This window comes from Roseomonas mucosa ATCC BAA-692 (assembly GCF_000622225.1).
Lineage (GTDB): Bacteria > Pseudomonadota > Alphaproteobacteria > Acetobacterales > Acetobacteraceae > Roseomonas > Roseomonas mucosa.
In genome coordinates this window covers 280,464-336,362 of the sequence record NZ_JHWD01000002.1, presented here as the reverse complement: position 1 = coordinate 336,362, position 55,899 = coordinate 280,464, and the positions used below count along the sequence as shown (strand labels likewise).

General features: G+C 71.7%; 54 protein-coding genes (1 of these 54 cut by a window edge). 12 read left to right on the top strand and 42 right to left on the bottom strand.

Annotated features, from left to right (window positions below; all coding sequences use genetic code 11):
* Positions 1-531, top strand: partial view of an alpha/beta hydrolase gene (locus BT98_RS23200; RefSeq protein ID WP_019461480.1) — the 3' portion only. The gene continues 357 nt to the left of window position 1, outside the view; the window shows 531 of its 888 coding nt (coding positions 358-888); its start codon lies beyond the left edge, outside the window; it ends in the stop codon at positions 529-531.
* Between the two features lie 60 nt (positions 532-591).
* On the opposite strand, the gene BT98_RS0104145 is transcribed toward BT98_RS23200, so the two are convergent.
* From BT98_RS0104145 to BT98_RS0104075, 15 genes are all read right to left on the bottom strand, one after another.
* Positions 592-966, bottom strand: coding sequence for a DUF952 domain-containing protein (locus BT98_RS0104145; protein ID WP_314209554.1), 375 nt, complete (start codon positions 964-966; stop codon positions 592-594).
* Between the two features lie 7 nt (positions 967-973).
* Positions 974-1,471 (bottom strand): cell wall hydrolase, encoded by a 498-nt coding sequence (locus tag BT98_RS23195; protein WP_019461478.1) that lies wholly within the window; start codon positions 1,469-1,471, stop codon positions 974-976.
* 68 nt (positions 1,472-1,539) lie between these two features.
* Complete coding sequence (locus BT98_RS0104135) at positions 1,540-1,767, bottom strand: hypothetical protein (protein ID WP_019461477.1); 228 nt, start codon at positions 1,765-1,767, stop codon at positions 1,540-1,542.
* 144 nt (positions 1,768-1,911) lie between these two features.
* Positions 1,912-2,328: a hypothetical protein gene (locus BT98_RS0104130; protein ID WP_019461476.1), complete on the bottom strand. Its 417-nt coding sequence runs from the start codon at positions 2,326-2,328 to the stop codon at positions 1,912-1,914.
* 292 nt (positions 2,329-2,620) lie between these two features.
* Positions 2,621-4,108: a phage terminase large subunit gene (gene terL, locus BT98_RS0104125; protein WP_019461475.1), complete on the bottom strand. Its 1,488-nt coding sequence runs from the start codon at positions 4,106-4,108 to the stop codon at positions 2,621-2,623.
* Complete coding sequence (locus BT98_RS0104120) at positions 4,071-4,385, bottom strand: hypothetical protein (RefSeq protein WP_019461474.1); 315 nt, start codon at positions 4,383-4,385, stop codon at positions 4,071-4,073. Before BT98_RS0104120 ends, terL begins: the two co-directional genes overlap by 38 nt.
* A 22-nt stretch (positions 4,386-4,407) precedes the next feature.
* The gene (locus BT98_RS0104115) at positions 4,408-6,759 is read right to left on the bottom strand and encodes a glycosyl hydrolase family 28-related protein (RefSeq protein ID WP_019461473.1); all 2,352 of its coding nucleotides are present in this window, start codon (positions 6,757-6,759) and stop codon (positions 4,408-4,410) included.
* Positions 6,760-6,791: 32 nt separating this feature from the next.
* Positions 6,792-7,232, bottom strand: a complete 441-nt coding sequence (locus BT98_RS0104110) for a hypothetical protein (protein WP_019461472.1) — start codon at positions 7,230-7,232, stop codon at positions 6,792-6,794.
* On the bottom strand, positions 7,232-9,109 hold the full coding sequence (locus BT98_RS0104105) for a hypothetical protein (RefSeq protein ID WP_019461471.1): 1,878 nt from the start codon (positions 9,107-9,109) through the stop codon (positions 7,232-7,234). Before BT98_RS0104105 ends, BT98_RS0104110 begins: the two co-directional genes overlap by 1 nt.
* 3 nt (positions 9,110-9,112) lie before the next feature.
* On the bottom strand, positions 9,113-9,682 hold the full coding sequence (locus BT98_RS0104100; protein WP_019461470.1) for a hypothetical protein: 570 nt from the start codon (positions 9,680-9,682) through the stop codon (positions 9,113-9,115).
* A gap of 345 nt (positions 9,683-10,027) precedes the next feature.
* Complete coding sequence (locus BT98_RS0104095) at positions 10,028-10,858, bottom strand: phage capsid protein (protein ID WP_027297156.1); 831 nt, start codon at positions 10,856-10,858, stop codon at positions 10,028-10,030.
* Between the two features lie 391 nt (positions 10,859-11,249).
* Positions 11,250-12,026 (bottom strand): capsid assembly protein, encoded by a 777-nt coding sequence (locus tag BT98_RS0104090; RefSeq protein ID WP_019460705.1) that lies wholly within the window; start codon positions 12,024-12,026, stop codon positions 11,250-11,252.
* Between the two features lie 8 nt (positions 12,027-12,034).
* Entirely contained in the window at positions 12,035-13,537 is a 1,503-nt protein-coding gene (locus BT98_RS23190; protein ID WP_019460704.1) for a portal protein, read from the bottom strand.
* A 4-nt stretch (positions 13,538-13,541) separates the two neighbouring features.
* Entirely contained in the window at positions 13,542-13,781 is a 240-nt protein-coding gene (locus BT98_RS0104080) for a hypothetical protein (protein ID WP_019460703.1), read from the bottom strand.
* Between the two features lie 672 nt (positions 13,782-14,453).
* A complete protein-coding gene (locus tag BT98_RS0104075) occupies positions 14,454-14,894 on the bottom strand; it encodes a hypothetical protein (RefSeq protein WP_019460702.1) in 441 nt (146 codons plus the stop codon).
* A 125-nt stretch (positions 14,895-15,019) separates the two neighbouring features.
* Between BT98_RS0104075 and BT98_RS0104070 the strand changes: the two genes are divergently transcribed.
* Positions 15,020-15,667 (top strand): S24 family peptidase, encoded by a 648-nt coding sequence (locus BT98_RS0104070; RefSeq protein ID WP_019460701.1) that lies wholly within the window; start codon positions 15,020-15,022, stop codon positions 15,665-15,667.
* A gap of 84 nt (positions 15,668-15,751) precedes the next feature.
* On the opposite strand, the gene BT98_RS0104065 is transcribed toward BT98_RS0104070, so the two are convergent.
* From BT98_RS0104065 to BT98_RS0104055, 3 genes are all read right to left on the bottom strand, one after another.
* Positions 15,752-17,707 (bottom strand): lysylphosphatidylglycerol synthase domain-containing protein, encoded by a 1,956-nt coding sequence (locus BT98_RS0104065; RefSeq protein WP_019460700.1) that lies wholly within the window; start codon positions 17,705-17,707, stop codon positions 15,752-15,754.
* Positions 17,704-19,353 (bottom strand): lysine--tRNA ligase, encoded by a 1,650-nt coding sequence (locus BT98_RS23185; protein ID WP_019460699.1) that lies wholly within the window; start codon positions 19,351-19,353, stop codon positions 17,704-17,706. Before BT98_RS23185 ends, BT98_RS0104065 begins: the two co-directional genes overlap by 4 nt.
* A 296-nt stretch (positions 19,354-19,649) precedes the next feature.
* Positions 19,650-20,261, bottom strand: coding sequence for an NAD(P)-dependent oxidoreductase (locus BT98_RS0104055; RefSeq protein WP_019460698.1), 612 nt, complete (start codon positions 20,259-20,261; stop codon positions 19,650-19,652).
* Positions 20,262-20,403: 142 nt separating this feature from the next.
* Here BT98_RS0104055 and BT98_RS0104050 point away from each other — a divergent pair, with 142 nt between their 5' ends.
* From BT98_RS0104050 to BT98_RS0104035, 4 genes are all read left to right on the top strand, one after another.
* A complete protein-coding gene (locus BT98_RS0104050; protein ID WP_019460697.1) occupies positions 20,404-20,781 on the top strand; it encodes a winged helix-turn-helix transcriptional regulator in 378 nt (125 codons plus the stop codon).
* Positions 20,782-20,872: 91 nt separating this feature from the next.
* Positions 20,873-23,635: an ATP-dependent DNA helicase gene (locus tag BT98_RS0104045; RefSeq protein WP_019460696.1), complete on the top strand. Its 2,763-nt coding sequence runs from the start codon at positions 20,873-20,875 to the stop codon at positions 23,633-23,635.
* A gap of 119 nt (positions 23,636-23,754) precedes the next feature.
* Complete coding sequence (locus tag BT98_RS0104040) at positions 23,755-24,198, top strand: tellurite resistance TerB family protein (protein WP_226946059.1); 444 nt, start codon at positions 23,755-23,757, stop codon at positions 24,196-24,198.
* A gap of 140 nt (positions 24,199-24,338) precedes the next feature.
* Positions 24,339-24,887, top strand: a complete 549-nt coding sequence (locus BT98_RS0104035; RefSeq protein ID WP_019460694.1) for a hypothetical protein — start codon at positions 24,339-24,341, stop codon at positions 24,885-24,887.
* A 28-nt stretch (positions 24,888-24,915) separates the two neighbouring features.
* On the opposite strand, the gene BT98_RS23180 is transcribed toward BT98_RS0104035, so the two are convergent.
* The 4 genes from BT98_RS23180 to groES all read right to left on the bottom strand — a co-directional run bounded on the left by BT98_RS23180 (position 24,916) and on the right by groES (position 28,708).
* A complete protein-coding gene (locus tag BT98_RS23180) occupies positions 24,916-26,187 on the bottom strand; it encodes a DUF1835 domain-containing protein (RefSeq protein ID WP_037249776.1) in 1,272 nt (423 codons plus the stop codon).
* Between the two features lie 232 nt (positions 26,188-26,419).
* Complete coding sequence (locus tag BT98_RS0104025) at positions 26,420-26,647, bottom strand: cold-shock protein (RefSeq protein WP_019460692.1); 228 nt, start codon at positions 26,645-26,647, stop codon at positions 26,420-26,422.
* 78 nt (positions 26,648-26,725) lie between these two features.
* Positions 26,726-28,366, bottom strand: coding sequence for a chaperonin GroEL (groL, locus tag BT98_RS0104020; protein WP_019460691.1), 1,641 nt, complete (start codon positions 28,364-28,366; stop codon positions 26,726-26,728).
* Between the two features lie 54 nt (positions 28,367-28,420).
* Entirely contained in the window at positions 28,421-28,708 is a 288-nt protein-coding gene (gene groES / locus BT98_RS0104015; RefSeq protein ID WP_019460690.1) for a co-chaperone GroES, read from the bottom strand.
* A gap of 261 nt (positions 28,709-28,969) precedes the next feature.
* Between groES and BT98_RS0104010 the strand changes: the two genes are divergently transcribed.
* A complete protein-coding gene (locus tag BT98_RS0104010; protein ID WP_019460689.1) occupies positions 28,970-29,245 on the top strand; it encodes an usg protein in 276 nt (91 codons plus the stop codon).
* A gap of 85 nt (positions 29,246-29,330) precedes the next feature.
* On the opposite strand, the gene BT98_RS0104005 is transcribed toward BT98_RS0104010, so the two are convergent.
* The 5 genes from BT98_RS0104005 to BT98_RS0103985 all read right to left on the bottom strand — a co-directional run bounded on the left by BT98_RS0104005 (position 29,331) and on the right by BT98_RS0103985 (position 34,967).
* Entirely contained in the window at positions 29,331-31,190 is a 1,860-nt protein-coding gene (locus BT98_RS0104005; RefSeq protein WP_019460688.1) for a glycoside hydrolase family 15 protein, read from the bottom strand.
* 10 nt (positions 31,191-31,200) lie between these two features.
* Positions 31,201-32,238: an SDR family oxidoreductase gene (locus tag BT98_RS0104000; RefSeq protein WP_019460687.1), complete on the bottom strand. Its 1,038-nt coding sequence runs from the start codon at positions 32,236-32,238 to the stop codon at positions 31,201-31,203.
* 139 nt (positions 32,239-32,377) lie between these two features.
* Positions 32,378-33,310: an AEC family transporter gene (locus BT98_RS0103995; protein WP_019460686.1), complete on the bottom strand. Its 933-nt coding sequence runs from the start codon at positions 33,308-33,310 to the stop codon at positions 32,378-32,380.
* A 79-nt stretch (positions 33,311-33,389) separates the two neighbouring features.
* Entirely contained in the window at positions 33,390-34,040 is a 651-nt protein-coding gene (gene gmk, locus BT98_RS0103990) for a guanylate kinase (RefSeq protein WP_019460685.1), read from the bottom strand.
* Positions 34,041-34,073: 33 nt separating this feature from the next.
* Positions 34,074-34,967, bottom strand: coding sequence for a YicC/YloC family endoribonuclease (locus tag BT98_RS0103985; RefSeq protein ID WP_026033115.1), 894 nt, complete (start codon positions 34,965-34,967; stop codon positions 34,074-34,076).
* Positions 34,968-35,124: 157 nt separating this feature from the next.
* On the opposite strand from BT98_RS0103985, the gene BT98_RS0103980 reads away from it, so the two are divergent.
* The gene (locus tag BT98_RS0103980; protein ID WP_019460683.1) at positions 35,125-35,907 is read left to right on the top strand and encodes an SDR family NAD(P)-dependent oxidoreductase; all 783 of its coding nucleotides are present in this window, start codon (positions 35,125-35,127) and stop codon (positions 35,905-35,907) included.
* Here the strand turns inward: BT98_RS0103980 and BT98_RS0103975 are convergent.
* From BT98_RS0103975 to BT98_RS23170, 7 genes are all read right to left on the bottom strand, one after another.
* A complete protein-coding gene (locus BT98_RS0103975) occupies positions 35,876-36,640 on the bottom strand; it encodes a TerC family protein (RefSeq protein ID WP_019460682.1) in 765 nt (254 codons plus the stop codon). The two genes, BT98_RS0103980 and BT98_RS0103975, sit on opposite strands and share 32 nt — an antisense overlap.
* Before the next feature lie 96 nt (positions 36,641-36,736).
* Positions 36,737-37,741, bottom strand: coding sequence for an endolytic transglycosylase MltG (gene mltG, locus BT98_RS23175; RefSeq protein WP_019460681.1), 1,005 nt, complete (start codon positions 37,739-37,741; stop codon positions 36,737-36,739).
* A 232-nt stretch (positions 37,742-37,973) separates the two neighbouring features.
* On the bottom strand, positions 37,974-39,257 hold the full coding sequence (gene fabF / locus BT98_RS0103965) for a beta-ketoacyl-ACP synthase II (RefSeq protein WP_027297154.1): 1,284 nt from the start codon (positions 39,255-39,257) through the stop codon (positions 37,974-37,976).
* 29 nt (positions 39,258-39,286) lie between these two features.
* On the bottom strand, positions 39,287-39,526 hold the full coding sequence (locus BT98_RS0103960; protein WP_019463379.1) for an acyl carrier protein: 240 nt from the start codon (positions 39,524-39,526) through the stop codon (positions 39,287-39,289).
* Positions 39,527-39,819: 293 nt separating this feature from the next.
* Entirely contained in the window at positions 39,820-40,557 is a 738-nt protein-coding gene (gene fabG / locus BT98_RS0103955) for a 3-oxoacyl-[acyl-carrier-protein] reductase (RefSeq protein WP_027297153.1), read from the bottom strand.
* A gap of 239 nt (positions 40,558-40,796) precedes the next feature.
* Positions 40,797-41,756 (bottom strand): ACP S-malonyltransferase, encoded by a 960-nt coding sequence (gene fabD, locus BT98_RS0103950; protein WP_019461618.1) that lies wholly within the window; start codon positions 41,754-41,756, stop codon positions 40,797-40,799.
* Positions 41,757-41,904: 148 nt separating this feature from the next.
* Positions 41,905-42,807 (bottom strand): DUF2272 domain-containing protein, encoded by a 903-nt coding sequence (locus BT98_RS23170; RefSeq protein ID WP_019461617.1) that lies wholly within the window; start codon positions 42,805-42,807, stop codon positions 41,905-41,907.
* A gap of 212 nt (positions 42,808-43,019) precedes the next feature.
* Here BT98_RS23170 and BT98_RS0103940 point away from each other — a divergent pair, with 212 nt between their 5' ends.
* Positions 43,020-44,978: an AsmA family protein gene (locus tag BT98_RS0103940; RefSeq protein ID WP_019461616.1), complete on the top strand. Its 1,959-nt coding sequence runs from the start codon at positions 43,020-43,022 to the stop codon at positions 44,976-44,978.
* Positions 44,979-45,073: 95 nt separating this feature from the next.
* Complete coding sequence (locus BT98_RS0103935) at positions 45,074-45,469, top strand: hypothetical protein (protein ID WP_019461615.1); 396 nt, start codon at positions 45,074-45,076, stop codon at positions 45,467-45,469.
* A gap of 18 nt (positions 45,470-45,487) precedes the next feature.
* On the opposite strand, the gene greB is transcribed toward BT98_RS0103935, so the two are convergent.
* From greB to BT98_RS0103910, 5 genes are all read right to left on the bottom strand, one after another.
* Complete coding sequence (greB, locus tag BT98_RS0103930; protein ID WP_019461614.1) at positions 45,488-46,021, bottom strand: transcription elongation factor GreB; 534 nt, start codon at positions 46,019-46,021, stop codon at positions 45,488-45,490.
* 45 nt (positions 46,022-46,066) lie between these two features.
* Positions 46,067-46,510, bottom strand: coding sequence for a 23S rRNA (pseudouridine(1915)-N(3))-methyltransferase RlmH (locus BT98_RS0103925; RefSeq protein ID WP_019461613.1), 444 nt, complete (start codon positions 46,508-46,510; stop codon positions 46,067-46,069).
* Between the two features lie 26 nt (positions 46,511-46,536).
* Positions 46,537-47,070, bottom strand: coding sequence for a ribosome silencing factor (gene rsfS, locus BT98_RS23165; protein ID WP_019461612.1), 534 nt, complete (start codon positions 47,068-47,070; stop codon positions 46,537-46,539).
* 224 nt (positions 47,071-47,294) lie between these two features.
* Positions 47,295-47,933 (bottom strand): nicotinate-nucleotide adenylyltransferase, encoded by a 639-nt coding sequence (locus BT98_RS0103915; protein ID WP_026033281.1) that lies wholly within the window; start codon positions 47,931-47,933, stop codon positions 47,295-47,297.
* Positions 47,934-48,036: 103 nt separating this feature from the next.
* The gene (locus BT98_RS0103910; RefSeq protein ID WP_019461610.1) at positions 48,037-49,293 is read right to left on the bottom strand and encodes a glutamate-5-semialdehyde dehydrogenase; all 1,257 of its coding nucleotides are present in this window, start codon (positions 49,291-49,293) and stop codon (positions 48,037-48,039) included.
* A gap of 157 nt (positions 49,294-49,450) precedes the next feature.
* Here BT98_RS0103910 and BT98_RS23160 point away from each other — a divergent pair, with 157 nt between their 5' ends.
* On the top strand, positions 49,451-51,223 hold the full coding sequence (locus tag BT98_RS23160) for a GGDEF domain-containing protein (protein ID WP_085977413.1): 1,773 nt from the start codon (positions 49,451-49,453) through the stop codon (positions 51,221-51,223).
* 113 nt (positions 51,224-51,336) lie between these two features.
* Positions 51,337-51,729: an MAPEG family protein gene (locus BT98_RS0103900; protein ID WP_026033280.1), complete on the top strand. Its 393-nt coding sequence runs from the start codon at positions 51,337-51,339 to the stop codon at positions 51,727-51,729.
* Between the two features lie 38 nt (positions 51,730-51,767).
* On the opposite strand, the gene BT98_RS0103895 is transcribed toward BT98_RS0103900, so the two are convergent.
* The 3 genes from BT98_RS0103895 to BT98_RS27575 are packed head-to-tail and all read right to left on the bottom strand — an operon-like array spanning position 51,768 to position 55,860.
* Entirely contained in the window at positions 51,768-52,142 is a 375-nt protein-coding gene (locus BT98_RS0103895; RefSeq protein WP_019461607.1) for a phage tail fiber protein, read from the bottom strand.
* A 14-nt stretch (positions 52,143-52,156) separates the two neighbouring features.
* Positions 52,157-53,401 (bottom strand): hypothetical protein, encoded by a 1,245-nt coding sequence (locus BT98_RS0103890; RefSeq protein ID WP_019461606.1) that lies wholly within the window; start codon positions 53,399-53,401, stop codon positions 52,157-52,159.
* On the bottom strand, positions 53,401-55,860 hold the full coding sequence (locus BT98_RS27575; protein ID WP_019461605.1) for a glycosyl hydrolase family 28-related protein: 2,460 nt from the start codon (positions 55,858-55,860) through the stop codon (positions 53,401-53,403). The genes BT98_RS0103890 and BT98_RS27575 overlap by 1 nt, the downstream gene beginning before the upstream one ends.
* Positions 55,861-55,899 lie beyond the last annotated feature (39 nt).

Below are 55,899 nucleotides of genomic sequence, written 5' to 3'. Positions count from 1 at the left end.
GAGAAGATGGAGAGCGCTTTCTTCCGCGACCTGATCCCGGATGCGGAGAAGAGCTTCCGCGTGCTCGATACGCGCGAGGGGCGGCTGATCGGCGGGCTGTCGATGGGCGGCTTCGGCACGCTGCGCTTCGTCATGCTGCATCCGGAGATGTTCGCGGCGGCGGCGTTGCTGTCGCCCGCGATCTACGATCCGGAGCCGCCGGAGAATTCCTCGGCCCGCCGCGTGGGCGTCTTCGGCGCGGAGCAGTACGATCCGGCGGTGTGGAAGTCGCTGAACTGGCCGGTGCTGTGGGACGGCTTCCTGGAGAAGAAGATCGCCGTGCCGATGTACATCAACTCCGGCGACGACGACGACTTCTTCATCGAGGGCGAGGCGACGCGGCTCTACGACCGGTTGCGCCGCGCGGGACAGCCGGCGCAGCTCCGCATCGTCGATGGCGCGCATGTCTGGCCGGTCTGGGAAAGCACGATCGGCGACGCGATGCGCTACGTCTTCTCCTTCGCCTCCCGGCCGGTGATCCCGGCACCCTGAGACGAGCGGGTGCCGTGGTGGCGGGGCCGGTGCCCGCCGCCACGGTCCAGGGCGGCGGTCTCAGGGGATTTCTTCGGGGAAGATGTGCCGCCCGTCCGGGTCGAGCGGGATATGCGCCGTGGCGCGCACCGCGGAGAGCGGCAGCGGGCCGTAGAGATGCGGGAAAAGGCCGGGGCGGGACCCCCCGGCGGCCGGTTCCCAGCGCAGCGCATCGCCGAGCGCCGGGACGGAGACCGCGACCATCCAGAGATCGGCCTCCCCGGCGCGGTGCTTCGCGGCGCTCTGCCGCAGCTGCGCCGCGGCGGAGAAATGCAGGAAGCCGTCGCGCCGGTCGTCGGCGGAACCGTGATAGGCGCCCGCCGCCTCGGCGTCGCGCCAGTCCTCGCCACGGACGAGGGTGTAGATGGTCTGCTCCATGGCGGGGAGTTGTAGCACCGCCGTGTCAGACGGCGAGGGCCAGGGCGGGGCCGCGCGGCCGGACACGCGCCTCGGCGGGTTCGGGACGGTAGAAAAGCAGGCCGCCGATCTCCGCCACCGGGGTGCGGCCGATCGACCAGGAGGGCTGGCTGTCATCCGCATGCATATGCGTGGCGCCGCCGGTCGGGTCGGGCAGGGCGCCTGCCAGGGCGCGCAGCGCGACACGGTGGCAGAGCTCCATCTGGGCCGAATGCGCGGCCGCGCCGCCCGGCGCGGCGGCCCGCAGACGCGCATGGTGCGGGTGGCGGGTGTTCCAGCAGGGGAACTGGAAGGGCGCGCGGCAGATGCCGGTGATGCCCTGGCCCCAGTGGCCCTGGCCGGAGCGGTGGCGGTTCATCACCAGCGCCGCCAGCGCCTCGATGGCGCGGAGCGGGCGGTCGCCGGCCTCGGCATAGAGGGTCAGGGCGAGGATCGCGGCATCATGCGCGCGGCTGTCGGCGGAAGAACTGTCGGTGGAGGGCATCGCGGCTTTTCCGGGAAGGTTCATGGGGAAGGGCGGTCCGGGAACGAAACGGGTAAATTCCACCCGCATCAGGTTTCGATTTCCTCAAGACCGGGCAGGGAAGGCCGCGATTCGCGGCCGGGCAGCGCGGCATCGAGCTGGTGGCGCAGCGCATGGGCCCGGGCGTGCCAGGCGCGGGCGAGTTCGTGCGCCCGGTCGCAATCCGCCTGCAGCGCCTCCAGGCGCAGGCGCATCTTCTCCAGCTCCTGCTCCTGCCGGGCGATCCAGGCGCTCTGCCGCGCATCGAGCGAGGCCATGACCTGGGCACGCTCCTGCGCCTGGCGCTCCTCGCTGGTCAGGCGCGTGGTCAGCCAGGCGCCGCGCGTTCAGCCAGAGGCCGATGGCGGAGATGGCGCCGGAGGCCAGCACGACCCACCAGGGGCTCGACTGGTCGGACATGCTCAGGGCGTCTCCGGCCGCAGGCGAACCAGGGAGACGAGGTTGATCGCCGCCATCACGGCATAGAGGGCCATGGCGGGGGCGCCGGGATCGGCGAGGAGCAGGGCCAGGAACAGGGTGGTCCACCACCAGCTCCCGAGGAAGCTCGCGCCCCGGCGGGCGCGGCGGTGGTCGGCCAGCAGCGAGGCCACCTGGATCAGCCCCAGCACGGCGCCGCTGGCCTGCCAGAAGCGCTCGTCGGCCAAGGGGAGCGGCAGGGAGGTGGCCAGGCGGAAGGTGGGGCGGGCACCGGGCTCCACCGCCGCCAGAAAGGTCCAGAGCGTCCAGACCAGGCAGCCGGCGCCGGCCCAGAACTCGGCCCACCAGGGTTCGCGCCGCAGCAGGCGCCCGAGATGGCGGAAGAGGGGCTCAGCCGGCATGGCGGTTCTGGCGGCGAGGTGCAGGACGCGTGCGGGCCGGGCCGCGCGGCGGGCACGCGGCGTCTGTCCATGATCGGGCCATGGGGGTCCTTTCGGGCTGGGAGAGGGCGCGCGGGCGAGGCCGACCACCCAGGGGGGGGGCCGGTCCAGGATCGCGCCGGGGGAAGTAAGGGGCGGAAGTGCGGTGCGAGCCGCCGGAACGTGCGGTCGCGGACACCCCGGAGCAGGTGAGGCGCGCGAGACGCAGGAATGGCGTTGATGCGGCGAGGTTAAAAAGAAATTATTCCTATCGTCAAGCGGAATTTCCGTGCCAGCCACGCCCACGCGGCACGGCGGCCTGGCCCGGCATCCGCACCGGCTCGGCCAGCAGGCAGCCGGCCACGGCATCCAGCGCATCGTCGCGCTGGTTCGCCAGCTCGGGCCTCCAGCCCGCCATCTCCGCCGGGAAGCCGGTGCGGAAGACGCTGTCATGCGCGTGCAGCCGGCGGGCGGCCAGGGCCGGGTCCAGGGCACCCAGGATGCGTTCCCGCTTGGGGCGGGAATTCGACTGCTCCACCACCGTGCAGGCGGCGCCGGCACGGGCCATCTCCCGCCGCAGCAGGGCGGGCAGGAAGCGGCCAATGCCGTTGGTCTCCACCCGCACCACGGGCAGCAGGAGATCCCGCGCCAGGGCGGCGACGCGGGCGCATTGCTGCGTGGCGGGATCGGGCTGCGCGCCGGGCTCGTGCGTCAGATAGGCCAGGCGGTGCAGGTACTGGTTGCCCTCCGCATCGGCGTAGAGCGCGGCGAGCACGCTGGCATCGCCGCTGCCGGGGCGGCCATAGGCGGGGTCCCAGTAGCCGCCGCCGGAGACGAGGCGGCGGCCGAGCAGCGACAGGACGGGGCGCCCGCCGCTCTCGGCATAGACCGTCTCCTCGCCGTAGCGGACCAGCAGCGCGGGGTCGAGCCGCGCCGCCGCGTCCTCGGTGGCTTCCAGCATCATCTGGCGCGCGAAGTGCAGCGGCCCGACGCGTTCGCGCAGCGCCGCCACGGCCGCCATGCCGAAGCGTTCCGGCCAGGCGGAGCGGCCTGCCGCGTCCAGCAGCGGCAGGCGCAGGCGGTGGTAGCCGCGCAGGAAGGCGCGCTCATCACCCGGAGGAAGGTAGAGCGTTTCCGCGCAATGCGGCGTGCCGACATAGAGGATCGTGCCGCCGGGGGTCAGCACGAACTCCGTCTCCGCGAGCCGTTCCCGCAGCTCGGCACGCCGGGTGGGCGTGTCGCAGTTGCCGGCGACCTCGACATCGTCGCAGACGATCACGTCGGCGCGGGAGCCGGTGATGTTGCCCAGGATGCCCGCCGCCAGCATCGAGGGATCGCGCAGCGCGCCCTCGCGCCGCACGGTGAAGCGGTCGGCGGCCCATTCGCCCGGGCCGTCCGGCAGCAGATGCGCGCAGAGCGGGTGCCGCGTCAGGATACGGCGGACATTGGCCACCATGCGCGTGGCCAATGCCGCATCCGCCGCCAGGACCAGGATGCGCGCCTGCGGGTCGCGCAGCAGGGTCCAGGCGCACCAGAGCCCGACCAGCGTGGACTTGCCGCAGCCGCGGAAGGCCATCAGCAGCAGCCGCCCGTCGCCATCCCTGCGCCGCGCGTCGAACCAGCGCGCGATGCGGCGGTGGATGCCCGGCGTGGCCTGGCCGAGCCGGGCGTTCCAGACCCAGGCGAATTCCAGGAAGTCCGGCCCGGGGGCATGTCCGGGTGGTTCAGGCGCTCTCGTCGCCCGTGTCTTGGCCGTCGTCATCCTCTCCTTCCGCCGCGATCTCGGCGCGGGCCTGGGTGAGCAGGGTCTGGACGTCCTCCCCCGCCGATGCCGTGGCGAGGCTGGCGCGGGCCAGCTTCAGCAGATGCTCCAGATGGGCGAGGGCGGTCTTCGCGGCGGCATGGTGCGCGGCGAAGCCCTTCGGGTCCTCGTGCGCGCCCGGCATGGGCTCGCGCGCAACGAAGGCACCGTAATCCGCGACCACGCGGCGGATCGCCGCGTGGAGTTCCTCCGGCGGGAGGATGCCGTCGCTGCTCATGGCGATGTCCGGCCCGGCATGCTCATACCCGTGGCTTGACGGCGCGAAGGTAGAGCGTGCCGGCACCGACCTCGATGGTACCGCCGCTGATGTTCTGCGCCGTCACCCGTACCTGGTTGATGCTAGCCGTGCCGCCGGCACCTGACAGGAAGACCACGCCGCCGGTCTGGAAGCCGGAGGACTTGGCAAAGCTTGCCTGCACGAAATCGCCCTGCCGTACGCCTGGCAGTGTCACATCGCGTGCCGTGGTGGCGCCGGCGGCCAGCGAGGGCACCGTCCACCCCGTATCCGTGACCGTGTATTCCCGCGTGCCCCATTTGCGGCTGCCGCCATAGATCAGCGTCGGCGCGTGGAGCGGCGGGCAGTAGAGGCGCAGCGCCTTCAGCACCGCCGTCTCGTCGCCCCCGCGCACGCCGATGGCGGCGTATTTCGCGGCCGCGTTCAGCGTCACCCGTTGCAGCCGGTTGAGCAGCAGCCCGGAGACGGGGCTGTCGAGATTGACGTTGCCTTCCCAGAAGCGCGAGACGCTGCCCGTGCTGCCGGACCAGACGGCGTTCATGTTGGAGAACAGCACGGGTGCCGTGTCCAGCAGAACGTTCTCGCCGGCGTCGAACTGCATCACCACCGGGCGCAGCGCCGTGCCCTCGGCGGCGATGAAGAATTCCTTGCAGTCGCTGCAATCCACCACGAAGGCCAGCGCGCGGCTGGTCGGCAGGCCGACGCTGTCGGCGTTCAGCGTGAAGCTGCCGAGCCCCGCGAAGGCCAGGCCCGTCAGGGTCTGCGCCGCGTTGTTCGGGTTGCCCGACAGCACCGCCATCTGTTCGAAGCCGGTGCCGCCATCCGTGTCCACCGTCTGGCGGAAGGCGCGCTGCCGCACATTCTCCGCCGCCGCCACGAGGCGGGGCGTCTCGTGCGCCGCCGCGGCCTGGTGCAGCGGGATCGCCGTGCCGCCGGCCCGGGTGGCCGTGCCCGTATAATCCACCGCCGCGCCGGCGAAGCCGTAGGTGCCCGTGTAGCAGACCTCGTAGACGCAGTCGTTCGCCCCGCCCGCATGGCGCGCGACAAAGGGGCTGCACGCTTCCATCCGCACGCCGCGCGCCAGGATGCCGCGCTCGTCGCCCGCCTGGATGAGGAAGGGGATGGCGCTCACCGTGCCGGGGGTGCCCTGGCGCTGCAGCTCGAAGGCCGGGCCGATGAAGAGATGCGCGTTGTGGCGGTTATAGGCTCCCGGCTCGCAGGAGAAGCGGATGCCGTAGCGGTCCAGCGTGGTGTGGGTGCCGCTGGCATTGGCGAAGTGGCCGCCCAGGTAGCGGATGCTGTTGTTCCAGCCGGCGGCGCTGCCGGTATGGATGTCGAGGCCGATGCGGTTGTTCACGAAGCGGCCCAGGTTCAGCGTGCTGTCCTCGAAGCCGGTGGCCTCGCCGCTCGTGCGCGCGCCGATGGTGAAGCCCTCGACCTGCTGGATCTCCACCAGCGAGGCGTCGAGGTTGCGCAGCAGGAGGCCGATATCGGCCTCGTCGCTCCAGTCGGCGATGCTGGCGCGCAGCACGCGCAGCCCGCGATAGACCTTGCTCCGGTTGCGTGCCCCGGCGCCGTCGCCCAGAGTGAGCGCCACCTGCCCGGCGGGGCCGTCATAGAGGATGGCGCCGCGCATGGTCAGGCCCGGCGAGCCGCCCGGCAGCACCAGCGGGATGGTGGTGCGGAAGCTGCCCTCGCCGATCACCAGCTGCTTGCCGCCCATCGCCGCCGCGTTCATCGCCGCCTGCAGGGCCGCGCCGTCATCGGTCACGCCGTCGCCCGTCGCCCCGAAATCCCGCGCGGAAAGCCGCTCCGCCAGCTTGTCCTCCACCGAGCGCGGGATGCCGCCAGGGAAGGGGGCGGAAAGCGTCGCGTCCTCGCGCGAGAAGATCGCGAGGTCGCCCACCGCGTCGAAGCCCAGCACGCGGTTGGCGCGGGCAGTCTTCAGCGGCAGATGCAGCCGGGCCGCCGCCTCGCCGGGGTCGAGGCGGATGGCGTTGGCGACATCCCCGGAAACCTCCTGCAAGGCGGCTGTCTGGCGGTCCAGCTCGTCATCCAGCGTATAGGCGCGCAGCAGGCCATTCGGCTGGAAGTCGGTGACGCGCGCAATGGTCAGGCGCCGGCGCAGCAGCACCTGCGCGCCCTCGCCGGGCGGCGTGGCGAAGGTGACGGTGCCGCCGGAACTGCCATCGGCCCCGTCCACCACATAGCCCGAGGGGACCAGCAGCCCGTCGATCCGCACTTCCAGATCGGAGATGTCGAAGATGGGGAAGGGATAGACGAAGACGTTCTGGCCCGCGGCGGCCATGTAGTGCACGCGCGGCGCGACGTCGCCGATGCGGATATGCTCGGCCATGATGCTCTCCTGAAGGAATGGGGGCCCGGGGTTCAGCCGAGCAGGCTCTTCGCCGCGCCGGCGAAGCTGGAGCCCGCGCGCAGCCAGGTCGTCAGCGAGCCGTCGTTGTTCAGCAGGCTGCGCCGCCCGGCGGCGAGGCGCGCGTTGCGGACCGCGTCGTCCTCGGCGATGTCCTGCGCCGAGTCCTTCTGCAGCCCCGCGGCCACAGCCGCCGCCGAGCCGTCGTTCGGATCGAGGCCGGAGGCGGCGCTGCGGGCACGGATGGAGGCCAGGGTGCCGGCGAGCTGGTCCTGCCGCGCCCGCGTGTCCTGCTGCTGCTGCGCGGCGGCGAGCTGCGACTGTGCCGCCGCCTGTTGCTGGATCTGCCGGTTCTGCGTCTTGACCTGGGCGCTCTGCGCCTGCGCCTGATGGACGGTGGAGTAGATCGAGAGGCCGGTTCCCACCAGCCCCGCCACGGGTGCGAGCTGCGACATCAGTCGGTGGTCCTCGTGTTGGTCGTGACGGAAAGCAGGGTGAAGGGCAGTGGCTCGTCGGACTCGATGCGCCAGAGCGGCCGCAGCGCGTCCTTGCGCCAGCCCAGGGCGCGCAGCGTGACGTCGCCGGTGAAGGCGGGCGGCGGCGCGTCCAGCAGTGCCGTGTCCAGTCGCCGCAGCGGCACCGGCTGCGCGCCGCGCCCGAGATCCACCGCCAGCGCCTTGCTTTCCAGCAGGCGGAAGGTGACGCTCACCAGCCGCTGCGGCGCGCCGGCGATGCCGGGCGCGTTCAGCGCCTCCACCGGCATCGGCACCAGCCGGTGCGTGAAGGGCAGGCCCATCTCCACGGTGCCGGTTGCTTCCGGCAGGGTGACGGCGCCGCGCAGCACCGTGAAGCGCCCGGCCGGTGCACCGGAGGCGACCACGCTGACGTCGCGGCCTTCCAGATGCTCCAGCCCGTGCCAGGCGGTTCGCACCGTGTCGCTCGCGCCGGTCAGCGCCGCATCGGTACAGAGCGCGTCGTCGAAGCGCTCCAGCCGCAGCGTGCCGCCGCGCTCCACCGCGAACCAGACCGCGCCCTCGAGCTCGGCCACGGCGCGGAAGGCGCCGTCGGTCTCCTGCCGGGTCCAGGCGGTGATCTCCTCGGCGCGGTACAGCGTCAGCGTCGCCAGGCTGCCGTCGCCCATCACCACATGGAACAGCCGCCGCCGCTGGTCATAGGCGGTGTCCAGCGGGTCCTGGACCAGGTGGTGCGCGGTCAGCGCCAGGTCCCCGGCCTGATAGGCATCCTCCACGGTGGTGTAGGCGAACTCGTAGATCGCCGTGCCGGAGCGCCCGGCGAAGAGCGTGCTGCCATCCACGTCGATCGGCGGGATCATCCGCCCGGTGACGGAGCCCACCCGTGTCTGCCGCAGGATCTGGATCGAGGCCGGGGTGAGGGGCGCGCCCGTCACCATCCACTCGCCGCCCGAGGTGAAGACCTGCAGGTGCCGTCCCGGGAAGACGGCGCGAATCGCGTTCACCTGGTCGGAAAGCAGGCCGAACTCGATCGCCTCGTCATCCAGCCCGCTGCCCAGGTCGAAATTCCCGAGATCCCCGGACTGCGACATCCAGAGCCGGTTCGGCAGGTCGCGCGACCCGCCCAGCACCAGCCGGTCCTGATGGAAGCAGGCGGAAACCGGCCAGCCATGGGCGCCGAAGGCGGATTCGTCCCAGTCCGCTGTGGCATCGGTGGTGGTGAGCCGGTCCTCGACATCCGCCACCACGTGCCGCGCATCCGTCACCGACCGGATGCGCAGGCGCCTGCCGGCGATGCGGAGCTGCTTGCCAAGATGCGCCGCCACGAAGAGCGCCGCGCTGGCGGCGACGGTCACCTGTCCTTCCAACGCGCTCGCCTGCAGCGTCACCGCCTCCGGCGCGAAGCGGTGATAGGGCATCCAGGTGAAGTTGAACTCCGCCACCGTCCATTCGGTGTGGCTGGTGCGGGTGATGCGCTGCGTCACCATCTCGGGATGCAGCAGCAGCAGCGTGTCCGCGCTTTGCGTCCAGGCGAGCTGCGGCAGCATGGCGGCGGTCCAGGGACCGCTGGCGGAAGCCACCTGCTCGTCCCCCAGGAAGACCAGCATCCGTCCGTCCAGGAAGACCAGCAGGTAGGTCTGCTCCGTGTTGAACTCGAAGCCCACCAGCCGCGCCGCGCCGGGCAGCATGGCCACATGGCGCAGACCTGGCCGGCGGGTCACCCCGCCGGTCGGTTGCAGGATCAGGTTGCGGAGCATGCGGGCCCCGTTGTCGAAGGCCCGCGTGTCGCCGCGCCCCAGCATCTCGGGCGCGAGTTCGCCCGCGGTGAAGGATGTCTTGGCGCGTCGGCTGTCCGGCATGGCTCAGCCCCGCACGCTGATCAGGGGGAAGTCCTCGATCGCCCGCGGCGTCGCCTGCTGGCTGTCGGCCAGCCGGGCATCGCGGAAGTCGCTCCCGGCCAGGCGCTGCAGCAGCTCGGCGCGGGAGGTGCTTTCCGTCAGCGGGATGCAGAATTCCGCCGCCAGGCGCGACACCAGCGCCTGGGCGAAATGCGGCGGGAAAAGCGCCTCCTCCGGCCTGAAGATATAGGTCAGCGTCACGCTCGGCGCGTCGGCGTGCAGGCGGCGCTCCATCAGCCGGTATTCCAGCCCGCGCCCGCGCCGGCCGCTGCCGGCGGAAAGCACGCGCAGGCAGCGCGGCGGCAACTGGAAGGCGTAAGCCATGTCCGCCACCGGCACGTCCAGCAGACGGGGCAGCACCATCTGCCCGGTGGCGAAGGACCAGGGGTGTGCCGCGAGCAGCGCGTCGCGCGCCGCCGGATAGAGGCTGGCGGCGACCTCTGCCTCGGCCGTACCTTCCCCGAAGGAAGCAATCGGCTGTGCCCCGATGCGGAGCAGGGCGCGCGAGCAGAGAACGAGGGCGGAAAGCGCCATCGACAGAAATCCTGAGAAGGGGAGGGTGGGGTGGGATGGGCCGGACGGAGCCACTCCGGGGCGCGATCGGCGGAACATTCCGTCGTCCATTTGATCACGAATCGCTGATCCGTGAGGGATCTGGCGCAACCGCAGGTGGTTCCCGGGGTTCGTGCGTCACCACGCCGGAGGATGGCCGGAAGCCGCCCCCCGGCACGATGCGCGGCGGCCCCCCGGGGGGAAGGGAGGCCGGAAGCCGTCCCTTGCCCTGTCCGGCGGTGGCCGCTGCGCCCTGTGGCGGGCCTCAGCCCGCCCCGCGCCGCGTCCCGGGCCGGCTGGAGCAGGAGCCGGCCGGGATCGCGGCCCTCACTCCGCCGCGCGCATCCGCACCACGCCGGTCGGGTCGATCAGCACGGCGCCCTGGCTCATCATGTTGTTGACGAAATGCGCCGCGCGGTCGCCATGCCAGGTGATGTCGGTGGTGACCTCCTGCGCCACCGCATGGCCCACTGCGGTGCGGTGGTAGAAGAAGCAGTTCCGCACCGCCCCATCCAGCGTCAGGCCGGAATGCGGCAGCCAGGTCGCGCCCAGCCACTTCTTGGCCTGGGTGCCCTTCCACGGCAGGTCGGCCTCGCCGATGTAGCTGGAGCTGGCGAATTCCTCGATCTGCAGCAGCTGCGACCACTGCTTCCAGCCGACCACGGCATAGCGCTGGCCGTCATCGGGCACATCCGCCGCGCCCAGCATCTCGAAGGCGCGCAGCACCTTGGCGAGGGTCAACCCGTCCGCGTCCGTCAGCCCCGTCCCGGTGCCCGAGGCGGTCTGCGCCGCGGTGTCCAGGGCGGCGATGATCAGCTCGTCCGTCTTGCGGCCCAGCGCATAGGCGCCGGCATGGGCCACCACCGTCTGCTCGTCGAAGGAAAGCTTGACCTCGTCCAGCCGGTCGATCCACTCGCCGGCATAGTAGTCCTGCAGGAAGCACTCGACCGTCGCATGGTCGAGGTTCATCAGCGGCACTTGGCCAGCGCGGGACTTGGCCGCGGCCGTGCCCTTGCCGACGCGGGGGAAGACCGTGGAGGCACCGCGCACCCCGGTCTTGGAGCGCACGGTCGGGCGCAGCTTGCTGCCCTGGCGCTGGTAGGCCTCGTGCACCTCGGCCTCGAACTGCTTCACGAAAGCGGCATCGATCTGACCCACGCATCTTCTCCGTGCGGGAAGGTTGAGAGGAAACGCCAAAAGCCCGGTTCCCCCCTGCTGGGGGCCGGGTCTCGCGGCATGAACGGCAGGCGCCCGGCGCCGCTTCGGGCCCAGGGTTGTTCCTGGGGCGCGACGCGGGCCGGGTTGGGCCTGCCGGAAAGGGTCGGAAAGAGGACAGGGGCGGGTGGCGCCGAGGGGGATAGTGGCGTCACCCGCCCCTGTGGTGCCGGGCCATCCCATTGGGGGGAGGGGATGGTTCCGGCGCAGCGGGGTTTCCGGCCTTCCCGAGGGGGGAAGTGGAGGAAGGACCAGGACCGACCCCGCCGCAGTGGGTCAACCGGCTAACGCGACTCCACCACGCCGGTTGGCCTCCTGTCAGTATCTGCGTGCATCAACCGCCCGTGAGGCGCCGGAAGCCCTCCGTGACGCGGCGCACGAACTCCGGCTCGCGGGAGCGCCAGTAGCGCGGGTCGCGCATCATCCGGCGCAGCCCGGCCTCGTCCATCCCCTCCGGTGCCTCGGCGGCACGGGCCATGGCCGGTTCCCCCTTCCGCATCATGGCGTGCAGGGCCTTCACCCCCTCCGCCGTGGTGGAAAGCGCCTCGAAGACGTCGGCCGGCAGGTTCGCGCGGCCCCAGGCAGAGATCTGGCGCGAGAGCTGCGCGAAACGTTCCTCTCCGCCGAACTCCTCGCGCAGCCGGTCGAGCTGACGCTGCGCCTCGTACTGCGCCGCCGCCTCCGCGATCACCGGCAGCAGCTTCTCCGCCGCCAGGTCATAGACGAGCTGCGCCTGGTCCTGGGTGAAGCCCGCCGAGTGGAGCCGCGTGTTCACCTCCGGGTCGGAGCAGCACAACGCGTGCCGCTCGGCGATCCGGTAGCCGTCGGGCGCTTCCGGCGCGCCCAGCAGCCGGGCAAAGCGCCGGTGTTCGTCCTCCGGTGCCTCCGGGCCCGGGCGTGCCAGCCGCTGCGACAGCTTCCGCTCCAGCTCGCGATAGGATTTCAGCAGGCTGTCCAGACGGACCCGCCCGGACTCCGCATCCCAGAACTTCTCGGGCACCTCGGGCGGCCGGGCGGCGCTTCCGGGCGCCCCCCCGGGAACCGCCGCCGCATCCGGCGTGTCGGCATCCCCGCCCGGCGCCAGGGCCGCATCCAGCAGGCTGTCGGTCATGCGTGTGGTCACTCCTCGATGGCGGCCCTGACGGGGCCGAGGGCGGCACCCGGGTCGGAACCCGGATGCGACGGCAGTGGCGACGGCGACGGCGCCGTCGCGGCGTTCAGGATCCCGGCCGGCGCTGCGAGGATCTTCGCCAGGTGACGGGCGGCGGCGGGGCGATCCACCTGGGCCGTCGCCTCCGGCCCCAGCGCCGCGACGGCCTGCAGGAAGAGCAGCATGTTCGCCGCATCCGAACGGCCCTGGAGCCGCGCCAGCGGGGACTGATAGCTCAGGCTCGCCTCGTGCCCGTCCAGCAGGATCGGCGGCACCTCGCCGCGCCGCCGCAGGATGGACAGGCAGCGGGCGATCAGAGGCGTTAGCAGCTCCGCCTGCAGGCGTCCGTAGGTGGCGCCCAGCAGCCGCGCCGCCTGGGCCGATCGCTCCAGCACCTCGGTGGCCGTCATCCGCGCGTCCTGCGGCGGCCCCAAGCGGTCCGCCAGCAGCGCTGAGCGGATGCGTCCCCGCATGTCCGAGAGCACCAGCTGCGACACGTCGAAATTCCCCGGCGCGGCCAGCGGCGTCAGGCCGGAGGAACCGGGCGCCTTGGGGATGATCGCCCCCGGCACCAGCCGCACCGTCGCCGGGTTCAGCACTCCGTCGTCATCCGCCTGCCAGATGCCGGTGGCGGCGATCGAGGCGTTCTTCAGCACCAGCTCCACCACCTTGTTGGCGGTGCGGATGTCCGGCAGCGCCCGCATCACCGGCCCGCGGCCATAGCTCTCGCCCGGCGCCTTCATCCAGCGGAAGGCGATGAAGGGGCTCCGGGCGAAGCGTCCCCGCGCCAGCATCCGCGCCTGCCCGTCCACCCCGTCCAGCACCGCGGCGAAGCCGTAGCCCGTGCCGTCCGGCCAGACCGCCTCGACCACCCGCAGCCGGCCGTCCGGCTCCCCGGCCCCGGCGGGCGGCAGGTCCGCGCCCGGCCAGCGCGCGGCGACCGCCGCCCGGTCCAGCCGCGCGGCGCGATAGACCGTCTCCAGCCGGCCGGATGGGCCTTCCTCCAGCACGCATTCGCGCAGCGGCACCGCCTGGAAGCGTAGCGCCGAGGCCTCGCCGGGCGCGGCCTCCTCCACCAGCAGCACGCCAGTCCCGGCCACCACCAGGTCGAGAAAGGCCTGGTGCATCTCCAGCGCGAAGGAGGAGCGGTCCAGATGCCCCTGCAGTGTGTCGGCGGCCTGCTCCAGCGCTTCCGCCGCGGCCTGGGCCTCGGCGGCGAGTCCGTCCTGCCCTGTCAGCGCCCGGCCCGGGGCCAGGCCGAACCAGCGCGACCAGGGCGGCGTCAGCTCCGCCAGGAGAGAGGCCGCCAGCTGCTCCACCGCATCCGCCGCGGTGCCGTCGAACAGGGCCGGGCCGCCCGTGCCCGGCACCGTGGCCAGCACATGCTCGTAGCATTCGCGCCAAACCCCTTCCCAGGGGCGTCGCGCCTCCAGGGCACGGGCATGGCGCTGGAGGATCTCCTCGGGCTTCATCCCCTCACTCCCCCAGCAGCGTCTTGCGCGCCGCCGCCGGCAGCGCGGGCAGGGGGGACAGCACGCCCCGCTCCGAAGTGGCGATGGTGCCCGCCAGCCCGCGCCGGCGGCGCTCGGCGCCGTCCTGCCGCGCCTCGGTGGTGGCGGCGTTGGCGGCGCCCGCCGAGGCATCGGCCGCGGCCTGTTGTGGAAGGACGGGGGTGGCGACCACCACCGGCTTCGGCACGCTGAAGAGGCCACCCATGCGTTCGCGCTCTCCTGAAAGATCCCGCCAAAACGAAAGGCCCGCGCCGGAGTCCGGCGCGGGCCTTTGAGCCTGGGTCAGGGAAAAAATTCCTTCGGGCGCAGCTCGCCCGTTGATGACGTGGTGTTTACATGCGGCAGGGTCCCGAAGTCAAGAATATTTTCCCATCAGCATGAAGATTTTTCTGCAACCTGAGGTAGAGTCTATAAGGGGTCAGCGCGAAAGGCGCGTGCGGTCCCAACAGGGCCCTGCAAAGCGAAACGCAGGAAAGGGGTGAAAACCATGGCAGGCCGGGAGCCGGATCGGAAGGTGCGAAGGGACCCAGGACATGGCATCCTGCGCGCCGCCAGAATCCCGGCAGGTCGAAATTCCCGCCGACTTCCAGCCGCGTCACCAGCAGCCGGCCCGACAGCGGATCAATCACCGTCCACCCGGCCCCGTCGCGCAGCGCCGCGAAGCAGTGCCGGAAACCGGGCCGCAGCAGGCGCAGCCAGGCCTGGTCCGCCCGGCCGCCAAAGCCCAGCCAGAGCTCCTGTTCCCCACCGGCCCGGCGATGCGAGAGCCGCCGTGGCACGGCCCCCGGAGGCCCGCCAGGCCCGCCAGGGCTGTCCCCCGTGGCTTCTCCCGGAGGTTGCCGCGGACCTGTTCCGCAGGGTTCGGCCCGCATATGCGTCAGGACCGGGAAAGCTCGTCCAGATGCACCACCTCGCCACCGCCCCCCGGGGAGCCCGCCTCGCCCGCCACGATGCCCTTGACCCGCAGCGGCCATTCCAGCCGCTCCAGGGCTTCCCGCCACAGGCGATGGTCGTGCTTCTCGCGCGCGGAACGCGGGTCCGGCGCCTGCCCCCGTTCCCCCCAGATCCGGAGGATCCTCGCATGCGCCAAGTCGATCCGCCGCTGGCGATAGAGCCTGTCCAGGCACTTCACCACGTCGTCCGGCTCGCAGGGGCGCTGCACCTGCCCGCGCCCGGCCACGATGCGCGCGCCGTCGCGGCGGGCGATCAGCGCCGACATGGTCCAGAACCAGGCCTCCTCGGCATGGCGGAAGGGCTCGGTCTTCGGGACCGAGAAGCGCCTGGGCGGAATGCGGCTATCGGAAACGGCGGTGGTCATCGGGGGCTGTCCTCGCCTTATGGTTGAACTAAATGTGAATATTACCCTCATGACGGGAGCAGTCAACGTTTCCTTAAGAGATATTTCCTATTGCCACCAGAATCCCTGCCTAGGATAATCGCCTCATGCAGCACTACGACATCTGGCGCGCCATCGATGCGCTGGCGGCCGAGAATGGCCTGTCGGCCTCGGGTCTGGCGCGCAAGGCGGGGCTCGACCCCACCGCCTTCAACCCCTCCAAGCGCACCGGGCCGGACGGCCGCGCGCGATGGCCATCGACGGAAAGCGTCGCCAAGGTGCTGGAGGCCACCGGCACCAGCCTGGATGCCTTCGCCAGCCTAGTGAGCGGCACGCCGATGAACTTCCGCTCCGCCGCCGTGCGGCCGGTGCGGCGCATCCCGCTGATCGGCCTCGCCCAGGCCGGCAGCGCCGGCTACTTCGACGATGGCGGCTTCCCCTCCGGTGCCGGATGGGACGAGATCAGCGTGCCGGAGATCCCCGATCCCAATGCCTATGCGCTGGAGATCTCGGGCGATTCCATGGAGCCCGTGTTCCGCGACGGCGACACCATCATCGTCTCGCCCGCCGCCCCGATCCGGCGCGGCGACCGTGTGGTGGTCCGCACCCGGGGCGGGGAGGTCATGGCCAAGGAACTCCTCCGGCAATCCGCCCGGAAGATCGAACTGGCCAGCCTGAACCCGGCGCATCCGAACTACAGCTTCGATCTGGCCGAGATCACCTGGATGCACCGCATCGTCTGGGCCAGCCAGTAGCAGGGCCGGCATGGCCCCCGCATCGCCGGATGCGGCGGTGCGCCGGTCTGCCGGGCACTGCGTCCCGGGTGCCCCCGGGCCGGATCAGACGGTCTCGGCCAGCGCGATGACGCGCTCCGGATCGCGGTCGGCGATGCAGGCGATGCTGCGGCCATCCGGCATGGGAACGACGGTCAGCCCGGCATCCTCGTAGGTCCGCTGCATCCCGGGCCCGATATCGGCGAAAGCCGGCTCCACGCCCGCCGCGTCGCAAAGGTCCCGGAACCGCCAGACCGCCGCGACCCGCGCCTTCTCCTCGCCCTGCGGGTCGCCCAGCCCCAGCCAGAGGTCGGGATAGCGGCGAAAGGCGAAGCCCGCCTTGCCACCCTCGGCGAAGACCGCCCCCAGCTCCTGCTGCGCCCCCTGGCGCGGTAGCCTCGCCCCCAGCGAGCGCAGCTTCTGCTGGCTCGCCATGTCGTAATCGGCGGGCCGCGCCCGCGCCGGGCGCAGCAGCCGGAACACCGCATAGAGCATCAGCGCGGCGGACACGCCCACGGCGAAGCGCAGCGGCGAAGGCATGGAGGCCGAGAGCACCACCTCCCACCAGGAGGAGGTGCCGACCGGCTCCCGGTAGGCCACGGTCGCCAGGGCCAGGCCGCAGACGATGCCCGCGACCAGCGACAGGATGCGGCTGCCCTTGAGCGGCTCCCCGGTCAGCCGCGCGTCGCGGTAGAAGCTGCGGTTCATGGCGGCGAGCAGCACGAAGACCAGCAGCACCGCCCCGATCACCGGCCATGGGTCGTTGCGCACGAACAGGATCGCAACGCCGTTCAGCAACAGGAACAGCCCGGCATAGCAGGCCAGCCGCAGCCGCCGCAGCAGGCCCCAGGACACCGCGATCAGCAGCGTCCCCACCACCGAGGCGGCGAACTGGTTGGCCAGTGCCACCCACTCGCCCAGCCAGTGCGCGATCGCCTCGTTGCCCGCATGCACCGGCAGGGCGCCCACGAAGAGCAGCAGCAGGCCGCACAGCCCGGTCAGCATGGCGAGTGCCGGCGCCTCCAGGGAGTCGGCGATCCTCGCCTCCACCTGGATGCGCGGCAGGCCCTTGGCACGCCGCTGCGCCAGTTCGAAGCCCAGAAACAGCACCCCGGCCACGAAGAGCGGCACGATGTAGTAGTACAGCCGGAACAGCAGCAGCGCGCTCAGTGCCTCCGGCGCCGACATCCAGGGGCTCAGGCTCAGCAGCATGAAGCCGTCGAAGACGCCGAGCCCCCCCGGCACGCTCGCCGCCAGCCCGGCGGTGTAGCCGGCAACGTAGATGCCCATGAACATCAGGAAGGTGAGGGGCGGCGCCCCTGGCATCGGCGCTGGCAGCAGCACGTAGAAGATCATCGCGGTCACCGCGACATCGACGCTGGCCAGCGCCACCTGCGCCAGCGCGAGCTTCAGCCCCGGCAGGTCCACCTTGTGCCCGAAGATATGGAAATGCGGCACGAAGCGCGCCAGCACGACATAGGCGCCGACGATCAGCCACATCAGCACCGCCACGAACTGCGCCGCCCAACTCGGGATCAGCTCCCCGTCGCCCACCCAGGGCAACACCTCGGGGTGCGTCATCAGCACGAGGCCGCCGAGCGCGAAGCCGCCCAGCCCGAAAGTCAGGCTGGTGAAGGCGATCACCCGCGCGATCTCCGCCGAGGTGAGACCCCAGGCGGCATAGAAGCGGTAGCGCACCGCCGCCCCCGACACCGCCGCGAAGCCGATGTTGTGCGCCAGCGTATAGGCGCAGAAAGCGGCCAGCGCCGTCCGGCTGTAGGAGATCGGCTTGCCCGCATAGACGCTGCCGAGCCGGTCGTAGATGGTCAGCACCGCGAAGGCGAGCAGCGTCCAGCCCAGTGCCAGCCACAGCCTGTGGCCAGAGGTCGCCTCCAGCGCGGTGAGCACGTCCGAGACCTTCAGGTCCCGGAATTCCCGCTGCACGACATAGACCGCCGCGACGAGCAGGACGAGGCCGAAAGCCGTCGCCCCGTGCTTCCTGACGACCGCCGGGATCTTCACGCCCCTGCCTTCTCCCCTTCGGCGGTGTCCGGGGCGGGCCGCGACAGCGCCTCCCCGATCAGCGCGATGGTCTCCGGAATGCCGTAGAGCGCCACGAAGCCGCCGAAGCGCGGCCCCTTCTGCTGCCCCAGCAGCACTTGGTAAAGCGCCTCGAACCAGGCGATCGACACGCCCGGCCGCCCGTCCTTGCCCGTCTGCAGGAAGGGCTCGCGCCGCCCGGCATCATAGACGAGATCCTGGATCGCCGCACCGCGCTCGGCGGCCGGGATGGCCTCCAGCCGCGCCCGGTTCTCGCGCAGCAGCTCCGCCAGCACCTCCAGCGCCTCGCGCTCGCCCGGCGTGGCCGCGCGGTAGCGCTTGGCGGGCTTCACGAAGTCCCGGTAATAGGCCAGCGCATGCTCCACCAGCCGCGCCAGCATGGGCTCGCTTTCCGGCGTCGCCTCGGGCTGGTAGCGGCGCACGAAGCCCCAGAGCATCTCCGGTGTCTCGGCATTCGCCACCACGGCGAGGTTCAGCAGCATGGAGAAGGGGATCGGGCTCCCTCCCATGTTCGGCACCTTGCCGCCTTGGACATGCCAGGCCGGGTTCGCCGGGTCCGCATTCGCGCGCAGCTTGTCCAGATGCGCCAGATAATCATCCGTGGCGCGCGGGATCACGTCGAAATGCAGTCGCTTGGCGCTCTTCGGCGAGTTGTACATGAAGAGCGACAGGGATTCCGGCGGCCCGTATTCCAGCCATTCCTCGATGGTCAGCCCGTTGCCCTTGGACTTGCTGATCTTCTGCCCCCCGGCATCGAGGAACAGCTCATAGGTGAAGCCCACCGGCGGCTCGGCGCCCAGGACGCGGCAGATCTGGGAGGACAGCTTCACACTGTCGATCAGGTCCTTGCCCGACATCTCGTAGTCCACGCCCAGTGCGTACCAGCGCAGCGCCCAGTCGGCCTTCCACTGCGCCTTGCAATGGCCCCCCGTGAGCAGCGTCTCGAACCGCTCTCCCGTCTCCGGGTCGCGCCAGACCAGGGTCCGGTCGGCGGGGCGGACCTCCTCCATCGGCACCTGCATCACCACGCCGGTCTCCGGATGGATCGGCAGGAAGGGCGAATAGGTCGCCCGCCGGTCCGGCCCCAGTGTCGGCAGGATCACCCGGAGCACCGCCTCGTGCTCCTCCGCCATGCGGATCAGCGCGGCGTCGAAGCGGCCGGAGGTGTAGTAGTCGGTGGAGGACGCGAATTCGTACTCGAAGCCGAAGCTGTCGAGAAAGGTGCGCAGCCGGGCGTTGTTGTGCGCCCCGAAACTGTCATGCGTGCCGAAGGGATCGGGAATCCGGGTCAGCGGCCGGCCGAGATACTGCCGCAGCATCTCCCCGTTCGGCACGTTGTCCGGCACCTTGCGCAGCCCGTCCATGTCGTCGCTGAAGGCGAGCAGGCGGGACGGCAGGCCGGTCATCGCCTCGAAGGCGCGCCGCACCCAGGTGGTGCGCGCCACCTCGCCGAAGGTCCCGATATGCGGCAGGCCCGAGGGGCCGTAGCCTGTCTCGAACAGCGCCGAGCCTTTGCCGGAGGCCGCCAGGCGGTCGGCGACCTTCGCCGCCTCCTCGAAGGGCCAGGCGCGGGTGCCGCGGAGGTTGGGGTCGGAGCTGTGTGACATGGCGGGACGCTGATACCGGCGAAGGAACGGTCAAAGGAAGCCCCCAGGGACAGCCTGGAGCTCGGCCCCCCACGAAGGTTACCCCGGGTTTAGGCGTCAAGGCCCGCTCCGCCTAGTGTCCCGCCCATGAACTCCGCCGCAGCGGCGGCCTGCCTGGACCGGCAGGCCGCCGGAAACGCTGGCCGCGCCCCGATCCCGGAACCGTGGCGCCAGGACATCGCCGCGTGGCAGCCTGCCCCGGAACGCGGAAGGCGGGCCGGGGGCGGCACCCGCCACCCCCGGCCCGGCGCATGCCCTCAGTAGCCGACGGTGAAGCGGCTCCGGGAATGCTTCGGCGCCTCGATCTCATCCGCCATGGCGATGGCGAAATCGGCGAAGGAGATGCTGCTCTTTCCGTCGCCGGCCACCAGCAGCGTATCCTGCCCCAGCCGGAACGTCCCTGTCCGCGGCCCGGCGAAGAACAGGGCGGAAGGCGAAAGGAAGGTCCAGTCCAACTCCTTCTCCCGCCGCAGACGGTCCAGGAAGTTCGTTCCCGCCTGCGCCTCGGCGCGGTAGGCCGCAGGGAATTCCGGAGTCGTGATCAGACGCACGCCCGGTGCCACCTCCAGGCTTCCCGCCCCGCCCACCACGAGGTAGCGCTTCACCCCGGCCTCCTTCACCGCCGCGATCAGGATCTCCGGATCGCTCTGGGTGAAATGCACCGAACTCACCACCGCATCATGCCTGAGCAGCAGCGCCGCCAGCCCCGCGCCGTCGAAGACATCGCCCTTCGCCGGCGTCACGCCGGACAGGACAGGGACCTTCTCCGGGTGCCGCACGATGGCCGTCACCGCGTGACCGCGCCGTGACAACTCGGCCAGGATCTCGGACCCGGCCTGACCCGTGGCCCCGATCAACGCGATCTTCATGCCCAGACTCCTCTTCTGGCGATTTCCGATGGACACCAGATAACCATTGGAAACCATCCGGAAAGAAGGCACTTTCGGGGATGCTGATCACCCCGGAGAAACCACCCTGACAGACCGCCCCCCTCTCCTCCTGGGCAACAGGTTGGGCGACAGCTTCAACCCGTCCTGCCCGACCCGCATGGTGCTGGACCGCATCGGCGACAAATGGGCCGTGCTGGTCCTCATCCTGCTGGAGGCCGGGCCCCGGCGCTTCAACCAGCTCCGGCGCGAGATCCAGGGCATCTCCCAGAAGATGCTGGCCCAGACCCTGCGCAGCCTGGAGCGCGACGGCCTCGTCTCCCGCCGGGCCTTCGCCACCGTCCCGGTCACGGTCGAATACGCCATCACCCCGCTGGGCCGGACCCTGGCGGAGACGGTGGATGCCCTGCGGATCTGGGCCGAGAGCCATATCGGCGAGGTGGCTGCGGCGCAGCGCGCCTATGACCGCCGCCAGGAGGAGGAGGCGGCGCAGGCGGCCTGAGCGGCTCCACTCCGGGCAGGTCCGGCACCACCGCCCCGCAGAAGACGCCGCCGCCGGGTCCTGCTAGGATCAAAGGGTGAACTCCTCCCGCATGGGCGTGCCTCGCCTCCTGCTGCCCGAGGCACCGGCCCTGGTCGCGGGCCTCGGCCAGGCCACGATCCTGACCCCGGATGGCGAACTGGACGTGGTTCCCGCCGCCGACCTGCCCCGGCGTCTGGCTGACCTGCCGCCGCCCCTGCTCGTCCACGCCCCGGCCACGGCGCGCCGCCTCGGCCTGCCGCCCTTCCCGGTGGCCTATGACCTGCTGGAGCTCTTCGCCTTCGCCCTGCCGGCCCAGCCCGCCGCGCCGACGCCGCGCGGCCTCGCCATGGCGCTGGGGCAGGAGATGCCGGCGGACGACGAATCCGCCGCCATCCTGCTCCCCGAACTCGCCACGCTGATCCTCCGCCGCCTCTCCGCCGCACGGAACCTGCCGCTGAACCGCGACGCCGCCATCCTCGCCGCCCGGCTGCGGGAAGGGATGGACTGGCCCTGGGCCGCGTCCGTGATGGCCGCCCTGGGCAAGGAGGATGCGCGCCCTTCCTCCGATCCGCTGAAGGTCTGGCGCCGCCTGCCGGACTGGGAGGACAGCGCCCCGCCCACGCCCCCCGGCTCGCTGCCCGTTTCCGCCGCCGAGGCCCGCAGCCGCCTCGCCGAGATCCTCGGGCCCGATGCCGAGCAGCGCCCCGCCCAGGCGGATTTCGCCTCCGCCGCTGCCCTGGCCTTCGCGGCGCGGGAAATGCCCGGCGCCCCGCATGTCGTGCTGGCCGAGGCCGGCACCGGCACGGGCAAGACCCTGGGCTATGTCGCCCCCGCCTCGCTCTGGGCCGAGCGCAACGGCGCCCCGGTCTGGATCTCCACCTATACCCGCAACCTCCAGCGTCAGATCGACGGCGAACTCGCCCGCCTCTACCCTGACCCGGAGGAGCGCAAGCGCCAGGTCGTCATCCGCAAGGGGCGGGAGAACTACCTCTGCCTGCTGAACCTGGAGGAAGCCACGGCGGGCCTCATGCCCTCCCGCCTCCTGGCCATCGCCCTGGTCTCCCGCTGGGCGATGGCGACGCGGGACGGCGACATGCAGGGCGGCGACTTTCCCGGCTGGATCGCCGAGCTCTTCCCCTACGGTGCGGTGGCCAACCTCACCGACCGGCGCGGCGAATGCATCCATTCCGGCTGCCCGCACTGGCGCCGCTGCTTCGTGGAGCATTCCATCCGCCGCGCCGCCGGGGCGAAGCTGGTCGTGGCCAACCACGCCCTGGTCATGGTCCAGGCCGCGCTGGGCGGCGGCGAGGACGGTCCCGCCGTGCGCTATGTCTTCGACGAAGGCCACCACGTCTTCGATGCCGCCGACGCCGCCTTCTCCGCCGAGCTTTCCGGCGCCGAGATGTCCGAGCTGCGCCGCTGGCTGCTGGGCGCCGAGGGGGGGAGGGGCCGCGCCCGCGGCCTGCGCCGGCGGCTGGAGGAAGTCCTCTCCGACCATCCCGCCCTGTCGCCCCTGGTCGATGCCGCGCTGGAGGCCGGCAATGTCCTGCCCGCCCCCGGCTGGCCCACCCGCCTGCACGACGGCGCCCCGCGCAACGCCGCCGAGCGCTTCATGGCCGAGGTTCGCCGGCAGGTCCTGGCCCGCACCGCCGAGGCCGACCCGCTCTACGACGCCGAATGCGACCTGCATCCACTCAATCCCGGCCTGCCGGAGGCCGGGGCGGAGCTCCTCGCCGGCCTGGATCGCCTCCTTGCCCCGCTGCGCGGGCTGCACGAGCGCCTGACCGCCTTGCTGGAGGACCCGGAGGCCGAGCTGGAGGTGGGCGACCGCATCCGCCTCGACACCGCCCGCCGCAACCTCGACCGCCGCGCCGTGGTGCCGCTGGGGGCCTGGGGCGCCATGCTCCGCCGCCTCGCCGTCCTGGCGCCGGAACCGGGCGTCCGGCCGGTGCATGTGGACTGGCTCGCCATCACCCGGCGCGAGGGGCGGGAGGTCGATGCGGCCATGCACCGCCACCACCTCGATCCCACCGAGCCCTTCGCCTTGGCGGTCGCCGCCCCGGCGCACGGGCTGCTGATCACCTCCGCCACGCTGCGCGACGTGGTGCTGGCCAGCGACGGCCAACCCGATCCCGAGGCCGCCTGGGAGGCCGCCGAGGCCCGCACCGGCGCCTCGCACCTGCCCCTGCCGGCGGTGCGGGCCGCCGTACCCTCCACCTTCGACTACGGCGCTCAGACCCTGTCGCTGGTGGTAACCGATATCGGCCGCGACACCGGCCAGCAGGCCGCCGCGATGGAGGCGCTGTTCCGCGCCTCGGGCGGCGGCGCGCTGGGCCTCTTCACCGCGATCCGGCGCTTGCGCAACACCTATGACCGCATCGCCCCGGGGCTGGAGAAGGCGGGCATCCCGCTCTACGCCCAGCACGTGGACGCGATGGACAACTCCACCCTGGTCGACGTCTTCCGCGCCGAGGAGGATTCCTGCCTGCTCGGCACGGATGCGCTGCGCGACGGCGTGGACGTGCCCGGCCGCTCGCTGCGCCTGTTGGTCTTCGACCGCGTGCCCTGGCCGCGCCCGACCATCCTGCACCGCGAGCGCCGTCTGCACCTGTCCGGCGGCCGGCCGAAGGAATGGGACGACGCCGTCGCCCGCCACCGGCTGCGCCAGGCCTTCGGCCGCCTCGTCCGCCGTGCCGACGACCGCGGCGTCTTCGTCCTGCTCGACTCGCGGGCGCCCTCGCGCCTCCTCGCGGGCCTGCCGGACGGCGTCGTGACCCACCGCGTCGGCCTCGCCGAAGCCACGCGCCGGACCCGCGAATTCCTGGCGGGCTGAACCCCGTCCGGGGCGCCGAGCCGTGCTTTCCGCATGGCTCGCGGCCCCTTGATGCGGCTGCCATTGACGGGATGTGCCCCGGGCTGCGAGACGATCCGGCTATAGGAGCCTCAACGGACATGCCCCTCGACATGAGTTCACCCCAGGCAACCCCCGTCCGTCTTTCGGCCCAGGAGGCCCTGGTCGGCGCCATGGTGGTGATGAGCGCCTGCGACGGTCACATGACCGACGCGGAGCTCGCCACCATGTCGCGCCTGGTCAAGGAACTGCCGGTCTTCAGCGACTTCCACGTCAGCGGCATCGAGACGGTGACCGAGATCGTGCTGAACCTGCTGGGCGACACGGACGGGCTGGACGAGGTGGTCGCGCTGATCCGCGACGCCCTGCCGCAGCGCCTGCGCGAGACCGCCTATCTCCTCGCCTGCGAGATCGTCGCCGCCGATGGCGATGCCACCCAGGACGAGCTGCGCTTCCTGCAGGACTTCCGCATCGGCCTGGACATCGACCGCCTCGTGGCCGGCGCCATCGAGCGCGCCGCCAAGGCCCGCTACCAGGTCATCTGACCCCGGGGTCGCTCCACCGGGGCTCCCCATCGGGCCGGACCGCCTGGGCGGGAGCGGCGGAAGACCGGAATGCCGGCCTTCCGCAACGGTTGCCCGCCAAAGGGCGTTTGCCTTCCGTCCAAGTGCGGGAGAGCAGAACCATGAGCGAAACATCCGCCACGCCGGCCCAACCCACGATCCTGGCCAGCTTCCGCGACAAGGAAGCGGTCGAGGCGGTCCTCTCCTATCTGGAGGGCGAGGCCATTCCCCGCGCCCAGATCTCCGTCCGCCACGCCGATCCCACCCCGGCTCCGGCCCCGGCCGAAACGGCGGCGCCCGCCACCCGGGCCGAGACCATGCCCGAGGACAGCGGCGATGAGCCGCTGCGCGAGGATGAGCACCGCAACCTCCGCACCATGCGCAACAGCATGGCCGCCGCCGCTGCCGGCATGGCGGCGGCGGGCGTGGTTGTGGCCACCGGCGGGGCCGCCATCCCGGCGGTCGGGGCGGCCCTCGCGGCCGGGGCCGGGGCGGGCGGGCTCAGCGAGCTGGCCTCCCAGGCCAGCGGGACGGAAGGCACCGCTGCCACCGAGCATGCCGAAGCCATTGTCGTGGTGAAGCCCGCCAATGTGGATCAGACGGAACGCGCCCGCAGCATCCTGAACCGGGCCGCCGCGCTCAAGGTCTGGGAGGAGGCCCCCTCCACCTGAATCCGGCAGGCGGGCGAGCCCCGCACCCTCACGCGCCCCGTGGAGGCCGGACCGAGGCCGTGCCGTCATCCCATCGCCAGGCGGCACCGGGGCCATCGATCCGGACGCCGCCGACCCACCGGGCCGGCGGGGCCAGCGACAACCAGTCCACGGCCCCGGCCAGTACGGCGCGTCCAAGGAGCGTGATGGTCAGCTCCTCCCTGGGCCAGCGGTTCTCGCCATCCTCGTAGGTGCCGAGGAAAACCGGCTGGCCGACACGGCGCATGCACTCCACCGTGTCGTGGATCATCAGGTCCGTCATCCAGGGCAGCGGTTCCCGTTCCAGCATCAGCCGCTCGAAGACCCGGTTGACCCGGTGTGGCTCCTCCGCCAGCAATTGCAGGATCAGCCTCTCTGTCAGTCCCAGCCCGTCTCTGATCCAGGGCAGTTCCTGGCAGTGCCGCAGCACCGCCCGGCCGAGTTGCGGAATGCCCGGTGTTCCCGCCCTGCCCAGGTCGGCCAGCCTCCTCGGGTCCGGTTGACGCAGCGCTTCCCAGACCGCCTGCCCCGATCGCAGGGCCTCGGCGGGGACGGGAATGCGTTCCTCCCATAGCAGGCGCAGCGCCTCCGGCGGCAACTGGCCCAGCCCGATGAAGCGCGTCGCGCCCGGATAGCGGGCCGGGGAAACCAGTTCTAGCCGCGTCGGCGCTGCCCCGGCGAAAAGCGCGAGGCAGCGCGCCAGGATCAGCTGGTCGTAGATATCGTGCTCGAACCAGAGCACGACGCGCCGGTAGCGCACCGACGCGGCCGCCAGATCCTCCTCTGCCCGGTGCAGCTTCGTCGCGATCTCCTCCCGGCTCATGCCGCTGCCCGTGCCATAGGACTGCGCCAGGAAATCCGCGCGTCGCTCCAGCCAGTCCGGGCCGGTCAGGACCGGCCCCTGGCAGAAGGGATCGGAATACTCCAGGAAATCGCCGGCGAACCCGGCCTCCTTCAGCCCCGGACCGATATCGCTGCCGCAGCGGAGATGCAGGGTCGCCATGTCGCGGTCCGGCGCATCCCCGCCGCGCCGGATGCTCGCCCAGCTACGCTCCATGGCCTGGATATGCGCCTTCAGCCGGGGCCAGCTCGGCAGGCCGAGCTCCCGGGCGATGACAAGCTGCGCCTCGCTCAGCCGGCTCAGCGTGGCGGGGCCTTCGGCAGGGACCCGCGGATGACGCTGGCGGAAGCGCTGCCAGGCCTCGGCATCCCCGGCCCGCAACTGCCGCAGCAACTCCTTGGCGCGTTTTCGCTGCTGTTCGAGGTTCAGGCGGAACGGCATCGCTGGACGCGGATCGCCGGACGCAGGCGCGGAGGCCGATGGATCGGACAAGGAAAGCCCCTTCCTCGTGCCTGTGTCCGCCAGCCAGGCAGGAAAGGGTGGAAAAGGGACGGCACCGCTTTCTGCGAGCGTGGGCGCAGCCCTTTCCGCGGACACGGAGGCTCCGATCAAGCCGGGTGCGAGGAAACCAGAGCCCCGGCAGCCGGTCAAGAACGCCGCAGGCCCGGGTGGCCTACCGCTCCGCTCCGCCCTCGGCCACCCGGATCGCGACCGCGCCCCGGCGGCCACCGCGATCCTCCACCGCGAAGGACAGGCGCTGCCCCTTCTCCAGCCCTTCCAGCCCGGCCGCCCGCAGTGCCGTGACATGCACCATCACATCCGGCCCGCCGTCATCGGCCTGGATGAAGCCATAGCTCTTGGCCGGCTGGTACCAGATCACCCGTCCCGTCAGCCTTTCCACCGCCGCCGCCCTTTCCGCAAAAAGAAAAAGGGGCGGCCCTTGCGGACCGCCCCCTTCCGAACCCCAATCCCGGAAGGATCAGAAGTCCATGTCACCCATGCCGCCGCCCGGAGGACCGCCCACAGGGGCCTTCTTCTCGGGCTTCTCGGCAATCATCGCCTCGGTGGTGATCAGCAGCGCGGCCACGGAAGCGGCGTCCTGCAGCGCGGTGCGCACGACCTTGGTCGGGTCCACGATGCCGGCGGCGATCAGCTGCTTGTACTCGCCGGTCTGAGCGTCATAGCCGTAGTCGTAGCTGTCGGTCTTGCGCAGCACGTCGCCCGCGATCACCGCGCCGTCCTGGCCGGCATTCTCGGCGATCTGGCGCAGCGGCACCTGGATCGCGCGGCGCACGATCTCGACGCCGACGCGCTGGTCGTCGTTGTCCACCTGCACATGCGCCAGCTTGGTGGTCGCACGGGCCAGGGCAACACCGCCGCCCGGCACGATGCCTTCCTCGACCGCGGCGCGGGTCGCATGCAGCGCGTCGTCGACGCGGTCCTTGCGCTCCTTCACCTCGACCTCGGTGGAACCGCCGACGCGGATCACGGCCACGCCGCCAGCCAGCTTCGCCAGGCGCTCCTGCAGCTTCTCGCGGTCGTAGTCCGAGGTGGTCTCCTCGATCTGCGCCTTGATCTGCTCCACGCGGCCCTGGATGTCCTCCTTGGAGCCGGCGCCGTCGACGATCGTGGTGTTCTCCTTCTCGATGCGGACCGTCTTGGCCTTACCGAGCATGTCGAGCGTCACGTTCTCGAGCTTGATGCCGAGATCCTCGGACACGACCTGGCCACCGGTCAGGATCGCGATGTCCTCGAGCATCGCCTTGCGGCGGTCGCCGAAGCCCGGGGCCTTCACGGCGGCGATCTTCAGGCCACCGCGCAGCTTGTTGACGACCAGGGTGGCCAGCGCCTCGCCCTCGACGTCCTCGGCCACGATGATCAGCGGACGGCCGGACTGCACCACGGCCTCCAGCAGCGGCAGCATCGGCTGCAGCTGGGAAAGCTTCTTCTCGTGGATCAGGATATAGGGGTTATCCAGCTCCGCGATCATCTTCTCCGCATTCGTGATGAAGTACGGGGAGACATAGCCGCGGTCGAACTGCATGCCCTCGACGACGTCAAGCTCGGTCTGGATGCCCTTGGCTTCCTCGACCGTGATCACGCCCTCGTTGCCGACCTTCTCCATCGCCTGGGCGATCATCTCGCCGATCTCGGACTCGCCGTTGGCGGACAGCGTGCCGACCTGGGCGACCTCGGCGGAGGTGGTGATCTTGCGCGAGTTGGCCTTCAGGTCCTCGACGACGATCGCCACGGCCTTGTCGATGCCGCGCTTCAGGTCCATCGGGTTCAGGCCGGCGGCCACGGACTTCGCGCCCTCGCGGACGATCGCCTGCGCCAGCACGGTCGCGGTGGTGGTGCCGTCACCGGCCAGGTCGTTCTGCTTGGAAGCGACCTCGCGCACCATCTGCGCGCCCATGTTCTCGAACTTGTCGGCCAGCTCGATTTCCTTGGCGACCGTCACACCATCCTTGGTGATGCGCGGCGCGCCGAAGGACTTGTCGATCACCACGTTGCGGCCCTTGGGGCCCAGCGTGACCTTCACGGCATCAGCGAGAATGTCGACGCCGCGCAGCATGCGGTCGCGGGCGTTCTGGCCGAACTTGACGTCCTTAGCAGCCATCTTGCTCTACCTCTGTGTTTGAATGGGGAAGGGAAGCGACGAAGGCGTGCGGCGTCAGCCGATCACACCCATGATGTCGGACTCCTTCATGATCAGGAGGTCCTCACCGTTCAGCTTCACCTCGGTGCCCGACCACTTGCCGAACAGGATGCGGTCACCGGCCTTGACGTCGAGAGGACGGACCTCACCCTTGTCGCTCACCGTGCCGGTGCCGACGGAGACGATCTCGCCTTCCTGCGGCTTCTCCTTGGCGGTGTCGGGGATGATGATGCCGCCAGCGCTCTTCTCGTCGGCCGTGACGCGGCGAACGAGGACGCGGTCGTGCAGAGGGCGGAAGTTCATCAGGAACGCTCCTAAGCCTTTGGAAACCGTGGTCTCGGATTCATGAGCTCCGCCGGGGACGGGCGCTGTTAGCACTCGCCCCCGCCGAGTGCCAGCGATCTAGGGCCGTGCCCCACCCTTCGTCAAGGTGTTCGGCAGCAATTCCACCAAATGAGTGCTAATCGTTTGATAAAGGGCGCTTTTTTCTTGATCTGGAGGCGACGGTCCATGGCAGTATGATGACAGACGCGACAAGCCGCGGCCTGAGGAGAGATGCTTCGCATGATCCTGCGGGAAATCGGGAACCTCGTCCGCTTCGCGGAACCACGTGTCACCACCGCCGAGCTGCTCTATCGCCTGCCCGACCATCCTTCCGTGCTGCAGAGCTTCGTCTGGCAGAAACTCGACCACGCTCCCGGCTTCCCGGAGCTGCACCGCTTCATCGGCTTCTGGCAGCGCGAGATCGAGGGGCCGCTGCATTCGGTGCGCGTCGCCTCGGCGGCGCTCTGGCGCCCCGCCGAGTTCCACTATGTCGATGGCCAGTTCACCCTGCAATAGCCGCCCGGTGCCGGGCCCGGGCGGGGTGCATCCTCTCCGCTGGAGCCCGCCCATGGCCGGTCTCCGGTCCGGCCACGGGTTGGCCCTAGGCCCCAGGTGCCAGCGGCGGCGGTGAGCGGCCAGCCTTCCTCGCCGGTGGCGGGCCGTCCTCCGCCTCGCGGCCGCCAGGATGGCCGCTCAGCTCATAGGCCGTGTTGACCAGGGCGATGTGCGAGAAGGCCTGCGGGAAGTTGCCGATCAGGCGCCGCGCCCCCGGGTCGTACTCCTCGGACAGCAGGCCGACATCGTTGCGCAGGTCCAGCAGGCGTCCGAACAGGTCCAGCGCCTCATGCCTGCGCCCGGTGCGGTGATAGGCATTGGCGAGCCAGAAGGAGCAGGCCAGGAACACCCCCTCGTCGCCGGGCAGCCCGTCGAGCGTCTCCCCGGTGGCGTAGCGCAGCAGGAACCCGCCCCGCAGCAGTCGCTTCTCCACCGCCGCGATGGTGCCGCGCACGCGAGGGTCGTCATAGGGCAGGAAGCCCACCGCCGGTAGCAGCAGCAGGTTCGCATCCAGGTCGCCCGAGCCATAGGCACGGGTGAAGCTGCCCAGTTCCGGATCAAAGCCGCGCCGACAGACATCCTCGTGGATCCTCTGCCGCAGCGCCCGCCACCGTTTCAGCGGGCCGCGCATGCCGAAATGCTCGATGCTGCGCACCGCCCGGTCCACTGCCGCCCAGGCGGCGACCTTGGAGAAGGTGAACTGCTCCGGCCCGCTGCGGACCTCCCACATGCCTTCGTCCGGCTGCTTCCAGACCTTCGCCAGATGGTCGGTCAGGGCATGTTGCAACGACCAGGCCTGCCGGTCGAAGGCCAGCCCGTGCCGGTGCGCCTGGTAGAGCGTGTTCGCCACCTCGCCGAAGACATCGAGCTGCAATTGCCGGTAGGCCGCGTTGCCCACCCGGACCGGCCGCGAATCCTCGTAGCCGGGCAGCCAGTCCGCCTCGTACTCGGTCAGCCGGCGCTCGCCCGCCAGCCCGTACATGATCTGGATCTGGTCCGGGCTTCCCGCCACCGCACGGACCAGCCAGTCCCGCCAGGCGGCGGCATCCTCCACATAGCCGGCGCGCAGCAGCGCCATCAGCGTCAGGGTCGAATCGCGCAGCCAGCAGAAGCGGTAGTCCCAGTTCCGCGATCCGCCCAGCTTCTCCGGCAGGGAGGTCGTGGGCGCCGCCACGATGCCGCCGGTGGGGCGGTAGGTGAGGGCCTTCAGCGTCACCACGGAGCGGCGCACCGCATCGGTCCAGGGGCCGGCCTCGGCACAGCCGGCGGCCCATTGCCGCCAGCCGGACTCCGTCTCGGCCAGCCGCTCCCCGGGGTCCAGCGGCGGCGGAGGCGGCAGGTGCGATGCGCCATAGGACAGGACGAAGGGAACGCTTTCCCCTGCCTTCACCACGAAGCGCGACACGCTGTGCATGTCCTCGCCGCGCACCGGCACACCGGTCCGCATCACCACCAGATCGGGCCCCGCCACCGCCCGGATGCCCGTTCCGTCCGGCAGCCGTGAGACCCAGGGAATGACGCGCCCGTTGTCGAAGCGCAGCACCAGCTCCCCGCGCATGGCGACCTCGCCACGCAGCCCGGTGACGATCCGCACCAGGTTCGACACGCCGTCGTCGCGCACGTTCATGAAGTCGGTGAGGCGGACGGCGCCGCTGCCGGTGCGGAACTCCGTATCCAGCACCAGCGTGCCATCCCGATAGGCGCGGCGGATATGGGGCCGCTCGCCGCCTTCCCAGTCCGGCGCGATCCGCCAGCGCCCATGCTCCGGCGTGCCGAGCAGCGCGGCGAAGACCGCATCGGAGTCGAAGCGCGGCCAGCAGAGCCAGTCGATCGACCCGTCCCGCCCCACCAGCGCCGCCGTCGCCAGGTCGCCGATCAGCGCGTAGTCCTCGATCCTTCCAGGCATGGTCCCGCGATCAGCCCCCGAGCCGGGGCCTGGACCGGGCCCCGGAACGCCGCCCCGCCATCCAGGCCAGCGCCGGCAGGGCGAGGACCGCCCCCCCGATCACCGCCCGCAACAGGGCCGGCTCGATCGCATGCACCCGGCTGGACGCGCGGCTGCTGAAGCGCCCCCGCGTCCGGTGCGGCCCCGGCACCGGCCGGAACAGGTTGTCCTGCCGCCCGGCGGGCAGGGCCTCGCCCGTCAGCTGGCCGGAATAGCCCTGCCGCGCCAGGATGCGGTCCGCCAGCCCGGGTACCGCCATAGCGCCGAGGATCGCCTTCAGGGTCGGCCAGCCGAGCCAGACCTCGCGCTTCGGCTGCACTGCTGCTGCGAAAATCGCCTCGCCGACCGCCTCCGGCTGATGGATCGGCGGCACGGGCTGGGCACGCTCGCCCATGCGGTTGCGCGCCCATTCGAATTGCGGCGTGTTGACCGCCGGAAGCTGCACCATCGTCAGCCGGATGCGGCTGCGATCGTGCAGCAGCTCGACGCGCAGAGAGTCCATGAAGCCCCGCACCGCGAACTTGGCGGCGCAATAGGCGGATTGCAGCGGAATGGCGCGATAGGAAAGGGCGGAGCCGACCGCCACGATCACGCCCTGGTCACGCTGCCGCATCTGCCGCAGCGCCGCCATGGTCCCATGCACCTGGCCGAGATAGGTGACCTCGGTGACGCGGCGGAACTCCTCCGGCGACATCGCCGCGACCGGGGACATCACCGTGACCATGGCGTTGTTCACCCAGACGTCGATGCCGCCGAAGCTGCGGGCCACGCGCTCCGCCGCCGCCTCCACCGCCGCCGCATCCGCCACGTCCAGCGGCAGCGCGATCACCCGCCGCGCCCCCGCCACCGCCACTTCGCGCCGGGCATCCTCCAGCCCCTCGGCCTCCCGCGCGATCAGGGCGACGTTCCAGCCGCGCCGGGCGAAGGCCAGGGCCGTCGCCCGCCCCACGCCTGCCGAGGCCCCCGTGATCACCACGCTCAGCGCGCCCGTCACCATCTCCCGCGCCATCGCGCCCCCCTTTCCATGCCGCCACCCGAGGGCCGCGGGCTTCACGGCCTGCGAACACATGGCCGGGTTCCGGGGTTGCGGGCCCGCCGCCGCACAGTCGCGGCATGATCCCGGCCGAGGCGGGCGGGGAGGGCGCCCGTCAGTGCTGGTGGAACAGCGCGATCAGGACGCTCAGCGTGACCACCGACAGGGCCGAGGCCAGCAGCACCGTGGCGCCGGAACGGTCCATGCCGGTGGCGTAGCGGCGCGCCAGGATGAAGGCCGTGGCCCCGGTCGGCATGGCCGCCGCCACCACCGCCACGGCGGTGCCCAGCGGCGGCAGCTGAAAGAACAGAGCCGCGCCCCAGACCGCCAGCGGCAGCACCAGCAGCTTGATGGCCACGCCCAGCACCGCGTCGGGCCAGTCGCGCCGCAGGTTGAAGCTGGTCAGGCTCGCCCCCAGGCAGAACAGCGCCACCGGCGAGCCCGCCTGCCCCAGCAGGTGCAGCAGCCGCCGGATCATGTCTGGCGGCGGCGGCAGGAAGATCGACCAAAGCCCGCCCAGCGCCACCGCCAGCAGCATCGGGTTCTGCACCAGGGAGGTCAGGGTGGAGCGCAGGATGGCGATGGGCGAAGCCTTCGCGTTCATCCCGATCTCCGCGATCACCGTGGCGATGGGCAGGATCAGGATGGAATGGAAGGCCAGGATCGCCAGCAGGTTCCGCAGCCCCTCCGGCCCGAAGGCGGCGAGGATCAGCGGGATGCCCACCATCGACAGGTTGCCGAAGCTGGCATCCAGCGCCACCAGCCCGGCCTCCTGCAGCCGCAGCCCGCGCAGCCGCCGCGCCAGCACCACCGCCAGCGCATAGACCGGCAGGCAGGCGGAGAAATAGGCGATCGAGACGGCCAGGGTCGGCCCCAGCCCGCCGGAGGTCGAGGCCCCCTCGAAGAGCAGCGCCGGCAGGGCCAGCATGAAGACGAAGTCGTTCAGCCCGCGCACGCCCTCGGCCGAGATCCGGTTGGTCAGCCGAGCCAGGTAGCCGAGGAGGATGGTGATGAAGACCGGGCCGATGATCGAGAGAACAACTGTCATCGCGCCCCTGGCATCCCCATCGTCACCGCTCCATCCATCCCGGCCCTGTTCCGCCGGGCCAGCCCCGGCCTAATCCGGCCTAGTCCGCCGTAGCAGGATCCGGGCCGCCGAGATCGGCCACGAAATCGCCGAGCCAGGGATTGCGCTCCCGCCGTGTCCGCGCCGCCGCCAGGATGCCGCGCACCACCGCCAGCGTGTCGGCGAAGTGGTCGTTCACCAGCACATGGTCGAAATCGCGCCAGTGCGAGGCATCCTCCAGCGCCGCTTCCATGCGCCGGGCGATCTCCGCGTCGCTGTCCTGCCCCCGCCCGCGCAAACGGCGCTCCAGCTCCGGCAGACTCGGCGGCAGCAGGAAGACGCCCACCACGTCGTCCGGCAGCGCGGCGCGGATCAGCCTGTGCCCCTGCCAGTCCACGTCGAACAGCACGTCGCGCCCGGCGGCGAGCGCCTCCAGCACCGGGGCGCGGGGCGTGCCGTAGCGGCGGCCATAGACCGTGGCGCTTTCCAGCATCTCGCCCGCCCGCTCCATCGCCTCGAACTGCTCCGGCGTTCGGAAGTGGTAGTGCACCCCCTCCACCTCGCCGGGGCGCGGCGCCCGGGTGGTGGCGCTGATGGAAAGCGACAGCGCCTCCTCCTGCTCCAGCAGGGCGCGGGAAACGGAGGTCTTGCCCGCCCCCGAGGGCGCCACCAGCACCAGGCAGAGCCCGCGCCGCAAACGTTTCACCGCCATCCCCGCCTCCCGCGCATCACCCGGCCCAGCTTCTCATTCGACATTGGCGGCCTGCTCGCGCAGCCGCTCCACGGCGGCCTTCAGCTCCAGCGACAGGCGCGTCAACGCCAGCGAGGCCGACTTCGCCCCCAGCGTGTTCGCCTCGCGCCCGAACTCCTGGGTCAGGAACTCCAGCCGCCGCCCGACCGGCGCAGTTTCCCGCAGCAGGGCCCGCGCCGCCTCGACATGCGCGCCGAGCCGGTCCAGCTCCTCCCGCACGTCGGAACGGCTGGCCAGCAGCGCTACCTCGGCGGCGAGGCGCTCCTCCGGCACCCGGCGCTCGCCTTCCAGCAGCTCCGACAGGGTCGCCATCAGCCGCGCCTTCTGCGCCCTGGGCTGCCGCGCCGCCTCCTCCACCGCCTGCTCGCGCAGCGCGGCGATCTCGTCGAGCAGGGTGGACAGGATGGCATGCAGCTTCCGCCCCTCGGCGCGGCGCGCTTCCCGGAGCGCCTCCAGCGCTGCCTCGAAAGCCTTGGCCACCAGCGCCCGCCGCGCCTCGTCGGCGGCCTCGTCCAGCTCCGGGACCTCGGTCCGCAGCACGCCGGGCAGGGCCAGCAGCGCCTCCGGCCTGGGCGGCGGAGCGCCGGGGATGCGTGCCGCCAGCTCCCGCGCCAGACGCAGCACCCGCTCCAGCGCCTCGGGGTCGGGGATCAGCCGGAGCGAGCGGTCCTCCCGCTTCACCACCAGCGTGGCGCTGATGTTGCCGCGCCCGAAGCGCCGCGCCGCCTGCTCCCGCAACGGGGTCTCCAGCCCCTCGAACCCGTTGGGCATGCGCAGCCGCAGGTCGAGCCCGCGCCCGTTCACGCTGCGCACTTCCCAGGCGAGGCTGGCACCATCCGGCAGCATGCCGTCAATGCGGGCGAAACCGGTCATGGAGTTGATGGACATGGCGCCGTCCATGACGTGCCGCCGCGCCCGGTGCAAGCTCGGCGCCGAGTCCGGCGGCGGGAATCCGCCATGCGGAAAGGGCCGGGCCACAGGGCTTCCGGTCCCTGCCCGGTGGCGGGACACCTCCGGGAACAATTCGATGGAAGGATCGCGCGCGATGGGACGGAACGATGCCTGGAACTGGCCGTCCGTGGCGCTCACCGGCGCCTCCTCGGGTCTGGGCACGGCCTTCGCCCTGGCGCTGGCCCGGCCCGGGCGGCGCCTGCACCTGGCCGGCCGCGATCCCGCGCGCCTCGCCGCCGTGGCGGATCGCTGCCGCGCCGCGGGCGCCAGGGTGACGGAAGCCGCCTTCGACGTGCGCGACGCCGATGCCGCGCGGGGCTGGATCGCCGCCGCCGGGCCGCTGGACCTGGCCATCGCCAATGCCGGCGTCTCGGCCGGGCCGGGCAAGGGCGGCGGCGAGGATGCGGAGGCGGTCGCCCGGATCTTCGCGGTGAACCTCGCCGGCGCGCTCAACACCGCCCTGCCGGCGCTGGAACAGATGCGGGGCCAGCCGCCCGGCCCCGGCGGCATCCGGGGGCGCGTGGCGGTGGTGGCCTCCATCGCCGCCTTCGTGGCCTCGCCGGGCGCCCCAGCCTACTGCGCCTCCAAGGCGGCCTTGCAGCGATGGGCCGAGGCCACGGACGCCACCACCCGCCATGACGGCGTCCGGGTGCATGTCCTCTGCCCGGGCTTCATCCGCACGCCCATGACGGCGCACAACGACTTCCCCATGCCGGGATTGATGACGCCCGAGGAAGCGGCCCGGAAGGCCCTGGACGGCATCGCCCGGGGCCGTGGCCGGATCGCCTATCCCTGGTTCCTCTATGCCGGCGCGCGCCTGGCGGGCGCGTTGCCGGTCCGCTGGCTCAGTGCCGCTCCGGCGAAGGGGCGGGGGTAGCCGCTTCTCCGGCTGACTTCCCAGGCATCTTCCCCTGGGCACGCCGGGCGAAGACGTTCAGCCCCTCCACCGCCGCCGCGAAGGCCATGGCGACATAGACGAAGCCCTTGGGCACGTGGAAGTGCAGCCCCTCGGCCACCAGCACCATGCCGATCATGACCAGGAAGGCCAGGGCCAGCATCACCACCGTCGGGTTGTGCTCCATGAAGCGCGACAGCGCGTCCATCGACAGCAGCATCACCGTGACGGAAACCAGGATCGCCACCACGATCACCCACATCACCTGGGTCAGCCCGACCGCGGCCAGGATGCTGTCCACGCTGAAGACCATGTCGATCATCACGATCTGCGCCACGGTGGTGCCGAAGCTCGCCATGACCTGACCCGCCGCCTTGCTTTCCGCCTGCGCCTCAGGGTCCACCCGGTGGTGGATCTCGATCACCGCCTTGCCGATCAGGAAGAAGCCGCCGGCCAGCATGATCAGGTCCTTGCCCGAGACCTCCTGCCCCAGCACGGCGAAGAGCGGCTGCGTCAGGGTGATCAGCCAGCCCACCCCGGCCAGCATGCCCAGGCGCAGCACCACCGCCAGCCCCAGACCGATCAGCCGCGCCGGGCGGCGCCGGTCCACGGGCAGGCGGTTCGACAGGATGGCGATGAAGACGAGGTTGTCGATCCCGAGGACGATCTCCATGCCCGTAAGGGCCAGGAGGGCGACGATGATCTCCGCATCCATGGAAAATACGCATCCTGTCTGTGACGGCGGCCTAACGCGGCGTTCCAGGACAGGTTACGGATTATTCATCCGACCTGTCCCATCCGGCGGCGCTTCTCAAGGTGCCGCGGTACCCGGCACCGCGGCGGGGGAGGTGGGCGGAGTCCGCGTCAGTGCCCGCCAACGGGCCACGTTGCGGTTGTGCTCCTCCAGGCTCCGGGCGAAGACATGCCCCCCCGTGCCATCGGCGACGAAGTAGAGCGCATCCGTATCGTCCGGATGCAGCACCGCCTGGATCGAGGCGAGGCCGGGCGAGGCGATGGGCGCCGGCGTCAGCCCCCGGTTGCGGTAGGTGTTGAACGGATGGTCCCGCTCCAGGTCGGCCCGGGTCAGGCCGCGGTCCAGCACCCCGCCATCCGCCGCCGCATAGGCCACGGTCGGGTCGGATTGCAGCGGCATGCCCCGGCGCAGGCGGTTGATGAAGACCCCCGCCACCTTGGCCCGCTCCTCCGCCTTGCCCGTTTCCCGCTCCACGATGCTGGCCAGGATCAGCGCCTCGCGCGGCGTGGCCAGGGGCAGGTCCGGTGCCCGCTTCTCCCAGGCCTCCGCCAGCGCCTGCCGCATGGCGCGTTCCGCCCGGCGAAGCAGCCCGGCCCGGCTGTCCCCCCATTGATAGGCATAGGTGTCCGGCAGCACCGCCCCTTCCTCCAGGGCCGGCACATCGCCGGTCAGGCCCTCGGCGGCATTGATCAGGGCGGCGATCTGGCTGGCGTTCAGCCCCTCCGGGATGGTGAGGCGGCGCTGCACCGGCCGTGCCTCGCGCAGCACCTCCAGCACCTCACGCAGCGAACCATGCGCCGGGAAGAGGTATTCCCCGGCCCGCAGCGGCCCCTCCTGCCGGGTGGCCCAGGCGGCCATGGCAAAGCCACGCTCGTCCCCGATCGCTCCGGCGTCCCGCAGCGTATCCGCGATGGCCTGGGTGCCGCCCGGCGGGATCACGATGGCACGGCCTTCGGCGAGCGGCCCGGGCGCCTGGTAGCGGTTCCAGGCCCACCAGCCCGCCCCTCCGCCAAGGAGGGCCAGCACGAGCAGCGACAGCAGGAGGATACGCAGGAGACGCAAGCGGCGGGCCCAACCTCGTTTCGGGGGAGAGGGAGGGACGGTCCGGTTCCCGTGCGGCCGCCCACGGGCACCAGTCCGGCGCCGATGGGTCGGAAGCTAGTGGAGAGGGGCGGGGAGAAAAAGAGCCGCATCGGCAAAGATACATGCCGGTAACGCGGCGGTGGCCGGTCCTCGCGGTCCGGCCACCCGGTCCCTCGCGGAGAGGGGCCGGGCCGTCAGGTCCCGTGGTGCTTCAGGGCGCCCGGCGGAACAGGATCGAGGCGTTGGTGCCGCCGAAGCCAAAGGAGTTCGACAGCGCCACGTCGATCCGCCGCTCCTGCGCCGCGAGCGGCACGCGGTCGATCGCGCTGGGCTTCGAGGGCTCGTGCAGGTTCAGCGTCGGCGGGGCCACATTGTCGCGGATGGCGAGGAGCGAGAAGATCCCCTCCACCGCGCCGGCCGCGCCGAGCAGGTGGCCGATGGCCGACTTGGTGGAGGACATCGCCACCCGGTCCGCCGCGTCGCCCCACATGCGCTCCACCGCCTCCAGCTCCAGGTCGTCACCCATCGGCGTGCTGGTGCCATGGGCGTTGATGTACTGGATGTCGCCGGGCGTCATGCGCGCCGAGCGCAGGCAGGCCTTCATGGCGCGATAGGCACCGTCATGGCCCTCGGCCGGGGCGGTGATGTGATGGGCATCGCCGGACATGCCGTAGCCGATCACCTCGCCATAGATCTTTGCGCCCCGCTTCTTCGCGTGCTCCAGCTCCTCCAGGACCAGGACGCCCGCGCCCTCTCCCATGACGAAGCCGTCGCGGTCCTTGTCCCAGGGGCGCGAGGCCTCGGTGGGACGGTCGTTGAAGCCGGTGGAAAGGGCACGGGCGGCACAGAAGCCGGCCACGCCGATCTCGGCCACCGCGGCTTCCGTGCCGCCGGCCACCATCACCTCGGCATCGCCCAGCGCGATGAGACGCGCCGCGTCGCCCAGGGCATGCACGCCCGTGGCGCAGGCGGTCACCGCGCTGTGGTTGGGCCCCTGGAAGCCATAGCGGATCGAGACATGGCCGGAGGCCAGGTTGATCAGCGCGGAGGGGATGAAGAAGGGCGAGATCCGCTTGGCCTTGCCCTGGCTGATCAGCAGCGAGGTCTCGTAGATGGCGGGAAGCCCGCCGATGCCCGAGCCGATCATCACGCCGGTGCCCCAGCGGTCCTCGTCGGTCTGCGGCACCCAGCCGCTGTCCTCGACCGCCTCGGCAGCCGCGACCATCGCCAGATGGATGAAGCGATCCATCTTCTTCTGGTCCTTGACCGGGATCCATTCGTTCAGATCCAGGCCGCCCTCGGCGCGCGTGCCGGCCGGCACCTGGCCGGCGATGCGGGCCGGCAGGTCCTTCGCGTCGAAGGAACTGATCGGGCCGATGCCGCTTTCGCCTGCGAGCAGGCGCTTCCAGACATGTTCCACGCCCAGCCCGAGCGGGCTGGCGATCCCCATGCCGGTGACGACCACCCGCCGGGGCTCATTCAACTGACCGAGCACTGCGCTTCCCCCGGAGAACCCAGACCGCCTCAGGCGGTCTTGTGCTCCTCGATGTACTTGATGGCGTCACCCACGGTGGTGATCTTCTCGGCCGCGTCGTCGGGGATCTCGACGCCGAAAGCCTCCTCGAAGGCCATCACCAGCTCGACGGTGTCGAGGCTGTCGGCGCCCAGGTCGTCGATGAAGGAGGCGCCCTCGTTCACCTTGGACTCCTCGACGCCCAGGTGCTCGACAACGATCTTCTTCACCTTGTCGGCGGTTTCGCTCATGCGCGGCTGCTCTCTCTGTAGGTGGCGGGATGGCACCCGCCTGAATTCCGTGCCGGCCGGAAACCTGTCCCGGAAATGAACCGGGGACAATCGGTGCGGCGCAGGCGGGGGGCCTTATCACGTAAGTTTCGGGTGGCCTAGGGGATAGAAAGGGCCGGACGCCATTCCCCTGCCACGATCCCCGGCCAGCGTGGCAGCCTTGCCCCATCCCGTGCCGCTCCGAATCGGAAAAGGCCGGCGGGGTGGGCAGGGCGGCGCGGGCGGATTCCCCGCCACGGCGCCGCCCGGGCAGCTCAGATCATCGCCATCCCGCCGTTCACATGCAGGGTCTGGCCGGTCACCCAGCCGGCCTCGTCGGAGGCCAGGTAGGCCACGGCGGCGGCGATATCCTCGGGCGCGCCCATCTTCTGCATGGGAATCCGGCCCATGATGGCGCCCTTCTGGGCCTCGTTCAGCGCGTCGGTCATGGCGGTCTTCACGAAGCCCGGCGCGACCACGTTCACGGTCACGCCGCGCGTGGCGACCTCCTGGGCCAGCGACTTGCTCATGCCGATCAGCCCGGCCTTGGCGGCGGCGTAGTTCGCCTGGCCCGGATTGCCGGTGACGCCGACGATGGAGGCGATGGAGACGATCCGCCCCGAGCGGCGCTTCATCATCCCGCGCAGCGAGGCCCGCGCCAGCCGGAAGGGCGCCGTCAGGTCCACCTCCAGCACGTCCGACCAATCCTTGTCGCCCATCCGCAGGGCCAGCCCGTCGCGGGTCAGCCCGGCATTGTTCACCAGGATGTCCAGCCCGCCGAGCTCGGCCTCGACCTTTTCCACCAGCGCCGCCGGCGCCTCCGGGTCGGAAAGGTCGGCCGGGATCACCGTCACGCGGTCGCCCAGCGCCTCGGCCAGGGCGGCGAGCTCGCTCTCGCGCCGGCCGGTCAGCGCCACCTCCGCGCCCTGGGCATGCAGCGCCCGCGCGATCGCGGCGCCGATGCCGCCCGTGGCGCCCGTGACCAGCGCCGCCTTTCCGTCCAGTCGGAACATGGTAACCGCTCTCCTCAGTCCGGAACCCGCCGCGCGGGCGATCCGCGTTGTGCCGGCTTTCCCGCCGGCCCTGTCCCTGGTGTGCTCCCCGTGGCCCCGCCGCCCATGGGAGGGCGCCGGCCCTGCCCGGAAGGGGGCGGGACGCCTCGTCGGGCGCCGCCATGGCGATGCCGGAACGATGCCGTGCCGGCTCTGTAGCGCCTGGGGCCGGCCGAGGCGAGACGCGCCGGGAAAGGCGCTCAGAGCGCCTTCAGCACCGCCTCGATCTCCGCAGGCGTGCCGCAGGCCATGGCCGCGGCCTCCGGCGCGTTGCGCTTCATCAGCCCGGTCAGCACCTTGCCGGCACCGATCTCGACGAAGCGGTCGCAGCCCATCTCCACCATCGCCGCCACGCTCTCGCGCCAGCGCACCGATCCGGTGACCTGCCGCACCAGCAGGTCGCGGATCTGCGCCGGGTCGGTGACCTTGGCGGCGGTCACGTTGGCCACCAGCGGCACGGCGGGGGCCTGCACGGCGGCGCCTTCCAGCGCCTCGCCCATGGCCTCCGCGGCCGGCGCCATCAGGGAGCAGTGGAAGGGCGCGGAAACCGGCAGCAGCATGGCGCGCCTGATCCCCTCGGCCTTGGCGATCTCGATGGCGCGCTCGATGGCGCCCTTGTGGCCGGAGATCACCACCTGGCCGCCGCCATTGTCGTTGGCCATCTCGGCCACCTCGCGCCGGCCCGTCTCCGGATCGACGGCCGCGCGCTCGCAGATGGCGCGGGCCTGCTCCGCCTCGGCGCCCAGCAGGGCGGCCATGGCGCCGATCCCGGCCGGCACCGCCTTCTGCATCGCCTCGCCGCGCAGGCGCAGCAGCCGGCCGGCGGTCGGCACGTCGAAGCTGCCGGCGGCAGCGAGCGCGCTGTACTCGCCCAGCGAATGCCCCGCCACCAGCGCCGCCTTGTCGCGCAGCACGAAGCCGCCCTCGCTCTCCAGCACCCGCAGGGCGGCCAGCGAGACGGCCATCAGCGCCGGCTGGGCATTGGCGGTCAGCGTCAGCTCCTCGATCGGCCCCTCGAACATCAGGCGCGACAGATTCTGCTTCAGCGTCTCGTCCACCGCCTCGAAGACTTCGCGCGCCGGCGCGAAGGCGGCGGCCAGTTCGCGGCCCATGCCGACGGCCTGGCTGCCCTGTCCCGGAAACACGAAGGCGAGGGCCATGGTTCACGCACCTGTGGTGTGAAGGGTGATCAGGAAGGGGAGGCGGGTAGCGGCCCCATCCTCCCCCTGTCAACAGCGGGGCCGGCCGCCGCCTTTCCCCGGAGGCATGGCCATGCGGCGCCGCACAAGGCGGCCCCGCGGCGGGGCCTCAGCTCCGTGGCGGTGGCTCCGCCCCGCTTTCCGCCGGCATGCCTTCCGGAACCGTGCCCGCCGATGACGGCGTCGGCACCGGACGGGCGCGCTGCCCCAGCCGGTTCTCGAACACCACGAAGAACCCCGCCTCCCCGTAAGGTGCCGGCTTCACCCGGCCCTTTTCGTCCGCCGGCAGGCGCCGCAGCACCACCGCGTCCCGCACATTGCCGCCGATCGCCTGCACCAGCCCCGGCTGGTCCGACACCACCACGTCGCAATGCATCGGCCGGAAGGCCCCGGTTTCCGCCATCCGGTCGGTCCAGCTCAGCAGCTGGTTGCCGGTGGAGCGGTCGGCGCAGAGCAGGTCGCCGGGCTGCGGGGCGTACTCCCCGGGCTCGCGCGGCAGGAAGGCCGCCCCCTGCGGGTCCCAGGCGGCGCGCGAGAGCAGCCCGTCGATATAGGCGGCATGGCGGGCGGAAGGCGTGAAATCCGCCTCGCCCACCCCCGCCTGCTCCATCACGTAGCTGATGAAGGCAGCGGACCAGAAGGGATAGGCCCAGAGGGAAATGGACGGTTCCACCGGCGGCTGCCCATCCTGGGCCATGGCCAGCATCAGCGCGTCGTGCAGCCGCTGGTGCTGCCGCGCCACGCCCCGGTTGCCGGGCACCGCCTCCCAATAGGCCAGGACGCGGGGGAAATTGGCGGGGGAGGGGACCGCGTTGCCATCCAGCGCCGGCACCCAGCCCGTCAGCACCAGCCTGCCCCACGCCTCCCATTCGCGCACCGCCGCATGGACCAGCGGCGCGCGGCCGGGATCGCGGATCTCGGGGATCAGCCGCTCCGGAGCGACGGCGGTGGGGGGAGGAGTGGCGCAGGCCATGGGGAGGAGGAGAATCGCCAGGATCGGGAGCTTGCGCACCGCACCGCCATAGCCTGCCGTCCCTGACGGCGCCTCCACCGCGCATGCCGCCATGGCCTCACATTGCGTTGAGCCGGTGGCCCCCTGGCCCAGCCGCCTCACGAAAAAGTGCCTGCTGACGGCGAACCCCCGCCCGAACCCGGCGCTTACCGCTTGAACCGCTCCTGGCACTGCGCCGGCGCGGCCAACCCGCAACATCCCGCGGAGGTTCCATGGCGCAGCGGCGTTTCCCCCGATGGCCCTTCTGGATCGGCATCCCGCTGGTCCTGGTGGCGCTGGTCGTCGCCTTCTGGTCCTGGGACTGGTTCATCCCGCTGGCAGAGCGCCAGGCCTCGGCCGCGCTTGGCCGCAAGGTGACGATCGCTCACCTGCATGTGCGTCCCGGCCGCGTCACGGAAATCGTGGTGGACGACCTGCGCGTCGCCAACCCGGACGGGTTCGAGGCGGAAGAGCCCTTCGCCCAGGTGCCGTGCACCACCGTGCTGGTCGATATCATGGAGTACTGGCACCACCGCGCCATCGTCATTCCCTCGGTGACGGTGGAGCGCCCGCAGGTCGCCGCGCTGGCTCATCCGGATGGCCGCACCAACTACGCTTTCGACTTCGGCAAGCCGGCCGGCGAGGAGGCACCGAAGCAGGACAAGGCCGCCAGCGCCCCGCGCATCGGCGTGCTGCGGATCGTCGATGGCCATGCGCATGTGGTGAATCCGGCGCTGAAGGCGGATTTCCAGCTCGGCATCGCCACCCGTGACGAGGAGACGCCGGACCCACGCATCGCCGTGACGGCGGACGGCACCTATGCGGGCCAGCGCATCACCGGCGAAGCCCTGGCCGGCGGCCCGGCCTATTTCCAGAACGAGGCTCGCCCCTGGCCGATCGAGCTGAAACTCGCCAACGGCCCGACCAACGTGTCCCTGAAAGGCACGGTCAGGGACCCGCTGGCCCTGCAGGGCGCCGACGTGAACCTCGTGCTGCAGGGGCCGGACATGGCGCTGCTGCAGCCGCTGACCGGCATCCCCTTTGCCCGTACGCCGAACTACCGTGTCGCCGGGCGCCTCGACTACGCCGATGGCCGCGTGCGCTTCCGCGACTTCGACGGGCGCGTCGGCAACAGCGACCTGTCCGGCACCATCGCCGTCACCACCGGTGGCGCGAAGCCGCTGGTGGAGGCGGACCTGCATTCGAAGCAGGTGGACCTGGCCGATCTGGGCGGCTTCATCGGCGAGACACCGGGCCGTGCCTCCACCCCCGGCCAGAGCGCGCAGCAGCGGCGGGAACTGGCCCGCGACGAGCGCAGCAGCCGGGTGCTGCCGGATACGCCGGTCAGCCTGCCCAAGCTGAACATGGCGGATGTGAAGCTGAACTACCACGCCGACAGCATCCGGGGCCGGCAGATCCCCTTCGACGGCATGGCCGTGGACATGACCATCGCGGACGGCGCGGTGCGGCTCAGCCCGGTCAGCTTCGCGGTCGGCAAGGGCCGCATCGCCGGCGAGATCGCCCTCACGCCTCAGGAGAACGGCGCCCTGGGGGCACGGGCGGACGTGCAGTTCCAACGCGTGGACCTGTCGCGCCTGATGCAGCCCACAGGCTTCCAGGGCTCGGGATTGATAGGGGGCCGCGCGGTCATCGACGGCACCGGCAAGTCGCTCGCCGGGATCCTGGGCAGCGGCAACGGCTCCCTGACCCTGACCATGGCGGGGGGCGGCAATCTCAGCGCCCTGCTGGTGGACCTGTCCGGCCTGCGCCTGGGCAATGCCATCCTGTCCTTTCTCAAGCTGCCGGACCGGACCCAGGTGGAATGCTTCGTCGGCGACTTCGCCCTCCGCCGCGGCGTGCTGAACACCCGCGCCCTGTTGCTGGACACGGAGGACGTGCTGATTTCCGGCAAGGGCACGGTGGATCTGGGGCGGGAAAGGCTGGACTACAGCATTCGAAGCGACTCCAAGCATTTCACCGTGGGGCAACTCCCGGCACCGATCACGATCGGCGGAACCTTCCGTGACCCCGCGGTCGGCATCGATCCGACCGAAGGCGGTGTCCGGGCCGGCGCCGCCGTCGGCCTCGGCTTCCTGGCCGCGCCGCTGGCGATCCTGCCGACGATCCAGTTCGGCATCGGCGACGACAACCGCTGCCAGGGCCTCATCGCGCGCGGCCGCAAGGCCGGCTGAGAAGGCCGGTTTCCCCTGGCGGCACCGGATGGTATTCCCGGGGCCGCCACGATCGGGCGCGCCGTGCCTCCGAAGACCCATTTCCGGCGATTGCCGTGACCCTTTCCGCCTGCTGTCCTTCATCCCGCCAGACCGGCCTCGCCGGCCTGCTTCTCCTGGCCCTGCCGTTCCTCCTGCCCGGCGGCATTGCGGAGGCGGCCCCGCGCGACCGCCCGGTCCGCGCCCTGCGGCTCTCGCCTTCCGAGATGCAGGCCCTTCAGCGCTGGCTCTGCCCGAACGGCGGCCGTCCGATGCCCGGGCGGCCGGGCCGCTGCGACGGGCGCGGCAGCAGGCTGGCCACCGGACCGGGCCGGGGCGGCGATGACGGGGCGGTGTTCGAATGGTTCCAGGGCCTGCCCCCGGCGCGGCGCCAGCAGCTCGCATGTCCCGAGGGCACGAAGCCGGTCCTGGCCCGGGATCATGCCGACACGGTGCGCTGCCTGCCGGGCTGACCGCCAGGGGCGACGCGGTCAGCCCGCCGGGTATTGGATCGCCACCACCTCGATCTCCTCGCTGCCCTGGGGTGTGCGCAGGCGGGGCAGGTCGCCCACGCGCCGGCCCAGCAGGGCGCGCGCCACGGGCGAGACCCAGCTGATCCGGCCCCGGGAAAGGTCGGTCTCGTCCACGCCCACGATGGTCACGGTGACCTCGCTGTCATCCTCGCGCGCATAGGTGACGGTGGCGCCGAAGAAGACCTGCTCGCGCCGCGCCTGCGCCGCCGGATCGACCACCTGGGCCTTTTCCAACCGCTTGCGCAGGAAGCGCACCCGCCGGTCGATCTCGCGCAGGCGCCGCTTGCCGTACTGGTAGTCCGCGTTCTCGCTGCGGTCGCCCAGCGAGGCGGCCCAGGACACCACCTCGACCACCTTCGGCCGCTCCACGTCCCAGAGCCGCCGAAGCTCCTCGCGCAGCGCCGCATGGCCGGCGGGCGTCATGTAGAAGGGCGTGCCCGGCGGCATGCCGGGCGGGGCCGCGTCCTCGTCGTCCTCGTCGGTGGCGGACATGCTTTCCTCTTCGCCGGATCGTGGCCATGCCCGGCGCCGGGGCGTTCAGCCCGGCCGCCAGGCCCGGTGATAGGGATGGCCCGTGCGGATGCACTGGGCCCGGAACAGCGCCTCGGCCAGCAGCCCCCGCACCAGCATGTGCGGCCAGGTCAGCCGCCCCAGCGAGATCCGGTGGTCCGCCCGCGCCAGCACCTGGGGGTCCAGCCCCTCCGCCCCGCCGATCAGGAAGGCCAGCGGCCGTGCGGCTTCCTCCCAGCGCGCGGTCAGCCGGGCGAGCGCCTCGCTGTCCGGCATCTCCCCGCCCAGGTCCAGCGCCACGGCCAGGGCGCCGTCGGGCAGGGCGGCGAGCAGGGCCTCGCCCTCCCGCCGCCGCATCTCCGCCGGGCTGCCGCTGCCCTCGGCGAATTCCTTCAGCACCAGGGCGGGCCGCAGCCGGGCGTTGTGCTGGGCAAAGAGCGCCGCCTCCGGCCCCGGCTTCGCCCGGCCCACCGCCAGCAGCAGCGGCGGGCGGGCCGTCAGCCTTCCTCCCCGACCGGGGAGGCCTCTTCCTCGCCGGGGCTGTGCGGCCCCCACATGCGCTCGATGGCATAGGTCTCGCGCGCCTCGGGCTTGAACAGGTGGATCACCAGGTCCCCCGCGTCGAGCAGCACCCAGTCGGGCGAGGTCTCGGAACGGATGCGCTTCACCCCTTCCTTCTCCAGCGCTTCCTCGACATGGGTGGCCATGGCCTGGATCTGGCGGTCGGCGAGGCCGGTCGCCACGATCATCCGGTCGGCGAAGGAGGAGCGGGTGGCGATGTCCAGCACCACCACGTTCTCCGCCTTGTCGTCCTCCAGCGAGGCGACGGCCGTGGCCACCAGCCGCTCCAGCACCGGCGGCGCGACCTTCTTGCGTGGCGCCCTGGCGCGCGCCGCGGGGGGGCGCACCTCCGGCCCGGCCGCGACCTGCGCCTTGCGGGAGGTCGTGGCAGCCGTCTTCGGCGCCGCCGCCTTCGCCGCAGGGGCCTTCGTGGCAGCCTTCGCCGCCGTGGCCCTCGCGGAGGCCTTCACCGCGGCGGCTCCGGCAGGCGCGGCCTTCCGGGGGGTCGCCTTGGCAGGGGGGGCCTTTTCCGTGGCCGTGGCGGCCTTGCGGCGCGTCGCGGGTGCCTTGGTGGCCCCGGTCTCGCTCTCGTTCCTGGGGGTGCGGGCTATGGCCGCCTCCTCTCCGTCATCGGGTCATCCAGCGGAAACGCCACGCTGGCCCCGTCCCGGCGCCAGCGTCCATTCCGTATCGTTCAGTCGCCGCCGGCAGGCCAGCCCGGATGATGGCCGTTGCTCCGCAGATCCGTGGAGCTCAGGGCATTCTCCCGCGCCGGGATCAGCGTCCAGCCGGCATGCCGTCCGGGCGGCCCGGCCAGGAGCTGTCCCGGCCGCCGCCGCCAGTGGCGTAGCACGGAGGCTGCCTTGCCGTGCAACGCCTTGCGTGTCCAGCCCGGACGCGGCAGCACCGCCAGCGGCGTGTGCCGGGCCAGCCTTTCCCAACCCCCCCAGCGGGGCAGTTGCCACAGGTTGTCCGCCCCGATCACGAAGACGAAGCGGGCACGGGGGAAGCGCCGCCGCAGCTTGGCCAGGGTGCGTTCGGTGCGGCGGTAGCCCAGCTTCGCCTCGATCCCCGTGGCGATCACCTGCGCGCCGTCGGCGATGGCCCGCGCCGAGGCGAGGCGCTGCTGGAAGGGGGCCATGCCGCGCGGCGGCTTCAGCGGGTTGCCCGGCGAGACCAGCAGCCAGACCGCATCCAGCCGCAGCGCCCGCAGGGCGATCCGGGCCACGTGCTCGTGCCCCTGATGCGCCGGGTTGAAGGAGCCGCCGAGCAGCCCGATGCGCCGGCGCCGGTTGTCGCCCCAGGCCCCAGGCTCCGCCAGTTGCCGTCTCAGGACCGTCGCTCCCCAAGGGGCAGGGAAGGCGGCTTGGACGCGTGTTCGTGCCGGGGCGGCGGAGGCATCAGGGGCGTGTCACGGGACGGGGGCAGGCCTGGGCTCAGGGACGGGTCTGGCCACTGCCCAGGACCTGGTAGCGCCAGGTGCAGAGCTGTTCCGCTCCGACCGGGCCGCGCGCGTGCAGCCGGCCGGTGGCGATGCCGATCTCGGCGCCGAAGCCGAACTCGCCGCCGTCGCAGAACTGGGTGGAGGCGTTCCACATTCCCACCGCCGAGCCGATCCCGTCCAGGAACTGCCGCGCCGCGGATTCGTCCTGCGTCACGATGGCCTCGGTATGCTCGCTGCCATAGCGGGTGATATGGGCGATCGCGTCCTCCACCCCGTCCACCACCTTCACCGACAGGACGGCGTCCAGCCATTCGGTGGCGAAATCCGCCTCGGTGGCGGGCTTCAGATCCGGCAGGATGGCCCGCGCCCGCGCGTCGGCGCGGAAGTCGCAGCCCAGCGCCCGCAGGTCGCCGATCAGCAGCGGCAGCAGCGAAGGCGCCACGGCGGCATCGATCAGCAGGGTCTCGGTAGCGCCGCAGATGCCCGTGCGGCGCATCTTGGCATTGGCCAGGATGGCGCGCGCCATCGCCGGGTCGGCAGCCTCGTGGACATAGGTGTGGCAGAGCCCCTCGGCATGGGCGAGGACGGGCACCCGCGCCTCCTCCATCACGCGCGTAACGAGCCCCTTGCCGCCGCGCGGGATGATCAGGTCGATCAGCCCCGAGGCGCGCAGCATGGCGCCCACGAAGGCCCGGTCCGCGGAGGGCACGATCTGCACCGCCGCCTCCGGCAGCCCGGCCGCGCGCAGGCCCTCGGCGATGGCGGCATGGATCGCCCGGGCGGAGCGCAGGCTCTCGCTGCCGCCGCGCAGGATCACGGCCGAACCCGCCTTCAGGCAGATCCCCGCCGCATCGGCGCCGACATTGGGCCGGCTCTCGTAGATCATGCCGATGACGCCCATCGGCTGCGCCACGCGGCGGATCACCAGCCCGTTGGGCCGGGTCCATTCGCTGATCACGCGGCCAACCGGGTCGGGCTGCGCCGCGATCTCCTCCAGCCCCCGGGCCATAGCCTCGACCCGGGCGGGGTTGAGGGTCAGCCGGTCGCGGAAGGCGTCGGTCAGCCCCTGCGCGGTGTCCAGGTCGGCGGCATTGGCCTCCAGGATGGCGTCCTGCCGCCGCCGCAGCGCCGCCGCCGCCGCGCGCAGCGCCGCGTCCCGCGCCGGCCCTGGCAGACGCGCCAGAACCCGCGCGGCGGCGCGGGCGTCACGGGCGGCATCGGCGAGCTGGGCGGAGGCGCTGTCGGGCATGGCGTTCATGGTGCTGCGGGGTTAGCGCGTCCGGCGGCGGCGCGAAAGCTGGCGCATGACAGAGTCGTGGCAAACGGGACCAGGAAAGTCCCGGACAGGCACTTCCGGGACGGAATAGAAACGAAATCGTAAATAACAACTTAAAGTTGATATTAAGATGGGTTACTCTCGCGCCATGGTGACCAAGCTCCACGCCCCTCCGACCCGTTTCGCAGGCTGGCTGCTGCTTTCCGCGGCCATCGCGGTGATGGCCGGCGCCGTGGCGGCCTCGCTGGGCAACCGGCAGAGCCTGTCCCTGGAAAGGGAGATGGAGCGGCTGCGGACAGAAAGCGCCGAGGCCAGGCAACTGACCATCGCCCTGCTGGACGGCGAATCCGCCCTGCGCGCCTATGCGCTCTTCGGGCTGGTGCAGGACCAGCTCCGCTTCGGCCGGGCGGCGGAGCTGCTGGAGAGCGGGGAGTTCCGCCGCATCGCCAGCCTGGTGGATTCGGCCCAGGAGGACACCGGCAGCCCGCCGATCCTGGGCCCGATCACGCGGATCGTTGCCGCCCGCAAGGACATCCTCGACCGGCTCCAGGCCGGGGAGCGCGAGACGGTGATCGAGGAAGGGCGCCGCGGCCTCCTGCAGGCCCAGGGCGAGACGGTCCGCCTCGCCCTGGAGCGCTTCGTCCGCCTGCGCGTCGCACAGGTCGAGCAGGCCGCGCGCGGGATGCAGCGCGTCCAGGCGCGGATCCTGGTGCTGGTGATGCTGGGGGCCGGGCTCTGCCTGGGCGCCCTGGCCATCGCCTGGTGGCAGATCGCGCGCCACGGCCGGGCGGAGCAGGCCGTCCGGCGGGAGATGGACGTCCGCGGCGCCGAGATCCGCAGCCTGCTGCGCATGAGCGACATGCTCCAGGCCTGCCAGACCGAGCAGGACATCCGCCGGGTCGTGCTGCACACGGCGCAGGAGGTGCTGCCGGGCGTGCCCGGGGCGCTCTACGTCTTCAACAACAGCCGCGACCGGCTGGACTGCACGGCGGTCTGGCCCGAAGGGACGAAGCTCGCCAGCGTGGACCATTTCTCGCCGGAGAACTGCTGGGCGCTCAAGCGCGGCCGCCCCCACCGCCACGGCCCCGGCGCCGACATCCCCTGCGAGCACGTCGCCCTGGGGCTTCCCGGCCTGGAGATCCCGATGACGGCGCGGGGCGAGGTCTATGGCGTGATGCAGTTCGGCGCCGCCGTGTCCGGCCTGCCCGATGCGCCGGAGCCGCAGCGCGACCTGGCGGTGGCGCTGGCGGACGGCGTGTCCATGGCCCTGGCCAACCTTTCCCTGCGCGAGAAGCTGCGCAACCAGGCGCTGCGCGATTCGCTGACCGGCCTCTACAACCGCCGCTTCCTGGAGGAGGTGTCGGAGCGCTTCGCCGGCCAGGCCGACCGCCGCGGCGCCCCGGTCGCGGTGGTCATGATCGACGTGGACCACTTCAAGCAGGTCAACGACCGCCACGGCCACGCCACGGGCGACGCGGTGCTGCGCGCCCTGGCCGTGCTGATCCAGGGCGACCTTCGCCGGGGCGACGTCGCCTGCCGCTATGGCGGGGAGGAGATCGTGCTGCTGATGCCGGATTGCGACGCGGAGAACGCCTGCCGGCGGATGGAGGAGATCCGCGAGCAGGTGCGGGCGCTGCACCAGGGCACGGATACGGTGCTGCCCCGCGTCACCATCTCCGCCGGGGTGGCGGACATGCCGGCCCATGGGCAGACCATCGCCATGGTTCTGAAGGCCGCCGACGAGGCCCTCTACACCGCGAAGCAGTCGGGACGCGACCGGGTGCAGATGGCCCGGCTGCTGAAGCCGGAAGACGGCGCCGAGCCGCCCAAGGGGGCGCCCAGGGAAGCGCCCAGGGAAGCACCCAGGGAAGCGCCCAGGCTGGAGATCGCCCGGCTGAGATAGGCCCGCCGCGCCCCGCCGGAGGCGTGGCCACGTGACGGGAAGGGGCGTCGCGCGTTGCTGTTTCGCGCCCTGCCAATCCGGCAAGGCGGCGCGGGCGGGAAGGGATGGCGGGCATGACACTGGAACTGCGGCTTCTGGCATGGACGGTGGTGCTGGGCATCGTCCAGCTTCTGCTGACGGCCATGGCGACCACGGCGCAGAACGGACTGGCTTGGTCCGCCGGGGCAAGGGACGAGGAGCGCCCGCCCCAGGGCATCGCCGCCCGGCTCCGCCGCGCGCAGTCCAATCTGATGGAGACCTTTCCCTTCTTCGCCGCCGCGATCCTCGCCGCCCATATCGCCGGGCGGGAAGGGGCGATGACGGCCTGGGGTGCCCAGATCTACTTCTGGGGCCGGATGGTCTATCTGCCGCTCTATGCCGCCGGCGTCCCCTGGCTGCGCAGCATCGTCTGGGCCGTGTCGATGCTGGGCCTCGTCCTGGTCCTTCTGGCGGTGCTGCTGCCGTAGGAGCGGGGCCCCCACGGCAGCACGGGCGGCCAGGAAGGTCAGTCTGGCGCCACCACCAGCCCGCTCGCGGCAACGGTGACCGTGCCGGGCCCCGACATCACCACCGGCTGCGACAGCGCCATGAAGGTCAGCGGGTTGCCCCCGGAGGCGGCGTCGAACAGGCCGAGATAGCCCAGCGTCCCGGCGGCGGCGGTGAAGGTGAAGCGCAGCGCCTCGGCATTGCTCTGGCTGCCGGTGCCGTTGAAGGTGACGCGCTGGCGGGCATAGCCGGTGCCTGCCGGTTCCCCGGTCACGCCGCCCGTGGCGCTGCCGGCGCTGCCCAGCGCGGCATAGACCGCGCCCGGTGGGGTCGGCGCCCGGCCGCACAGGGTCCGGGCCAGCATGTCGCGGGCATAGTTGGTCAGGTCGCTCATGGAGAAGCCCTTTCTCAGCTCTGGTTGACGAGGCCCTGCAACTGCGTATCCGGCAGCCGCGAGGGGAGGTACTGGAGCAGCCGGACCGAGCCGTTCAGCGCCCGGTTCCAGCCCCCCGATCCATGCCCGGGCAGCAGCCGCGCCAGCCCTGCGGGCAAGGTGGCCGCCGCCGTCTGGATGGCGCCGCCGGTCATGCAGGCCGACTGGCTTCCGGGCGCCCAGGCGAAGGCCGCCCGGAAGGCGGTGCCAGGCACCATGCTGCCCAGCGCCATCACCGCGCCGCTGGCGCCGCCGCGCTCGATCTCCGCGGTCAGCGCCGTGCCGGTGTTGCGCAGGATCAGCCGGTTCGCATCGGTGCCATCGTCGATCTGCCACAGGCCCTGGGGCAGCCCGGCGGGCGAGGCCTGCGGCAGGCTGGCGGCGACCAGCAGCGTGCCGCTGCCGCCATAGCCGCCAGCCGGCTGGCACAGGAGCTGGTCCGCCGCCCGGGTCTGCGCCACCCGGCTGCCCGCCGGCGGCAGGACCGGCGTGGTGGCGAAGGTCGCCTGTTCCAGCTGCGGCAGAGAGACCCGCAGGGTGAAGTTCATGGCAACGCCGCTCGGCACGTAGGCCAGCACCGAAGGGACGATGCTGGTCGTGCCGCCGACCGTGAGGGTCCGCGTGCAGGCGACGCGCTGCGCGGCGGCTGTCGCGATGATGCCGGCATCCGTGGCGGGCGAGCTGTCGCCACCGCGCTCCTGCATTCTCAGGCGGAGATTGCCGCCGCTCGGGAGGCTACCCGCCACCAGGGCGATGTTCATGGCGCAGGTCCAGCTCTGCCCGGCCACCGCGGCGGCGGCGCCCACCTGTTCCGGCATGACGACGCAATAGCCCGCCGCCGTGCTGGTGCCGGCGAAGTTGCAGTCCAGATAGGGCGCCCCCGCCTCCACTCCGGTGGACAGGGTCCGGGTCAGGCCCGTGATGGCGGTGACCGTCCAGTACCCCGGCACCGTCCCGGGCGAGCCCGCCACGGCGCCTTCCATGCGCGGGTTGCGGATCGCATTGGTCCGCGCCTCCTCCACGATCAGCCCGCCCGATGCATCGAAGCGCGGCTGGCTGGCGGCCAGTTCCAGATAGCTGCCGGCGGCATCGTAGCCGCCGGCGGTGGAGCCGCGTGTGACGGCGAGCGAGCCGTGCAGGCTGCGCGGGCCGATCAGGGTGAGCCAGGAGGCGCTGCCTCCAGCCTCCACCCCGAGCGCGGCGGCGACGATCCCCAGCATCAGGCCGCGCCCGCCCCGCTGAGATGGCAGTACCGGGTGGTGCCGCCATCGGGCGAATAGGTCAGCAGGCTCGCCACGCCATTCGCCTTGATCTTCGTATAGCCCTCCGAGCTGACCGGCGCGCTGCCGGTGAAGTTGCTGAGCGCCAGCGCCAGGTCGGCGCCGCTGCGGTTGACCACCATGCAGGAGAAGCCGAGCCCAACCGCGTTGTAGTCGATGCCCAGGCTGGTTCCGGCATTGGCCAGCAGCAGCCGGTTGTTGTGCGCGGCGAAGCCCAGCGCCGTCGCGGCGGACAGCACCACCTGCGGCAGCCGCCGCTCGGTGAACTGGCCGTCCACATAGCTCTTGGTCGCCGCATGCATCGGCGCGCTCGGCGCCGCGGTCAGCAGCAGCGTGCCATCGGCCGAAAGGCGCAGCCGTTCGACCATGCCCGCGCCCTGGCGCAGCTCCAGCACCAGCGTGCCGGATTCCGTGCCGGCGGCGATGCTGTCCGAGATTCCCGCCAGCCGGGCATAGGTGGTCTCCACCGCGCCGCTGTTCATGCCGTTGAAGTGGAGGTAGCCAAGCCGGTCGCTGGCCGCCGGGCTGGCCGAGATCCGCCGGATCTGCACCACCATCGGCGCGGTGGCGTTGCCGGTGGTGCCCAGGTCGATGCCGCCATTCGGGTTCACGCCCGGATCGCCGCCCAGGCCGAGATTGCCGCCCGCCTGTCCGGCGGAGATGAAGTAGGCCGCCTGGTCCGCAGGATTGGCGAGGTTGATGCGCGCGCCCAGGCTGGCGGAGCGGCGGCGCACCGTCATCGTGCCGTCGGGCGCGATGTCCAGCCGCCGGGTCGGGCCGGCGCTCGCGCTCGGCACGGTGTGCAGCTCCAGGCTGCCGCCCGCGAGCTTCGCCACGCCGGAGGAGTCGCGGTTGCCGCTCATGCTCAGGCGCTGCATGGCGGCGTCGCTCGCGGCCTGGAAGGTCGCGCTCCGCAGGTCGCAGCCCAGCAGCGTCAGGTTCTGCGCCTCGCTGCCAAGATACACGACATTCGGGTTGCCCGTGCCGTACAGGTTGCCGCCGGTGGTGAGGTCGCAGGCCTCCAGCGTCAGCGCGCCGCGCTGCAGGTCGATGGTGCGCAGCGTGCCGCCGTTCACCACCGCGCCGACGATGTGGTGCTGCTCGGTGGAGGAGACCGGGTCCAGCAGCACCGTCCGCCCTTGCGAGGACAGGAAGCCGCCGATCCACTTGGTGCGGAAGGCGCCGATCGTGCTGCTGCCATCGGGGGCGGTGCCGCCGCCGCCCGTGATGCGCAGCCCCACCGTCAGCGGATCGGCCACGTCCAGGTGATTGTCCACCGAGCAGTCGATGCACTGCGTCGCCTGCACGTTGTGGCCCAGGTTGAAACCTGTGTCGTAGCCATAGGCGAAGCAGTTGGTGAACTCGGCCACATCGGCGTACTCGAGATGGAAGGCCGTGCCGGTACGGCGGTTGTTCCAGATCCAGACCTTGCCGCCGCCGGTATAGCCGCTGGCATAGGCCGTGCCGTTGAGGTCGAAAGCATTCGCCGAGACGACGGTCACGGTGAAGCGCCCGTTCGCGGCGGCCAGGCCCAGGCACCCGGTCAGGTTCACCATGTCGCCCGTCACCAGCCCATGCGCCGTGGCGGTGGTGACGCGGATCGCGCCCGAGCCATTGCCCGCGACGGCCGACACGTCGCGGCTGTTCAGCGCCACGCCGTCGATGTTGCCCGTCAGGAAAGGCCAGAAATGCACGTTGTGCACGCGGGTGATGTCGTAGGAATGCCGCAGCCGCAGCCCGTTGCGGTTGTCGCCCGCGATGTCGTCGATTCGCAGCCGCGCGTTGTAGTCGCTGAGCACCGCGAGGTCGAAGCCCAGGATCAGCAGGTTCGACAGGCGCACGTCTGAGCCGTTGCCGTTGGTGCCGTCGCCGACCGTGACCGCGGTGCCGGCGAAGCCCGCCACGAGGTTGATGCCGGCGCGCATGTCGGCCGGCGCGGCGAGGCCGGTGCGCAGGATCGCCACGCCCTTCAGCCCGGCATTGCGGCGCAGCCGGATGGTCTGCGCCGGATCGAGCAGCAGGGCGTAGGGCACGCCGCCATAATCGCCTGCCGCCCGTTGCGCGCCCGTGGAGAGCGCGCCCGAGAGCACCACGTTCGGCCTGATGTCCAGCCCTGCGGCGGCGAGCCGGTAGCGCCGCGGCCCCAGCAGCACCGTGCCGCCGCCCTGTGCCGAAGCGGCGTCGATCGCCGCCTGGATCGCGGCGGCGTCGTCCGCCATGCCATCGCCCCTGGCGCCGTAGTCGCGGACATGCAGCGGCCGGTCCGCCTGCATGGCGCTGCGCCACTGCGCCACCGTGGCGCGCCGCGTTTCCGGCGTCGCGCCCTGCACCACGGGGCTGAGGTCGCTGTCGGAGAAGATGGCGGCGGCGGGAAGCTGGCTGATCTTCGCGTCGGGCATGGGAAATCCTGTGCTGTGTGGGGAGGCGTCGCGGGGAGG

Coding starts and splice junctions, on each gene's coding strand:
- fabG (WP_027297153.1), bottom strand. CDS start 40,557: ATGTTCCGACTGGACGGAAAGGCGGCGCTGGTCACGGGCGCCACGGGC.
- BT98_RS23195 (WP_019461478.1), bottom strand. CDS start 1,471: ATGCCCTCCACCGACAGTTCTTCCGCCGACAGCCGCGCGCATGATGCC.
- BT98_RS0104035 (WP_019460694.1), top strand. CDS start 24,339: ATGAGCGAAACATCCGCCACGCCGGCCCAACCCACGATCCTGGCCAGC.
- BT98_RS0103940 (WP_019461616.1), top strand. CDS start 43,020: ATGGCGCAGCGGCGTTTCCCCCGATGGCCCTTCTGGATCGGCATCCCG.
- BT98_RS0104110 (WP_019461472.1), bottom strand. CDS start 7,232: ATGTCGCAGCTCGCACCCGTGGCGGGGCTGGTGGGAACCGGCCTCTCG.
- BT98_RS0103975 (WP_019460682.1), bottom strand. CDS start 36,640: ATGGATGCGGAGATCATCGTCGCCCTCCTGGCCCTTACGGGCATGGAG.
- BT98_RS23160 (WP_085977413.1), top strand. CDS start 49,451: ATGGGTTACTCTCGCGCCATGGTGACCAAGCTCCACGCCCCTCCGACC.
- BT98_RS27575 (WP_019461605.1), bottom strand. CDS start 55,860: ATGCCCGACGCGAAGATCAGCCAGCTTCCCGCCGCCGCCATCTTCTCC.
- BT98_RS23185 (WP_019460699.1), bottom strand. CDS start 19,353: ATGTCACACAGCTCCGACCCCAACCTCCGCGGCACCCGCGCCTGGCCC.
- BT98_RS0104075 (WP_019460702.1), bottom strand. CDS start 14,894: ATGACCACCGCCGTTTCCGATAGCCGCATTCCGCCCAGGCGCTTCTCG.
- BT98_RS0104005 (WP_019460688.1), bottom strand. CDS start 31,190: ATGCCTGGAAGGATCGAGGACTACGCGCTGATCGGCGACCTGGCGACG.
- BT98_RS23180 (WP_037249776.1), bottom strand. CDS start 26,187: ATGCCGTTCCGCCTGAACCTCGAACAGCAGCGAAAACGCGCCAAGGAG.
- gmk (WP_019460685.1), bottom strand. CDS start 34,040: ATGGCGGTGAAACGTTTGCGGCGCGGGCTCTGCCTGGTGCTGGTGGCG.
- BT98_RS0104080 (WP_019460703.1), bottom strand. CDS start 13,781: ATGGGTGGCCTCTTCAGCGTGCCGAAGCCGGTGGTGGTCGCCACCCCC.
- BT98_RS0104070 (WP_019460701.1), top strand. CDS start 15,020: ATGCAGCACTACGACATCTGGCGCGCCATCGATGCGCTGGCGGCCGAG.
- BT98_RS0104105 (WP_019461471.1), bottom strand. CDS start 9,109: ATGCCGGACAGCCGACGCGCCAAGACATCCTTCACCGCGGGCGAACTC.
- BT98_RS0103980 (WP_019460683.1), top strand. CDS start 35,125: ATGGGACGGAACGATGCCTGGAACTGGCCGTCCGTGGCGCTCACCGGC.
- BT98_RS23190 (WP_019460704.1), bottom strand. CDS start 13,537: ATGAAGCCCGAGGAGATCCTCCAGCGCCATGCCCGTGCCCTGGAGGCG.
- BT98_RS0104090 (WP_019460705.1), bottom strand. CDS start 12,026: ATGACCGACAGCCTGCTGGATGCGGCCCTGGCGCCGGGCGGGGATGCC.
- BT98_RS0104115 (WP_019461473.1), bottom strand. CDS start 6,759: ATGGCCGAGCATATCCGCATCGGCGACGTCGCGCCGCGCGTGCACTAC.
- BT98_RS0104040 (WP_226946059.1), top strand. CDS start 23,755: ATGCCCCTCGACATGAGTTCACCCCAGGCAACCCCCGTCCGTCTTTCG.
- BT98_RS0103910 (WP_019461610.1), bottom strand. CDS start 49,293: ATGCCCGACAGCGCCTCCGCCCAGCTCGCCGATGCCGCCCGTGACGCC.
- groES (WP_019460690.1), bottom strand. CDS start 28,708: ATGAACTTCCGCCCTCTGCACGACCGCGTCCTCGTTCGCCGCGTCACG.
- BT98_RS0103960 (WP_019463379.1), bottom strand. CDS start 39,526: ATGAGCGAAACCGCCGACAAGGTGAAGAAGATCGTTGTCGAGCACCTG.
- BT98_RS0103995 (WP_019460686.1), bottom strand. CDS start 33,310: ATGACAGTTGTTCTCTCGATCATCGGCCCGGTCTTCATCACCATCCTC.
- BT98_RS0103890 (WP_019461606.1), bottom strand. CDS start 53,401: ATGCTGGGGATCGTCGCCGCCGCGCTCGGGGTGGAGGCTGGAGGCAGC.
- BT98_RS0103900 (WP_026033280.1), top strand. CDS start 51,337: ATGACACTGGAACTGCGGCTTCTGGCATGGACGGTGGTGCTGGGCATC.
- BT98_RS0104010 (WP_019460689.1), top strand. CDS start 28,970: ATGATCCTGCGGGAAATCGGGAACCTCGTCCGCTTCGCGGAACCACGT.
- BT98_RS0104100 (WP_019461470.1), bottom strand. CDS start 9,682: ATGGCGCTTTCCGCCCTCGTTCTCTGCTCGCGCGCCCTGCTCCGCATC.
- groL (WP_019460691.1), bottom strand. CDS start 28,366: ATGGCTGCTAAGGACGTCAAGTTCGGCCAGAACGCCCGCGACCGCATG.
- BT98_RS0104130 (WP_019461476.1), bottom strand. CDS start 2,328: ATGCCGGCTGAGCCCCTCTTCCGCCATCTCGGGCGCCTGCTGCGGCGC.
- greB (WP_019461614.1), bottom strand. CDS start 46,021: ATGTCCGCCACCGACGAGGACGACGAGGACGCGGCCCCGCCCGGCATG.
- BT98_RS0104120 (WP_019461474.1), bottom strand. CDS start 4,385: ATGAGCAGCGACGGCATCCTCCCGCCGGAGGAACTCCACGCGGCGATC.
- fabD (WP_019461618.1), bottom strand. CDS start 41,756: ATGGCCCTCGCCTTCGTGTTTCCGGGACAGGGCAGCCAGGCCGTCGGC.
- BT98_RS0103985 (WP_026033115.1), bottom strand. CDS start 34,967: ATGTCCATCAACTCCATGACCGGTTTCGCCCGCATTGACGGCATGCTG.
- terL (WP_019461475.1), bottom strand. CDS start 4,108: ATGACGACGGCCAAGACACGGGCGACGAGAGCGCCTGAACCACCCGGA.
- BT98_RS0104135 (WP_019461477.1), bottom strand. CDS start 1,767: ATGGCCTCGCTCGATGCGCGGCAGAGCGCCTGGATCGCCCGGCAGGAG.
- BT98_RS0104000 (WP_019460687.1), bottom strand. CDS start 32,238: ATGGCGCGGGAGATGGTGACGGGCGCGCTGAGCGTGGTGATCACGGGG.
- BT98_RS0104055 (WP_019460698.1), bottom strand. CDS start 20,261: ATGAAGATCGCGTTGATCGGGGCCACGGGTCAGGCCGGGTCCGAGATC.
- BT98_RS0103895 (WP_019461607.1), bottom strand. CDS start 52,142: ATGAGCGACCTGACCAACTATGCCCGCGACATGCTGGCCCGGACCCTG.
- BT98_RS0104045 (WP_019460696.1), top strand. CDS start 20,873: ATGGGCGTGCCTCGCCTCCTGCTGCCCGAGGCACCGGCCCTGGTCGCG.